The sequence below is a fragment of the Gilliamella sp. B3482 genome, assembly GCF_026536805.1.
GTDB classification, from domain to species: domain Bacteria; phylum Pseudomonadota; class Gammaproteobacteria; order Enterobacterales; family Orbaceae; genus Gilliamella; species Gilliamella apicola_E.
Genome location: NZ_JAFNNL010000002.1, coordinates 115,343 through 173,013, shown reverse-complemented (window position 1 = coordinate 173,013; position 57,671 = coordinate 115,343). Strand labels below are relative to the sequence as shown.

The window sequence follows — 57,671 nt, the reverse complement described above, 5'->3', positions numbered from 1 at the left end:
TCATCAGTTAAACCAAAGAAGTTGTTATTACGGTAAGTAGCAACAGCTTTAGTACGTTCAGTTAATACATGCCATGAGTTGTTTGCTGCATCACCACCAAATTGTGGTAATACGTCAGTATATGCAGTGATTGCTTTTAACACACCATCATTACGACCATAATCGAATGAACCAAAATCACCAAAGTTTAAACCAGCAAATGCATAACGCACTTCATTGTCAGAATTTTTTCCTGCTTTAGCTTCATATTCCCAACGACCATAACCAGTGATGCCGTCAGTGATTTGTGTTTGACCAGACATACCTAAACGAGCTGAAGTATCGTCACCTTCATTTTTTTGTCCACGGTCAGTGATGTTGTTAGCAGCTTTTACTCGTCCGTAAAAGTCTACTTTGTTACCATCTTTATTCCATACTTCGATAGAAGCATTTGCACCTGCTGCTACTAAAAGAGCAGGGATAGCGATTGCTAATAGATTACGTTTCATTTCTTACCCTCATGGTTATTTTTCTTAAAAGACACGTCTTTTGGGTTGTGTCAATTTTGTTACAATGATTATTCATCCAAAAATAATGTTTTTAACTATTATTTTTATCTCAATTTTCACAGTACTGTAAATTATGTATAAAAATTTATTAAAATCAAGTGAACTTTTCCTAAAACTTAGTGTCTAAGCTTAAAATTGCATCCGTTTGATTAGTTTTTATACGATTTTTGTATTTTATTTATATTAATTTTTATATCAACTGACAAAAAGTCAGTTGATAATTTGAGCAAATTTTAGAAATTTGCATTACGAGGTGTTCTTGGGAATGGGATCACATCACGAACATTTTGTACTCCAGTGACATACACTATCAATCGTTCAAAACCAAGTCCAAAACCTGAATGTGGTACAGTTCCATAACGACGTAAATCACGATACCACCAGTAGTCTTCTTTTTTAAGACCTAACTCATCCATACGTTTATCTAACATATCTAAGCGTTCTTCACGTTGCGAACCACCAATGATCTCGCCGATTCCTGGCGCTAATACATCCATTGCTGCAACAGTTTTACCATCATCATTCATACGCATATAGAATGCTTTGATATCCTTAGGATAATTTTTAACAACAACAGGCGCTTTAAAATGTTGTTCAGCCAAATACCGTTCATGTTCTGAGGCTAAATCAATTCCCCAACTGACAGGATTTTCAAATTTTGCATCACAGTTTTGTAAAATAGAAATGGCATCGGTGTAATCAACTTGAGCAAAATCAGCATTAATAAAGTTTTCTAAACGATTGATTGCTTCTTTATCAATATGCTGAGCAAAAAACTGCATATCATCAGCACGTTTCTCTAGTACCGTCTTGAAAACATATTTCAACATATCTTCGGCGAGTTTTGCATTATCGTTAAGATCGGCAAAAGCAACTTCCGGCTCCATCATCCAAAATTCGGCTAAATGGCGAGTAGTATTTGAATTTTCAGCCCTAAATGTTGGACCAAAAGTATAAACTTTAGAAAGTGCACAAGCATAAGTTTCTGCATTGAGTTGACCCGAAACAGTCAAAAAGGCTTCTTTACCAAAAAAATCTTTATCAAAGTCAATTTTACCATTATCTGTTTTAGGTAGATTTAACATATCAAGAGTTGAAACTCGAAACATTTCTCCCGCACCTTCTGTATCTGATGCGGTAATAATTGGTGTTGATAACCAGAAGAATCCACGTTCATCAAAAAATTGGTGAATAGCTTGGGCTAATGTATGTCGTACACGAGTGATTGCTCCCACAATATTGGTTCTAGCACGTAAATGGGCAACCTCACGAAGATATTCAATTGAGTGACGTTTAGCGGCCATAGGATAAGTTTCAGGATCGTCAACAAAACCATAAACTTCAACATTCGTTGCTTGCAACTCATATTTTTGACCTTGACCAGGAGATTCAACTACTTTTCCTGTTACTTTTACTGAACAGCCAGCAGTTAAACGTAAAATATCCTGTTCATAATTTAGTAGATCTTTTTCTATGACAGCTTGAATAGGATCAAAGCATGAGCCATCATAAACAGCCAGAAATGAAATACCGGCTTTCGAATCACGGCGCGTTCGTACCCAGCCTTGAACAGAAATAGTGCTACCAACAGCAATTTTGCCTTGTAACACGTCAACAATAGGAGCAACTGAATTCATTTTAATTATCCATCTCTATTTTATTATCTATATAGTTAATATTATTAAAAGTAATATAAGTTTAAAATGACTAATCATAAAAATTTCCTTTATGATTAATAATACCGGTTAATGATATATTACTTATTTAATTTTTAGCATTAATAATCTACTTTTATTATTAATGATTGACTTTGAACGTTCTTTTCAATTCATCAATATAGGCCAAATCTTTCGAAATCGTTTTTCCAGGACTATCTGATAATTTAGCTACAGGTTGATTATTACATTCAGTGAGTTTTAACACAATATTCAAGGATTTGGTATTAAACTCTGTAGACGGAATGTCACAAGCTAAAAAACCGCCTATACCAAAAGATAATTTTACTCGGTTATTGAAGTATTGATAGATTTTAAGCGCTTTATCAAAGTTTAGGCTATCAGAAAAAACCAGTAATTTTGTTTTAGGATCAATTCCTAATTGCTGATAATGACGAATCGCTTTTTCGCCCCACTCTATCGGATCGCCTGAATCATGGCGTAATCCTTGATAATGAGAGGCTAAATAATAATCAAAATCCCGTAAAAATGCATCCATCGTAATACAATCAGTTAATGCAACACCCAAATCATGTGGATACTCATCTAACCAAACTTGTAGTGCCGTCTTCTGGCAGTCTTGTAAATTGGTACTTAAACGCTGATGAGCTTGAAACCATTCATGTGCTTGAGTACCAACTGGTGTCAATCCTAAACGATATGCCAATAAATAATTACTAGTACTATTAAAATTGGTAAAATGGTTTTGCAAATAACTAACAACGGCTTCTTGTACAGCAAAAGAGTAACGTCTTCGTGTGCCAAAATCCATCAAATTGAAACCAGATATATCGATATCATTAGTATCAAATATTGCTAATTTATCTTTAAGTCTTACCAGTGCTTGATCAACACCAATATTAGGAGAACGATCTTTATGAACAATCTCACTAATTACTGCAAGCAATGGTACTTCCCACAAAATCACATCAACCCATTTACCTTCAATTTGAATAACTAGCTGACCATCTTCATTTTTAATCGTTAACAATTGACTATTAAAATGCCAATTTTTTAGCCAATTTAAATAATCTGGTTTAAAAAAAGAAATATGCGACAAATAGGCGAACTCATCTTCAGTAAGAGCTAGAGACTCCATTAATTTAACTTGATGAGCAATTTCATCAGCATACTGACCTAGTAAATCATCACTACGACACCGGAACTGTGCATTCACAGTCACATCAGGATAATGATGAAAAACAGCTTGCTGCATATGCAATTTATAAGCATCAGTATCTAATATTGATGTAATTATTGCGGGTAACATGTCTATCTATTATCAGTTCTTTCAAGAAAATTCTGGAGATTATAGCAGAATAATAATTAAGATATAGATTAATTATCTAATAAGATTATTTTTAATACGCTATAATAGCCAATAAAGATATTTTGATAAATTAATCCATATCTATTCCAAAATGGTTAATATTGATAATTCATTTACTTTTATCTGATTAATAAATGAAAGTGAAAGTAATTAAGACCTATTTTGATGAATTCAAATACATGATCAGCGCATCACTTTAGAAGGCAAAGAAAAATGAGTACAACTGATATCCAACCAATTGCTAAATTTCGTCATGACTATAAAACACCCAACTTCACGATTACTGATATTGACCTCGATTTTGATTTAGCTGCAGAAACAACTACAGTTATCGCTCGTAGTCATGTTATTAATAAAAATCCTCAAGCTGACGATTTAATTTTAGACGGTGAAGAACTTAAATTAGTTTCAATAAATATTGATGAGCAACCTTGGAGTGATTATCAAATCACAAAAACCGGATTAATCATCAAAAATGTTCCATCTGAATTTACTTTAACCATCGTCAACGAAATCAAACCAATTGATAATACCGCACTTGAAGGACTATATGTTTCAGGTGATGCACTTTGTACACAATGTGAAGCAGAAGGTTTCCGTCATATCACTTACTACCTTGATAGACCAGATGTATTAGCTCGTTTTTCAACTCGAATTACTGCCAATAAAAAACAATATCCTTTTCTATTATCTAATGGAAACCGCATTTCACAAGGCGAACTAGCCGACGGTAGACATTGGGTTCAATGGCAAGATCCATTTCCTAAACCAGCCTATTTATTCGCATTAGTAGCTGGTGACTTTGATATATTAAAAGATCACTTTATTACCCGCTCTAATCGAAAAATTGATTTAGAAATTTATGTAGATAAAGGTAATTTAGAGCGTTCACAATGGGCAATGACCAGTTTAAAAAATGCCATGCGCTGGGATGAAAATCGTTTCGATTTAGAATATGACTTAGATATTTTCATGATTGTGGCTGTTGATTTCTTCAATATGGGCGCAATGGAAAATAAAGGACTAAATATTTTCAATTCTAAATATGTCTTGGCTAAACCTGAAACCGCGACAGATGACGATTATATCGGAATTGAATCCGTAATTGGTCATGAATACTTTCATAATTGGACTGGTAATCGCGTTACTTGTCGAGACTGGTTCCAACTCAGTTTAAAAGAAGGGCTAACTGTATTTAGAGATCAAGAATTTACTTCTGACCAAGGACTTAGATCAGTAAAACGTATTAATGATGTCAAACTACTACGAACCGTACAATTTGCTGAAGATGCCAGCCCTATGTCTCATCCTATTCGCCCTGAACAAGTAATTGAAATGAATAATTTCTATACTGTTACCGTATATGAAAAAGGTGCAGAAGTTATACGTATGATGCACACATTATTAGGTGAAGAAAACTTTCAAGCAGGGATGAAACTCTATTTCAAACGACATGATGGAAGTGCTGCTACCTGTGATGATTTTGTTGCTGCTATGCAAGATGCATCAGGCATTGACTTAACACAATTCAAATTATGGTACAGCCAATCAGGCACGCCCGTTTTAACTGTAACTGACAGTTACGATCCTCAAAATCATCAATATACCCTAACTGTTGAGCAACATACGCCAGTAACCCAAGATCAAAGCCAAAAACAAGCACTACATATTCCATTAGATATTGAACTTTATCAACATGATGGCGAAGTGATTAGATTGCAATATCAAAACAAATCTATACATCATGTATTAAATGTAACACAAGCAAAACAACAATTTGTATTTGATAATATTAGTGAAAAACCAATTATATCTTTATTGTGTGATTTCTCAGCACCGGTAAAACTCAATTACGATTACCAAGATGGTGATCTTATATTCTTAATGCAACATGCTAGTAATGCTTTTAGTCGTTACGATGCTGCGCAAATGCTATTAGCAAAATATGTGCGTTTAAATGTCAGTAATTATCAACATAATCTACCTATGACTTTCTCTGAACTTGTTTTGGATGCTTTTAGAGGAATACTATTATCAGACTCTGTTGAGCCTGCACTTATTGCACAAATATTAACATTACCTTCAGAGAACGAATTAGCAAATCTGTTTGATGTTGTTGATCCGATTGCTATTTATCAAGTACGCCAATTCTTATTAGGTGTATTTGCTAATGAACTTTATGATGAGTTAACAGCGGTCTATCATCATAATCAAACAGATCAATATCATATTGAACATTCAGATATCGGCAAACGTATGCTGAAAAACTGCTGTTTGTCATTATTGGCATATGCTAATGATAAACCACAAGTAGATGCCTTAGTCAAAAAACAATATGAACAAGCGAATAATATGACAGATTCATTAGCTGCACTTACCGCAGCGGTAAAAGCACAGCTTGATTGCCGTCATACTTTACTTGTCGATTTTGATAACAAATGGCATCAAGATGGTTTAGTTATGGATAAATGGTTAGCCTTGAATGCAACAAGCCCTGAGCAAAATGTATTATCAACAGTAAAAAAACTGCTCAATCATCGATCTTTTTCACTAAATAATCCAAATAGAATAAGAAGCCTAATTGGTGCTTTTGTAAATAATAATCCTGTCGCTTTCCATGCAGAAGACGGTAGTGGTTATCATTTCTTAGTAGAAATATTAACAGAGTTAAACCAAAAAAATCCACAAGTGGCATCAAGACTCATTGATCCACTTATCCGTCTAAAACGTTATAATAAAGATCGTCAGAAAAAAATGAGATTCGCTTTAGAAAGTTTATTGAAGTTGAATAATTTATCTAAAGATCTTTACGAAAAAATTAGTAAGGCTTTAGCTGCATAATAAAATCCCATCTTGTTACTCGTTAGCAAGATGGGATTTTTAATAAAAAACACATAAAATTGCGTTCAAAAACCCCGTTCCTCAACTTTTTTTAGATAGAATGAGTTTGAATAATGTCAATAATAAAAGAAATAACACCTTTACAACTAAAACAACAGATCGATAATAACGTACCGCTTTTTTTACTTGATGTACGCGAACCTAATGAAGTAGAAATTTGTGCAATAGCGGGAGCAATACATATTCCTATGAATCTCATACCACTTTATTTAGATAAAATCCCTGATGAAATTGATATTATTATTTATTGCCATCATGGTGTAAGAAGTCTTAACGTTGCAAGTTACTTGGTTGAAAATGGATTTGATTGTGATTTTCTCTACAATCTAACTGGTGGCATTGACGCTTGGGCTAGAACTGTTGATACCAGTATGCCTAAATATTAAAAAGCCCGCATTTAAACGGGCTAAATGATCACTATTCTTGTGGCATAACCCAATAACCATTTTGATTATGTGTTTGCATGTAATCTTTAAATTGTTGTGATTGGTAAATACGCTTTATATCTTTTGCCCATTGACTATTTTCATTCCCTTCATTAACTACAACCATAATTTCTAAATCAGGAATAATTGTTTCAGACAAAAGTGCTTTTTTCGAGTCAATATTAGCGGAATAAACGATACTGCCAGGAATAACGGCGAAATCTAACTCATTTAAAACTCTTGGAATATTGGCTGAATCCATTTCTACAATATCAACACCCGCAATATTTTCGGCAATATCATTTTTGCCGACAATAATTGGATTACTATTTGGTTTTAACTTAATCCAACCAGCTTTTTCCAACAAGTTGTAAGAACGTGCTGCATTTGATGCATCTTGAGGAATTCCAATTTTAGCACCCGGAAAAACATTTTTTATCGACGTATACTTATTCGAAAATATTGCAGCGGGAACCGAAGGTACATGCACCACTGGTTTTAAATGAGCTTTGCGTTGACTATTAAACACATCCATATATGCAGTATGTTGAGCTACCGTTAAATCAATACTGCCTTCACTTAATGCCACATCTGATTCTAATAAATGTGGAAAATTAACTAACTTAACTTTATAGCCTTCTGATTCTAGTATTGGTTTAACCGCATCATTAAACAGATCATTGTACGGTCCTGGTGAAACGCCCATACTGATCTCTTTTTTAGTTTGATTATCGGTTTTCGATGATGAGTTATCACATGCTGTAATAAAAAAAAGAGAACTAAATAAAGCTAACACCACAACATTATTAACTAATTTTTGCTTGATGAACCTCATTTTCATTTGAACTAACCTCAGTGAAGTGTAAATTTTAAAACTACTCTAACACATAAAAAATAATTCATTTATTCCATGTAATTCTATCTTATAACTTTTTGGAATAAGTTATAAAAAACGATTATTAGAGCCAAAATATCAGCTGTGCTACTGTAAAAATATCAATATTTTTATCAATTGGACTTACCATGACAAAAGCTATTGCACCTATTATCGAGCAGCTTTTTCTCGACTTACATCAAAATCCAGAGCTTTCAAATCAGGAGTTTGAAACAACCAAAAAATTAAGGTATTACTTAGAAAAAGCGAATATTCGCATATTAGAGCTAGGCGCAAAAACTGGTGTTATTGCTGAAATTGGTTCAGGCTCACCAGTCTTAGCCTTAAGAGCCGATATTGACGCCCTACCCATTTTTGAACAATCAGATTGCCAATACCGTTCAACCCAAAAAGGAGTAATGCATGCTTGCGGTCATGATCTGCATACTTCTGTTTTAATGGGAGCAGCTTACTTATTGAAAGCCAATGAAGAGCATTTGAAAGGAACGGTTCGATTACTTTTTCAACCGGCTGAAGAAAATTTTAGTGGTGCATTACATTTCATAGAAATTGGTGCGCTTAATGGCGTTGATGTTATTTTAGGAATGCACAATAATCCTAATTTAACCATTAACCAAATGGCTTCACGAGCTGGCCCCTTTTCAGCAAACGTTGACCGAATTGAAATCACAATAAAAGGTGTTGGAGCCCATGCGGCAAGGCCTGAGTCAGGTATTGATCCAATTGTTATTGGTTCACAAATTATTAGTGCTATCCAAACAATATCAAGTCGTACAATAAGTGGGCTTGATGCTGTGGTTGTCAGCATTACAAAATTCTTAGGAGGGAACACATGGAATGTCATTCCTGAAATTGTTGAGATGGAAGGCACTGTAAGAACGCTAACTCCTGATATAAGGTTAAAAGTCAAACAACAATTAAAAAGCATTGTTGAAAATATTGCACTTAGCATGGGAGCCAAAGCAGAGTTGAGATGGTTTGATGGCCCGCCATCAATCATAAATGTTGCTAAGTGGGTCGATTTTTGTCAAAAGATTGCCAAACAACAAGGTTATGACGTTGTTGATTTTCAACCGCAACTTGGTGGTGAAGATTTTGCCCACTATTTGCATCATGTACCTGGCGCATTTATCAATCTTGGTTCACAAAGCCCTTATGCTTTACATCATCCAAAATTTTTAGTTAATACTGACATGATTATGCCAGCAGCCAACTATTTAGCCAATCTCGCTAAGCAAGGATTAATTGAAGTAGCACAACATTGATAGGTATCACATAATGATAAAATTTGAAAATGTATCGAAACAATACGAACGAAATGGAGTTACCACCCAAGCATTACAAAACATCAACTTAACTATCCAAAAAGGCGATATCTACGGCATTATTGGTTATAGTGGTGCAGGAAAAAGTACGCTAGTTCGTCTGATAAACTTTCTTGAAAAACCAACTCAAGGCAATGTTGTTATTCAAAACCAACCATTGAATCAGTTATCAAACTCTCAATTACGCCAAGTTCGCCGTAAAATAGGCATGATTTTTCAACATTTCAATTTACTTGAATCCAAAACCGTATATGAAAATGTTGCGATCCCTCTAGTCCTCATCAAAAAAGATAAACAAACGATTAAAAAGAAAGTTCATGAACTGCTCGAATTTGTTGGATTAAACGATAAAGCTAATAGCTATCCTAAAGAGCTATCAGGTGGACAAAAGCAACGTATTGGAATTGCTCGGGCCTTGGCGAACGATCCCGATATTTTACTTTGTGATGAAGCCACATCGGCACTCGATCCACAAACTACTCAAGCTATTTTGGAATTAATAAAAAAAATTAATGATAAATATAAAATAACTGTCGTTCTAATTACCCATGAAATGCATGTAATACAGCAAATATGTCACAAAGTAGCAGTTATGGAAAAAGGTAAAATTATCGAACATGGCAATGTACTTGATGTCTTTGGTCATCCAACGCATAAAACCACACAAAAATTTGTTAGTTCAGTTATTAATGACCAAATCCCTGAAGGTGTTGTTGAAAATCTGTTAAAAATTGAGGGTGATAAACATAATATTAAGTTGTTTAAGCTTGAATTTTTAGGTCGTTCGGCCTCAGAGCCGGTTATGAATGCATTGATCTTACAGCAAAAAGTAATAGTGAATATTTTATTTGCCCATATGTCTGAAATCGAAAAAACGGTATTAGGCAGTATGTTTGTTCAATTAAAAGGAAGTGATAATAATATCGAACAATCAGTGCAATTTCTTCGCGAAAATGGGGTTAACGTTACAGAAATCAAACATTGGGAGAACAACTAATGGAAATAGTCAACGATTTTATCAATTATATAAATACTAATTTTCTAACCAGAGTGACCGTTGAGCAATATGCACAAGCATCATTAGACACATTATATATGGTTGTTTTTTCATTAATATTAGGCGCATTAATCGGTGTTCCATTAGCGATATGCTTAGTCACCACCCGACCATCTGGTTTACTTGAAAATAAACGGGTTTATCAGATTATTAACCCAATTATTAATTTTGTTCGCTCATTACCTTTTATTATTTTACTCTTTTCACTTCATTCATTTACTTACTTTATAGTTCGCACATCAATCGGTACGACAGCTGCAATTGTGCCCTTAACTTTTTATGTTGCTCCTTATATTGCTCGGCTTGTTGAAAACTCATTATTAGAGGTAAAAAGTGGTATTATTGAAGCAGCTGAATCGATGGGCGCAACGCCAGTACAAATTATTTGGCACTTTATGCTACCAGAAGCATTTAGTTCATTGATTTTAACTTTCACTACCGCCACAATTGGTTTGATTGGGGCTACAGCAATGGCAGGGGCTATTGGCGCAGGTGGTATTGGAGATGTCGCCTATTCGCAAGGTTATCAACGTTTTGATGATACCGTCATTTATATCTGTGTTGTGATCTTAGTTATTGCAATACAAATTGTACAAAGCATTGGTAATTATTTGGCACGCAAGGCAAGACACGAATAATCTCAACTAATTAAACCCTATTGCTAAACTTTATACTGGCGTTTATTTCAAAACGCCACTATTTACCACAAAAAATCAATAAATATAATTCAATATTCTCATATAGTTAAAATATTTAAAAAGTTTTAGCATAAAATGACGAACAAATAAATTCAGCATATTTTATGATTACCGTCACTAAATCAGCTACTTGGTTAATACATTTGTTTATTTGTAATAATCAAGTAAAATAACCGACATTTAATTATGGTAGTGTAGGAACTCATTGTGACCAACACATTACAACAAAATCTGGTCGAAATACACGATATGTCTTTTTATCGTGGGACTCGTCCAATTTATAAAAATATGAACTTGACGGTTCCCAAAGGCAAAGTTACCGCAATTATGGGGCCATCGGGAATAGGTAAAACTACACTATTAAGACTGATTGGCGGGCAACTTAAGCCACAATCAGGTCAAATTCTATTTGATGGTGAAGATATACCTAGTATGACTCGTTCAAGGTTATATGAAGTCCGTAAAAGAATGAGTATGTTATTCCAATCTGGGGCTCTATTTACTGATTTATCAGTATTTGATAATGTTGCTTATCCATTAAGAGAACATTTTAATTTACCAAAACCTATTTTACATAATTTGGTATTAATGAAATTACAATCAGTAGGACTTCGTGGTGCAGCTAACATGATGCCTTCAGAACTATCTGGTGGAATGGCACGGCGGGCAGCATTAGCCAGAGCAATAGCACTCGATCCTGATCTAATCATGTTTGATGAACCTTTTGCTGGGCAAGATCCTATATCCATGGGCGTAATTGTCAAACTTATATCTGAAATTAACCAATCACTTGGATTAACCTGTATTGTTGTTAGCCATGATGTTAGTGAAGTATTAAGTATTGCCGATTATGCCTATATTGTTGCTGAACAACATATTATTGCTGGCGGTACATCTGAAGAATTACGCAATAATGATGATTTACGAGTAAAACAATTCCTTGAAGGATTAGCCGATGGCCCAGTACCATTTCATTATCCTGCGGATGATTACAAATTAGACCTAAGTAGAGGTGCAAACTAATGTTAAACTTAATTGCAAAACTTGGGCGATCAATAATCAATATTATCGCGATGCTAGGTCGCTCAGGCGTAATGCTATTTGGTGCACTTATCGGTAAACCTCAATTTAGCAAACAATTCCCATTACTTGTTAAACAATTTTACTTTGTCGGTGTACAATCGCTATCAATTATTATCGTATCCGGTCTTTTCATAGGAATGGTACTAGCACTACAAGGTTACTTCATTTTAACCACCTTTGGTGCTGAAGCCAGTTTGGGGATGCTAGTCGCACTTGCCCTGTTGAGAGAACTTGGGCCTGTAGTAGCAGGATTACTATTTGCAGGCCGTGCCGGCTCAGCGTTAACCGCTGAAATTGGTCTAATGAAGGCCACCGAACAATTATCAAGCATGGAAATGATGGCGATCGACCCATTAAGACGAATTATCGCGCCAAGATTTTGGGCTGGATTTTTTTGTATGCCGTTTCTAACAGCAATTTTTGTCGCTGTTGGCATTTTAGGTGGTGTATTAGTAGGTGTTGATTGGAAAGGTATTGATGCAGGATTTTTTTGGTCATCCATTCAAAGTAATGTCGATTGGTGGCACGATTTAGGCAATTGTTTTATTAAAAGCTTTGCATTTGCAATCGCTAGTACTTGGATTGCTCTATTTAATGGCTATGATTGTGTGCCAACATCAGAAGGAATCAGTCGGGCAACAACGAACACCGTTGTCTATTCATCATTAGTTATTTTGGGGTTAGATTTTATTTTAACCGCATTAATGTTTAGTAATTGAGGTCATTAAACATGAGTCGTAAAGTTGAAATTACAGTAGGGTTATTTATGGTGCTGGTTATCTGCTCAGTGCTATTTTTATGTTTTAGGGTTACCGATCCAACGTCTTTCGCTCGTCATAACTCCTACCGTGTTTATGCTGTATTTGATAACATTGGTGGATTAAAAGTAAGATCACCAATTAAAATTGGCGGTGTAGTGATTGGTCGTGTAAGTAATATTAGTCTTAAATCAGAAAAAGGTGCAACGTATAAACCTTATGTCACTATGGATTTAGATGCTCAATACAATAGAATTCCAAGTTCTAGCTCACTTTCAATCAAAACTTCTGGCCTATTAGGTGAACAATTTATTGATATCAATTTTGGATTAGATCAAAGCATTGAACATGAACTTGATTCATTAGATTCTGATACCACTACAACAACGAGTAATAGTAATAATAAACCAGCTTATCTTATAGATGGTTATGTCATTAACAATACAAAACCAGCCATGGTGATCGAAGACTTGATTGGACAATTTTTATATAGCACTAGCGGATCATCAGATAAAAAACAAGATACCAATGATAGTAAGGAGTAACTATGTTAACCAAATTTAAACAAGCCCTTTTTTTAGTACTTGCATTAGTAATAAGTTCTTCAGTATTTGCAAACGATCCTTATAACGATATGCAAGTTGCTGCTGACAAAATATTTAGTACGATGAAAGCTCAATCAGCATCAATTAAGTCAAATCCAAATAAACTTAAAGATATTGTAAGAGCGGATTTATTGCCTTATGTCCAAGTTAAATATGCAGGCGCATTAATTTTAGGTGATGCTTATAAATCAGCAACTGACGCACAACGAACAGCTTATTTCAAAGCTTTTGAAAACTATTTAGTTCAAGCTTTTGCTCAAGCACTTTCTATGTACAACGGTCAAACTTACCAAGTTGAAGCACCAAAAGATTTAACTAACAAATCACTTATTTCAATTCGCGTGCTTTTAAATCAGCCAGATAAAAATCAACAACCTATTCGTATCGATTTCCAATGGCGAAAAAATACAGTAACAGGTGAATGGAAAGCTTATGACTTAACAGCTGAAGGAGTAAGCATGGTTACAACTAAACAAAACGAATGGGCAGCTATTCTTCGCCAAAATGGAATAGATGCATTAACCAAACAATTAAATGATCTATCCAATCGCAAAATTGATCCAAACGCTAAACAAAAAGGTTAGTTCATTATGTCGAGAATCCAAGCAGAAAAACAACAAAATGCACTTAATTTAATCGGTGAACTTGATTTTCACTCTTTAAATGATTTATGGATTGCTCAAGATACATTATTAAGCAATATAAACCATATTGATGTATCTAGAGTAACACGGGTTGACTCTTCTGGACTCGCGACACTTGTCTATTTTTGTAATCAATATAATGTAAAATTGACTGGGGTCAGCCCACAATTACAAACACTCATTGAGCTTTATGATTTGCAAACAGTGATTAATCATTAAAAATGATGCAATTTGAGAGCTCAAAAACCCCGTTCCTCAACTTTTTTTTATAAAATAGTTAATACTGAGTTTAAATAATGGATAAACAAGAAATTATAGCTAAATTAAAAAATTCACTTAAACTTGACGATGTTCATGTAATGACAAATGATGGCAGCCATTTTCAAGTTATTGCCGTTGGTGAAATGTTTGCTGAATTAAGCCGTGTAAAAAAACAACAAGCTATTTATGCACCATTAGCGGAATTTATTAATGATAATCGAATCCATGCATTATCAATCAAAACCTATACACCGACTGAATGGCAACGTGAGCGAAAATTAATGGGGTTATAATTACCCTCCATGAACATAGAAACTTGAATAAAGTTTTTTTAGCCACATGTTTCATAAATAAACATAATCATTGCATAAGGTATTCCAGAATGACTAACCCACTATTAAGTAATTCATCATTACCCCTATTTTCACAAATCAAACCTGAGCATGTTTTACCAGCGATTAAAGAGACATTAAACAATTGTCGTAAAACGATTGAATCTGTGCTTGAACAAAATAGTGAATACACTTGGGATAATCTTGTTCAACCCATTGATGAAATGGATGAAAAATTTAGCCGAGCATGGTCACCGGTTAGTCATCTTAATTCAGTGAAAAACAGCCCAGAACTACGTGAAGCATATGAAGCTTGCTTACCTTTGCTATCTCAATACAGTACTTGGGTAGGACAACATAAACCACTATATAATGCCTATAAACAACTTAAAGATAGCAAACACTTCGAAAATTTAAGCAAAGCACAAAAAAAAGTAATCAACAATGCATTGCGGGATTTTGAATTATCGGGTATTGGATTGGCGGATGATGAGCAAAAACGTTATGGTGAAATTGTTGCCAAACTTTCAGAATTATCATCTCAATATAGTAATAATGTATTAGATGCCACTATGGGCTGGTCAAAATTAATCACGAATATTGAAGATTTATCCGGAATGCCTGAAAGTGCCTTAGCCGCAGCTAAAGAGCAAGCTAAGGCAAAAGAGCAAGATGGTTGGTTATTAACGCTCGATATCCCAAGTTATTTACCGGTAATGACTTATTGCGATAATCGAGATTTACGATTTGAACTCTATCAAGCATACAATACTCGAGCGTCTGACCAAGGACCTAATGCCGGTAAGTGGGATAATACAGAAATCATTAAACAAATTATATCGCTTCGAGCTGAACTTGCTCAGTTACTTGGTTTTGACACATATGCCGATAAGTCATTAGCAACTAAAATGGCTGAAACTGTAACGCAAGTTACCGCATTTTTAACCGATTTAGCAACCAAAGCTAAACCACAAGGTGAAAAAGAATTAACCGAACTTAAAAGATATGCTTATGAATATTTTGGTGCAAGTGATATCAAACCATGGGATATCGCTTATTACAGCGAAAAACAAAAGCAACATCTTTATACCATCAATGATGAAGAGCTTCGTCCATATTTTCCAGAGGATCGAGTTATTAGTGGATTATTTGAAGTCGTTCGTCGTATTTTTGGCATTACTGCAAAACAGCGTCATGATGTTGAAGTTTGGGCACCTGAGGTAAAATTTTACGATTTATATAATGCCAATGGTGAATTAAAAGGTAGCTTTTATCTTGATTTATATGCTCGTGAACATAAACGAGGTGGTGCTTGGATGGATGATTGTATTGGTAAAATGCGTTTTGCTGATGGCCATATCCAAAAACCTGTTGCCTATTTAACTTGTAATTTCAATCGACCAATCGGTGATAAACCAGCATTATTTACTCATAATGAGGTAACCACATTATTCCATGAATTTGGTCATGGACTACATCATATGTTAACTGAAATTGATGTGTCATCAGTGGCTGGTATTAATGGTGTTCCATGGGATGCCGTTGAATTACCGAGTCAATTCTTAGAAAATTGGTGCTGGCAGCCTGAAGCTTTAGAATTTATTTCAGGTCATTATCAAACTGGCGAACCATTACCTCAAGAAATGCTAGAAAAAATGCTTGATAGCAAAAACTTCCAAGCTGCATTATTTATTCTGCGTCAGTTAGAGTTCGGTTTATTTGATTTTAAATTACATAGCGAAAAAACACCTGATATTTTAGAAACTTTAAAACAAGTCAGAGAACAAGTTGCAGTAGTACCAACCGTAGATTGGGGACGATTCCCTCACGCATTTAGTCATATTTTTGCAGGAGGTTATGCCGCAGGTTATTACAGTTACCTATGGGCTGAAGTTTTATCTGCTGATGCGTTTTCTCGCTTTGAAGAAGAAGGTATCTTCAATGCAAATACAGGTAATGCTTTCCTGGATAATATATTATCTCAAGGTGGCAGTGATGAACCAATGACATTATTCAAAAATTTCCGTGGTCGTGAACCGCAACTTGAGGCATTACTTCGTCACTATGGTATCCACTAAAGTTAACACTGCTCAGCTCAAAAAGTTAGCTGAGCAGTGGCTATTCGAGCATCCTGATCTTCCATTTACTCTCGTTAATCAAAACAATCAACTTGAGTTACAAAAAACTGATGAACCTAAATTAGGCGCAATCGCGGTTAATTTTGTGTCTGGTGCGATGGCTCATCGTCGTCAATTTGGTGGTGGTCGTGGTGAAGCGATAGCTAAAGCTGTTGGCGTTAAAGGTAATTATTTACCCACTATTATTGATGCAACAGCTGGATTAGGACGAGATGCATTCGTATTAGCTTCTATTGGTTGCCATGTTACTATGTTTGAGCGACATCCTGTTGTTGCTGCCTTGTTAGAAGATGGGCTTAATCGTGCTTATCAAGATCCAATCATTGGTCAGCAATTACAAAAACTGTTACATTTAATTTATAATTCAAGTTTACTTGGGCTCAATTCACATCAAGAAAAACCTGACGTTATTTATCTTGATCCGATGTTTCCGCATCGACAAAAAAGTGCATTAGTGAAAAAAGAGATGCGCATTTTTCAACAATTAGTTGGTAACGATCTCGATGCAGAAAGCCTACTTGAACCCGCAAGACGATTAGCTAAAAAACGCGTTGTGGTTAAACGACCTGATTATGCACCATTTTTAGCCAATCAAAAACCAACGGCGGAAATTAAAACTAAAAATCATCGTTTTGATATTTACACACCATGTTTATAGGAATAGTATTTGAATATGCGACTGGATAAATTTCTAGCTCACCATCTAGGGGTAAGCCGAACAATAGTCAATAAAGAACTGAAAGCCCAAAAGGTAACTGTTAATGGAGCTGTTGTAAAATCAGGTGCTTACCATATCTCAGATGATCAAATTGTAGAATATGATGGTTTCGAAATTATACCTATTACCGAAAATCGTTACTTCATGCTCAATAAACCACAAGGTTATGTTTGTTCTACTGATGATCCTGATCACCCAACTATCCTCTATTTTATTGATGAACCTATGTCTGAAAAGCTACATTCAGCAGGTCGACTGGATTTAGACACCACTGGGCTAGTTTTATTAACCGATGATGGTAAGTGGTCACATCGCATTACTTCTCCTAAACATCATTGTGAAAAAGTTTATCAAGTAACCGTTGAGCAACCTCTTAATAATGATCTTATTGAGATATTTAAACAAGGTATTCAGCTAAAAAGTGAAAAATCACTTACTCAACCAGCTAAATTAGTTATCCTTGATGATTACCATGCAGAACTTACAATAAGTGAAGGCCGATATCACCAAGTAAAACGAATGTTTGCAGCTGTAAATAACCATGTCACCCAGTTGCATCGTAAACAGATTGGCAATATTATTCTTGATATACCTGAGGGCGAATACCGCCCTCTTACTCAAGATGAGATCAATTCGTTTAATTAGCCGTTTGATTCTTAACTAATGTTTTCTTTTACTAGGTTTTATAGTTAAAACTTAGTAACTTTGTATCCAAAGGAATGACAACGTGCAAACACAAGAACCACAAGTAGAAATTAAAGTTTCTAAACAAGCACTTATCTTTATTCTTGGTTTCATTTCAATGTTAATGCCATTATCTATTGATATGTATTTACCAAGTATGCCAACTATTGCGAACAAATTTAATGTCGCCGATTCAACTGTGCAGTTGACAATCAGTTTCTATTTATTAGGATTTTCATTAGGTCAGCTTTTGTTTGGTCCACTCACCGATAGTTACGGACGAAGAAAAGTTTTAACTGCTGGACTAATTATTTTCATAATTGCAGCATTATGTTGTGGTCTTGCTGCTAATATAAATCAGTTAATCACAGCCCGATTTTTTCATGGAATAGCAGCATCAGCAACCACTATTGTTATTAATGCATTAATGAAAGATATCTATCGCGATCGTGATGATTTTTCTAAAATGATGTCTTTTGTAACATTGATATCGAATGTTGCCCCATTACTCGCACCGATTATTGGTGGTTTTATTCTTTATTGGTTCAATTGGCAAGCCAACTTCTATGCACTTTGCTTAATGGCGATTATTTGTTTTGCATTAGTAACAATCAATATCCCTGAGACATTAGCCAAATCCAAACGTGATAAATTCAGTATAATTCGAATTTTAAGCAACTTCATTGTCCTATTTAGACATAGACAAGTGTTTACTTACATGATGATTGGTGCATTTTCCGGAGCCGGATTATTTTCATTTCTAAGTTTAGGACCATTTGTCTATATGAACTTACATGGTGTTGCATCAACCAATTTCGGCTATTACTTTGCTATTAATGTTATGGTCATGGTTTCAATGAATACACTCAATAGCCGTATTGTAAAACGGGTTGGTTCTATTAAGATGATTCAGTTAGGCTTACTCCTCCAATTTATTACAGCCATAGGTATGGCTACAGTGAGTATATTTGACTTAGGTTTTGTCTTTTTAGTGGCATGTATTGCTGGTTATATCGGTTGTATTTCAACCATAGGTGGTAATTGCATGGCTATAATACTCGATTATTATTCTCATATAGCAGGCACAGCCTCCTCGCTTGCAGGCACCATCCGCTTTGCCGTCGCTGGCGCTATCGGAGTCTTACTTTCAACACTCGTTTCAACTCATAATACAGCAACTGTTACGAATAATTTAACAGAATGGCTAATGGTTGGCTCAATGGTTATCTGTAACTTTTTTGCGGCTGGATTGTTTTTGAGTGTCAAAAATATAAAAAGGAATTAACCATGATTTATCAATTAGAAAATCTAAAACCACAAATTAATTCTAAGTGTTTTATTGCTAAATCAGCAGACATCATTGGTGATGTTATTTTAGAAGAAGGCGTATCTATATGGTTTAACGCAGTTTTGCGAGGTGATATCGCAACTATTCATATTGGTAAAAATAGTAATGTTCAAGATAACAGTACTATTCATACAGAAACTGACATTCCCTGTATTGTTGGTGAGAATGTCACCGTTGGCCATAATGTTATTTTGCATAGTTGTAATATTGAGGATAATAGTTTAATTGGTATGGGAAGTACTATTTTAAACAATGCTAGAATTGCCAAAAACTGCCTAGTAGGTGCAAACTCACTAGTTACACATAGTCTACCTTATGAGGAAGGTTGTATGATTATGGGATCTCCAGCTAAAATTATTCGTAAACTCACAGATGAAGAAATTCAAGCAAATATTAAAAATGCTCAACATTACGTGTTGAATGCAAAAAGATTTAATCAAACCTTAACGCTATCGAATTAATAGTTGCTAATAAATTAGTTTTTATACACCTTTCACGCTATGAGTAGGTTCAATTTATGATAAAATACTCAAAATTTTTAATTAAGATAGTTTTTAGGAACGTGTTTGAAAAAATCTAAAATTACAAGAAGACAGATTGTTGCACAATTAATTCTATTATCATTAATAGGCCTGTCTGTTTACTTATTTTTATCACTGTTTACTTACAACCCATCAGATCCTGGCTGGTCACGTACAGCTTGGCACTATCCTATTAGCAACTTAGGCGGTTATATTGGTGCATATATTTCTGATATCTTATTTCAGTTTTTTGGATTAATCGCCTATAGTTTACCGGTTATTATTATCTTTTTTTGTTTACAATTAATGGGTTACTTTTACCGCCATGCCAGTGATCCTATTAACTATTTTAGTGTTTCTTTCCGAATTATCGGCATTTTAGCTTTTGTACTTAGTTGTTGTGGTTTTTTTGCTCTTAATATTCGCGATCCAGAACAATTCCAAGCAGGTGGTTATTTAGGTTCGATAGTAATTGAAAGCCTTCTACCTGTTATGAGTAGCTTAGCTACCTCTCTAGCTTTGCTTGCAACAACACTAGCATGTATTACGCTTTTAACTGGTTTCTCTTGGCTTTATCTGTTTGAAAAAATTGGTGCTTTAGTTATGTTCATCCTGTCACCAATAAAATGGTTATTTACTCCGGATAAAGTTTCACAACCAGCTGATTCGAAGCAAGAAGACAAATTAACAACAGAAAAACAGCCTCAATTTGATCTACCTATTGATGTTGATAGTAGTGATAATATTGACTCAACCAAATTGGCGACAGAATCAGATATTAGTACAACTAAACCTATTTCATTAAAAGATGATGAAGTATTTATAAAAACTGCTGCTCAATTATTGCAATCTATTGAGGCAAATACATCTCCTAACGAAACTAACCAACCGACTAAAGATATATCTAAAAAAGAAATGGATCCTGACGCGATTTTAGCGCGAATGGAAACTATTTTGAAAAATATGAATGAAAGCACCACGAGTGATATGAGTTCAACAGAATCTGATGGAGAAATTAATAGTCGTGAGGCCTTAGAACCTTTTGAAGAAGATAAATACGCTATTGCCGATGCACCAAGTAAACCTTTATTCACTATGGAGCATAATGAGCCAAAAATTAATCTAAATCATATTGCATCTCAAGATTCAGTTGATCCAATTGTAATCGAACCTTTAGCGGAAACATCACCAAGTATTACACCTGAATATCATAATACTAATGATATTCCAGCCGAATTTGAGATACCCGAAGATGTTGATATATCACTTCTTAAAGAAGAAAACCCTCTCATTGATGACATATATCAAAATGAGGTAGTAAACGAATCAAATGAACAACAAACTAAAAATGAAATAAAAGAAGTTACGGACGAGGACGAGGATGAGGATGAGGATGAGGAAGAAAGCCTTATTCATCCTTTGCTAAAACGCAATGATAAGCCTTTACCTAAACCAACAACACCGTTACCTTCGTTAAATTTATTAACGCCACCACCAACAACTCGAATTGAAGTTGATCACGCGGCATTAAATGCAATGTCAGAGCAAATCGAAAAAAGCCTCTCTGATTATCGAGTAAAAGCTAGAGTTGTCGATTATTTACCTGGCCCCGTTATTACTCGCTTCGAAATTGAACTTGCACCAGGCATTAAGGCAGCAAGAATTTCGACACTTGACCGAGATTTAGCTCGCTCATTATCAATGCCTTCAGTACGGGTGGTCGAGGTTATTCCAGGTAAACCGTATGTCGGAATTGAATTACCAAATAAAAATCGACAAACTGTTTATTTCAGAGAAGTATTAGATAGTCCACAATTTAAAAATGCACAATCTCCTTTAACAATTGTATTAGGAAAAGATATCGCAGGACAATCAGTGGTTGCAGATTTAGCTAAAATGCCACATTTATTGGTTGCAGGAACGACCGGTTCAGGTAAATCAGTAGGTGTTAATGCCATGATATTAAGCATTTTATACAAATCACAACCTGAAGATGTTAGGTTTATAATGATTGATCCTAAAATGTTAGAACTATCTATCTATGAAGGGATTCCTCATCTATTGACTCAAGTAGTAACTGATATGAAAGATGCGGCTAATGCTCTTAACTGGTGTGTTAATGAAATGGAGCGTCGCTATCGATTGATGTCAGCATTGGGCGTTCGTAACATTGCTGGTTTTAACGAAAAAATCAAACTTGCCGAAGAAATGGGACGACCAATTCCAGATCCTCTTTGGAAACCCACTGATAGTATGGATCTTGAAATGCCAACGCTTGAAAAACTTCCATATATTGTGGTTATGGTGGATGAATTCGCCGACTTAATTATGGCCGTTGGAAAAAAAGTCGAAGAGCTCATTGCACGACTTGCACAAAAAGCTCGAGCGGCTGGCATCCACTTAGTGCTTGCAACCCAACGCCCATCAGTTGATGTAATTACTGGTTTAATTAAAGCCAACATACCAACTCGAATAGCATTTACTGTTTCAAGCAAGATTGATTCACGTACAATCCTAGATCAAATGGGGGCAGAATCACTTCTAGGTATGGGTGACATGCTCTATTTAGCACCAAATAGCTCAATTCCTATTCGTGTTCATGGCGCATTTGTACGTGATGAAGAAGTTCATGCAGTTGTACAAGATTGGAAAGCGCGTGGCACACCTAAATATATCGAGAATGTAACAGTTTCAACTGATGATAATGAAGGTAATAGCTTCGATATGACCGATGAAGAACTCGATCCACTTTTCGATCAAGTAGTAGCATTTGTGGTTGAAACCCGTCGAGCATCAATATCAAGCGTCCAACGCAAATTTAGAATTGGTTACAATCGCGCTGCACGAATAGTAGAACAAATGGAAGTGGAAGGCATTATAAGTGCGCCAAGTCATAATGGTAATCGCGAAGTACTTGCACAAGCATCACCTAATGATTATTAGGCTAAATTTCAATAGTAAAACCATTTAACTAATAAGATAGTGTGTCACTATATAAAATTTTAAGTGATCTACTTTCTAAATTTTAACCAGTAAATCATTGATAAAATTGCGCCTATTATTGCTATACCGGCTAAGGCAAAATAGGCGATTATCATCGACCATTTCAAACTAATTATTCCAACAATAATTGGAAATAGCGTCATACCTAGTGCATAAATAGCTTGAAATAATCCCATGGCAGCAGAACGGGCATACGATGGCACATCTATCATCGCTTCAAAATTTAAAAACGAAAATAGTATACCCGTCCCTATACCAGGGATAATTTGCAATAGAAGAATAATATAAACAGAAGAGACCTGAGGTACTAAAATACAATAAAGTGCTAGTAATAGAAAAGATAAAATTACCCAGCTTGAAATTCTCATCAGATTAATCCACTTAGTCGCCCCCAATTTAGCAAATAGAACTGAAGATAACATATAGACAATTGAAGAAATGCCAATTAAAAAGGCATTCCCCCCTAAATCACTCAATATCTGATTAGTAAAAGACATTGTGGTAGACATTTGAATGCCTTGCTGAATTAAAGCAAGAAATGAGAAAAACAATAATTTTCGATTACATAATGCGCTAAACAAAAGATGATAGTTAAAATCATGATGGATCTTTTCCGGATATTTTAGCTTTATTGCTAAAATAAAAGCCAATAACCCGCTAAAGCAACTAAGCACACAAATTCCTACCATATGAATATAATCATACAATAATGTACTTGTTAAAAAGGCTAAAAACACACCTAGATTATTAACCATTATAATTAAACTAGTTGCATACCCTTTTTTAGATTTGGGATAAAAACCTAAAAAAAGCACCATAAAAGAGATCCACATTGCACTGGCGAAACCTGAAATTATATTACCAACGAGAAAACCAGTTCCATTCGGTTCAATAATACGAATCACCGATGCAATTCCAGCAAAAAAGGTGCCTAATACAATAAAAATTTTATGTTTCTCTTTTACATTGGCTAATAAACCAACCGGCAATCTTAAGAATAATTGCGAAAATCCATAAGCACTAACCACCATTCCGATCATAGTAGTCGATATATTTATCGCCGCAAGATAAGGGGTTTGATAAGGAATATAGATATATTGTGCATACCAGAAAAAAAACACAATACACAACAATAAATAAGACTTCTTCTTGGCTGACTTCATTTATCCACAATTTTAATACTGATAATTTTTGCTCTAAAAATATATCTAAATAAATTATTTAGCAATAATTATGACAAACTTGTCTAATTTTTTAAACTATGCTAGCTTGAAGTGAATTAAAAAGTGATAAAAATTGATCTTACTAAATTCATAATACAAACATCTTAATTTTATGATTTATATAATAATGATAATTTTTAGTGTATTAAGCTTTTTTATCAATGAATAACCATTCTTTAAGTAATGGAGAAAATAATGGACTATCAAAAAATTGCACAGCAAATACTCGAATTAGTCGGCGGTAAAGAGAATATTATCAACTTAACACACTGCTTTACTCGCTTACGGTTTCAATTAAATGACAGTAAAAAAGCTAATCGCGAAAAATTATTACAGACAGAAGGTGTGATTTCCGTTGTTGAAAGTAGTGGACAATACCAAGTAGTATTAGGCAATAAAGTCACCAAAATTTATGAGCAACTCCTCCCTCTAATTGGCGAGTTAGAACAAAGTAATCAAACGGAACCTAAAGTTTCATTAGGGGTAAAAATACTTAATGCTTTTGCAGCTATTTTTACACCAATCATCCCAGCTATTGCAGCATCAGGTATGTTAAAGGGAATTTTAGCTATAGCGGTTATGATAGGTAATTATTACTATCAAACTGATATCAAAACTTATAACACCTACACGATTTTACATGCTGCATCAGATGCAGTTTTCTACTTCATGCCAATAATACTTGGCTATACCGCTGCTAAAGTATTTAAAGCTCATGAATTTATATCGATGATAATTGGTGCAACATTATGTTATCCATCAATTGTCAATTTAATGGCTAGTAAAACTGAAGTCACTCTGTTTACCATTGAATTAACCAAAGCAAGTTACACGTCTAGCGTTATCCCAATTATATTAGCGGTATTTATTTTAAGTTATGTACAAAGATTTTTGGAATATATTATCCCTGAAGTATTAAAAATTATCATGGTGCCAACTTTTTCATTACTTATCATGATACCAGCTACTTTACTTATTTTCGGTCCTATTGGCATCTATATTGGCGAATTTATAAACTGGATCTATTACTACATTATGGGCGTTAGCCCTATATTATTAGGAGCATTTATTGGTGGTGTATGGTGTATTTTAGTCATCTTTGGCGCACATCGTGCTATTGTACCAATCGGCATTAATGACGTAGCTCAAACTGGACGCCAGAACTTACTTGCTTTCGCTGGAGCGGCGAACTTTTCACAAGCTGGAGCCGCATTAGGTGTATTTTTCAAAACCAAAAATAAAAATTTAAAAACCGTTGCCGCATCGGCAACAATCACAGCCTTGTTCGGCATTACCGAACCAGCGATTTATGGCGCTAACTTAAGATTGAAAAAACCAATGATTTGTGCGGTTGTGTGTGGTGCACTTGCTGGAGGATTAATGGGTTGGGGAGGATCTTATGGTACAGCCTTTGCCAACCAAGGGGTATTAACAATACCTGTTTATGCGGAAGCAGGTACAAAAGCGTTCTTATGCTATTTAATTGGTATAGGCTTTGCATTTTTTGGTTCATGCATTATGACAATGATTGTTGGATTTAATGACATACCAAACGAAAAAGAATCAAAAACAATTCAAACTCCATTAACCACTGATACAACTATTCTATCGCCTGTTGAGGGTGAGGTCATTGCCTTAAATCAAGTCAAAGATGAAGTATTTGCTTCAGGAGCGATGGGCAAAGGGATAGCAGTTTATCCTAAAATTGGTGAAATAATTGCTCCAGCAGATTGTACAGTATCAGTACTCTACCCTACTTTACACGCAATTGGTCTAAAGTTAGACAATGGCATTGAACTGTTGATCCACATTGGAATTGACACCGTTAAATTACAAGGTAAATATTTTAAATCCTATGTACAAGCAGGACAACACATTAAAAAAGGAACCAAAATAGTTTCATTTGATATTGATAAAATAAAAGAATTCGATTTAACGACTTCGATTATTGTTGCTAATTCAGATCAATATAAAAATATAGAATATTGTCAAAAAGGTCACGTCAGTAAAAAAGACAATTTATTATTTATTCAAGTTTAGAGGTTAATATATGAAAGCTTTTGCTAAGGATTTTTGGTGGGGAGCATCATCTTCTGCCTTTCAAATTGAAGGTGGATGGGATGCTGATGGAAAAGGGATGACCGTTGCTGATTATAACTCATTTCAACGCTCTGCAGTGCAAGCCGATAGCAAAGTTGCCAGTGATTTCTATCATCATGTAGAGAGTGATATTGCTTTGTTTAAAGAATTGGGATTAAAAAATTATCGTTTTTCAATATCATGGGCACGTATTATTCCTAATGGGGACGGTGAAATAAATCAAGCTGGGATTGATTTTTATAATCGAGTAATTAACGAATTAATCAAAAATGATATCATTCCATTTATTACCCTTTATCACTTTGATTTACCATTTGCCTTAGTTGATAAATATAATGGTTGGCAAGACCGCCGTTGTGTCGATGCATTTAGACGCTATGCTCAGGTCTGCTATAAAGCATTTGGTGATCGGGTAAAAAACTGGCAAATCAATAATGAACAAAATTTGATGATTCGTGTTAATGAACGAATGAACATGTACAAAGTCGCACCAGCCGACACAGAAAAAGTGAGAGCTCAAATGGATTATCACATGTTTGTTGCTCATGCGATGGCAACAAATGATTGTCATGAACTAATTACTGGAAGCAAAGTAGGACCAGCGGTATCATCCACCATGACCTATCCTGCAAGTAATAAACCAATGGATGTTTGGGCAGCTAAAATGAATGATAATTTTAAAACTAATTATGCCCTAGATATGTACTGTTTTGGTGATTATCCGGGATACTATAAACATTATTTGCAACGTTGTGGTATCTACCCTATTACACAACCAGAAGATGCCGAAATATTAAAAAAAGCTAAACCTGATTTTATTGCCGTAAATTACTATCGAACATTAGTCGCAAGCTATTTACCGGAAGATGATGCTCATCCATTTGGCACTAAAGAAAAAGATATTGATTTCGATTTATATGGTTATTTCAAAATTGAGAAAAACCCAAATTTAACCGCATCTACTTATGGCGCACAAATTGACCCGATGGGGTTGAGACTAGTATTAAATGAATATTATCGCCAATATCGTTTACCATTAATTATTACTGAAAATGGATTAGGTACTCCAGATACATTAACTGTTGACAATAAAGTACATGATGATTATCGAATTGATTATATCAAATCGCACATATTAGCTTGTCATGATGCAATTGAAGATGGGGTTGAACTATTTGGATATTGTCCATGGTCAGTAATTGATTTACTAAGTTCTCATCAAGGTTTCAAAAAGCGTTATGGCTTTGTTTATGTTGATCGAGATGATCATGACTTAAAAACACTTAATCGAATTAAAAAAGATAGTTTTTATTGGTATCAGCAAGTCATCAAAGATAATGGTATTAAAGATTAAAAACAGGGATGGGCTTTAAAAAAGCCCATGATGATAGTTGTTGAAACAAACAGCTATACTGGAAATGATTGTTTGCCTAATCTTGTCATAACTTCAAATATGAACCACATCATTGTATTAGCCTGATAATAATTCAGTTTTATTCTAAATTAGATGATTTATAGATATGGAGTGATATTGAATTTTTGAGTTGAGGAACGGGGTTTTTGAGGCAAATATAAACACTAATTTAACCACTTTAGTTAGTCAAAAAGTAAAATAGTGCATTATTATGAAAGTAAAGGAAAATAGGATTGATAAAATCAATTATTTCTCAATCCTATTGATCAGCAGATAAAATTTAGATTTGAGCTAGTGCTTGTTCTAAATCATTAAGAAGATCACTGATATCTTCAAGACCAACCGAAATACGTAATAATTGATCGGATATACCTGCGGTTTTACGTGCTTCAGCACTAATTCCTGAATGAGTCATAGTTGCAGGATGACAGATTAAACTTTCCACACCACCAAGTGATTGGGCTAATGTAAATATATTGAGTGCATTTAAAAATTTCGGCATAACATTAGCATCACCGGCTAATTCAAAACTTAGCAGTGAACCAAAACCTTTTTGTTGTCTTTTCGCAATATCATGTCCAAGATTTGAAGGTAATGATGGGTGAAAAACTTTTGCAATTTTAGGGTGATTTGCTAAAAATTCTACCACTTTTTGCGCATTTTCTTGCTGTAATTTAACTCTTGCTGCTAGCGTTCTTAAACCACGCAATAACAAATAACTATCAAATGACGAAGTAGATGTTCCGATATTATTGGCCCACCATAGTACATCCGTTGCTAATTGTTGATCTTTAAACACCAATATTCCAGCGAGTAAATCTGAATGGCCATTTAAAAACTTAGTACAAGAATGGCTAACAATATCAGCACCAAGCTCCAATGGTTTTTGTAAAATTGGTGTCATAAAAGTGTTATCGACTAAAACCAAAGCACCAACCTCATGAGCTTGTCGAGTGATCGCTTCTATATCGACAACTCGTAACAAAGGGTTACTTGGTGATTCAATTAAGACTAATTTAGGTTTTAAGCTAAGTGCTTCTTTCAAAGCAACAGAATCTGATTGGTCAACAAATTTTGTTTTAAAATAGCCTTTTTGACTCAAACTATTAAATAATCGATAACTACCGCCATAACAGTCATGAGGCGCAACAACAACATCATTTGGACTAAGTAAGGCAACGCTAATTAGATGTATTGCTGACATACCGCAATTAGTTAAAATAGCATCCGCCCCATCTTCTAATTTAGCAACGGTTTCTTCGACTAATCGTCTACTTGGATTGGATTTGCGACCATAATCAAACTTCCTCGGTGTTGCAAACTCTTCATAACGATAACATGTTGAAGGCGTAATAACAGGAACTACGCTACCAAATTGATCATCTGTATTAATTCCACCACGAACAGCTATCGTGCCTTGGCTAAAATTAGCACCTTGTCTTAGATTTTTAGAATCACTAGCCATAACAACCTTCCTACCAATCATTTTATATATCTAATAATTGTATAAGAATAGCACAATAAAAAAAGACGTCAACATGTCTAGACGTCTAACTATCTTGGTGTATAGATTGCAGCTAAATAAAAAAAACGCTAAAATTACCCACATTATTTGTGATGTGATTTGGTGAAAAATATGATGGAATGGAACGGCGATTATATCAGCCCTTATGCTGAACATGGTAAAAAAAGTGAACAAGTAAAAAAAATTACAGTCTCAATTCCGTTGAAAGTACTTAAAATATTAACTGATGAGCGAACAAGGCGACAAGTCAATAACTTACGTCATGCAACGAATAGTGAATTATTATGTGAAGCCTTTTTACACGCTTATACTGGTCAACCACTCCCTTGTGATGAAGATCTTCAGAAAGATCGTGATGATGGAATTCCACAACAAGCACAAAAAATGATGAGAGATTTAGGCATCGATCCGGATTTAATCGACTAATGATTGAATTAAAATAGAATAGTAGATACAAAAAAGGCGCTTAAAGCGCCTTTTTGACAACGTTAGTTTAGTAAAACTATTTTTTACCACCAACCATTGCAAAACGTTGTTTGAATTTATCAACACGTCCGCCAGTTGCAACATCACGTTGTTTACCAGTATAAAACGGGTGACATTCACCACATACGTCAAGATGAATATCATGACCAATAGTTGAATGAGTTTTAATTGTGTTACCACAAGAACAAGTTGCTGTAATTGCAGTATATTCTGGATGGATACCTTCTTTCATAATAAACCTCTAAAGTTTGTTCGTATCGCTATATAAACGGCTTAATCGCAAAATCTATACACCATACGAGTGTTAAATAACATGATAAGGGTGCGAATTATACGTCCTATATGAAAGATAATCAAGTAATAATCGACCAATCTAAACCGGTAATTGCCCGATAGTTACTTGAAGTTCAATCTTTTCTCCATTTCGCAAAACTAATATGGGGACGATTGTTCCTGGTTTCAACTCTGCAATTTGATCCATAGTTTCTACTATGGATTTTACTGGTTTATTATCAACCATAATTAATATATCATTTGCTTCAACGCCGGCCTGTAATGAAGGTCCTTCAGCATTGGTAACTAATATACCTAATACCTTCGGTAAATCACTAGGATTTTGCGTTGGGGCGAATTCTAACCCATCAATGCCAATATAACCTCGAATTACTTTCCCATCTTGAATTAATTTATCCATTATTTTAACGGCTAATGCTGTTGGGATGGCAAAACCAATTCCTTCAGGAACATCATTACCTAGATTTTTAGCAAATGTTAATGTATTAATGCCTACCAACTCACCTTTAGTATTTACTAAAGCTCCACCTGAATTACCATGATTAATCGATGCATCAGTTTGAATAAAGTTTTGTCGACGATATGGGCTTAATCCGTCACGCCCTGTCGCACTAATAATACCTTGGGTAATCGTTTGACCGATGTTGTATGGATTACCAATAGCTAAAACAACATCACCAATTTTGGGGTCTCGTTTAGAATTAATAGGTATGACCGGGATATTAGTTGCCTCTATTTTAAGCACAGCAATATCAACCAACTTATCGGAACCTACAGGTAATGCTTCAAAAATTCGACCATCTTGCAAGGCAACAATAATTTGTTCAGCTCCATCAACAACATGATAATTGGTAATAATATAGCCATACTCACTCATAATTACACCAGAACCTAGCGGTGTAATTGGGCCATCTTGTGATTGTTTTGGAACAGAATTAATCGATCGACTGTAGATATTTACTACTGCTGGAGCAGCAATCTTAACCGCGTCAGAATAACTCATAGGTTCTTCATTAAAAATAGATCTAGAAAAATCTGATTGTGTTCCATTTCTTAAAGAAGGGAAAATAATGAGTAATACTATCGCTAACACACCACCAATTAATATTGGCCAAAGAAACTTTTTAAGCATAATTATTATAAAGATGAGAATAGTTGATAGGATTCTATCATATCTAACTGATGGTTAAAATGAAGTTTTCGTCGATGCAAAGCATCGACGATTTTTAGCTATATAATTACTTAGCGTAAGATAAGATATAAACGGCTATCTCCTCGGACAATATTTAAAGCGATTGCAGAAGGATTGCTATCAATCACTTTACGTAGTTCAGAAATACTATTAACTCTAGACTTATTGACCCCAGTGATAAGATCACCTTCTTGTAAACTTAAACGTGAAGCAGGAGAGTTTTTAACAATACTCTCAATTAATACACCTTTTTGTCCTTTTATATCACCATTAACAAGTGTTGCACCTTCAAGTGCTGGATGTAAAGATTTTGCTTCGGTACTGGATGCATCACCGTTTTTCAATTTAACCTCAACAGAAATCTCTTTGCCATCTCGAATCAAACCTAATTTAACTGTACGACCAGCTCCAGTTGTCGCGATTTTTGCGCGTAACTCTGCAAAACTATCAACCGGTTTACCGTCCATAGAAATGATGACATCACCAGATTTAATTCCTGCTTCTTTTGCAGCAGAATCATCTATAACTTCACTAACAAAAGCACCTTTTTGTACTTCAAGGTCAAAAGCTTTAGCAATATCTGATGTTAATTCATTACCTTTTATACCTAAAACACCTCGTTTAACTTCACCATACTCAATAAGTTGAGAAGTCAAACTTCTAACCATATTACTAGGTATAGCGAAACCAATTCCTACATTACCCCCACTTGGCGCAATAATAGCAGTGTTTATCCCAACTAGTTCACCATTTAAGTTAACTAAAGCACCACCGGAATTACCTTGGTTAATTGACGCGTCAGTTTGAATGAAATTTTCAAAGCCATCCATACTTAACCCACTACGAGCTAACGCAGAAATGATACCAGAAGTAACAGTTTGACCGATACCGAATGGATTACCAATCGCAACAACGTAATCACCAACTCGTGTTTTATCTGAATCAGCAAGTTTGATTGAGGTTAATTTTTTTGCATTATCCACTTTCAATAAAGCAATATCACTTTGTGGATCTTTACCAATTAGTTTTGCTTGATATTCATGACCGTCATTTATTACTACCGTAATTTTATCGGCGCTATCAATTACATGATTATTGGTAACAATATAACCTTTTTCAGCATCAATAATGACACCAGAACCTAATCCCGAAAAAGGCCTAGATTGACTATCCGGATAGCCGAAAAATCGTCTAAATTCTTCCGGCATATTATTTTGCATTTGAGCAGTGCCTTCAACTTTAATACTTACTACCGAAGGTAAAACGGTTTCCAACATTGGTGCCAACGATGGTTGTTGTTGGTTATTATCCGTTGGTAAAAATGGGAATGCCGCATTGGCATTAGATAATGTAGCTAAACTTAAACCTAAACTTAATGCAATTATACTTAATAATTTTTTTGGTTTTCGTAAAGAATGACTCATCATAAAACTCTCTTATTTAAGAAATTTGATATTTAAAACATAAATAGCCTAATAAAACTAAGAAATGTTGAAAATTAATTAAGATTTCACTTCATCATTTTTGAATAATCCTGAAGGATTATCTGAATAGTCTTTAGGCTGCTTTTCAAGTGTTAATTCATTTTTGACACTGATATCATTATTGACGGCTTCTAAATCAATCATAGGCATATCATCAGAAGTTACAAATTGCCCAGAAGTTTCAGCAATATGTTGATATAAGCGACGAAAATCTTTGGCCATATTATCCAATATTTCAGCACTATGAGAAAAATGTTTAACCATCATCTGTTTTTGAGATGCTAATTCTTCTTGGGCTTGTTCCAATTCGCGTTTAACTTTGGCATATTTACGTCCTTTTTGAGAAACAAAATTGATGAAAATCATACCCACAATAAAACCAATTATTAGGCCGATGATAATATAGGTCATCATACTTTTATCCATATTTCACTCCTGTATCTTTTCATTTATTATTTCTAAATATTGTTTAGCTTATTTTGCATGGTTAGCAAGTTTTATCAATTGTTTTTTTAGTTTTTCAGGTGCTTGCTCAGCCAAAGCATTTAAATATATTGCTGTTTGAATCGTAATCACATTATTAATTTTAGCATTCTTATTTGAAAAATTAACTAATTGAGAGTTATTTGTCGCAATAGTGGGATTAATCTTATATTGAATAGAAGATAACGAAGGTAAGATTTTTTCACGTATACCTGAAATCAAATTACTTTGTTCGTATTTTATTCTTGTTAACCAGTTAGCTGAACTAACTTCAACAATAAGAATACCTTGACGATAATTTGCGACTCTATATTGCTGATTCAACGGTGCTGGAAGCAATTCATCAATAACCTTTGTTAATTGACTCAGTGCTAATGTCCTTTCTTTTATTTGGGATAATAAAGCCCCTTGTGACAAAAGGCTGGTCAACATTTTTGGCTCATTATCACGCATGAATTAGGCTCATCCTTAGTTCTTGCTAAAATTAAAACAAATCTATTTTTAATATAAATAACTCAATACTCAATAATTTACCTGATCTATTCAAAAAAGTCGTGTAAAAAAATAATATTTACACATTATTTGAACTATTAAAAATGAAATAAATAATAAGGCTAATTAAAATAATTAATCAATTTCAAAAAAATAGGTAGAATCAAAAATTTTGATCCTACCTATGTTAGTTATTATTAATTATTTGTTAGTTATCTAGTTATGATTAATTAGTGGTACTTTGATTAACTTGGTTCTCGCGAATAAATGTCCAAAGCACAATTGCACCGATTACATCAAAGAAAGCTAATGCAATAAAGAAAGGACCAAAACCAATTATGCCTACAAATGCACCAATGAAAAGGTTAAATATTAATTGACCTGTCCAAGCACAAGCACCGGCCATCCCAACTGCTGTAGCAACCTGATTTTTCTTAAATAAATCGCCACCTAAAGTTGATGCAACAGTAGATAACAATTGATGTGAAAAACCACCAAGGCTGATTAAAAATACCGCTAAGTATGGGTTTTCAACAATACTAACAAAACCAATGGTCATCATTAACACAGCGCCGATGGTAAAGGTGATCAATCTTGAATTGATTAATGATATTCCACGGTCATTAAAAAACTTCGCAACAAAACCACTTGCTAAACAGCCTAGATCAGCCATCAAAAACGGTAGCCAAACAAACATAGCAATTTCTTTTAAACTAAAGTGTAATGTTTCAACGAAGAAAATTGGCACCCAAAAATTGATTGTCCCCCAAGCTGGATCTGCAAGAAAACGTGCAATACCAATCCCCCAGAAATTACGCTGAGTAAGGATCGTTTTTAAAGATACTTTTTCTTTATCATTGTCTAAATATTTTTCTTGACCTGCTTCAATATATTCTCTTTCTTCAGGAGACAATATTTTTGAATCTTTAGGGTCACGATAAAAAATAAACCAAGCAAGAGCAGCAATTAATGCTAACGAACCAGAAACAACGAAAGCAAATTCCCAACCTTGGAATAAAATACACCAAGCGATTAGAGGGGGAGCTAACATAGCACCAAAAGATGTCCCCATATTAAACACACCTGATGCGATCCCTCTTTCTTTTGCAGGGAACCATATAGAGGCAGTTTTTATTCCTGCTGGGATAGCTGATGCTTCACTAAAGCCCATTACACCGCGCATGAAAGCTAAACCTTGCCATGTACCTGTCAATGCATGACCCATGGTTGCTAATCCCCAAATTACCGCACAGATAGCAAACCCAAGTCTTAGACCTATAGTATCAATAAAAAAGCCCATGATAGGTTGACCTATCGTATACGCTAACTGGAATGCGCTAACAATCCAAGAATATTGCTCTTTAGTAATACCTGTGGTTTCTAAAATTGTCGGCGCGGCAACTCCTAATGCCGTTCGATCAAGATAATTGATTATTGTAATAGCACAGACAAGTAAAATCATGTACCACCGAAATTTTGGAATTGTTCTCATTTTATTTCCTTCATCTTATTTATTGTTAATTCGTATTATTTAGAAAAATAATGATTTGCATTGTTAAAACAAATATTTCTAATCATGTTGCCAACTAATTCAAAATCTTCAGGAATTTCTCCATTTTCCATCCAATTCCCCACCATATTACAAAGAATTCGTCTAAAATATTCATGTCTTGTAAATGATAAAAAACTACGGGAATCAGTTAACATACCGACAAATTGACTTAATAATCCCATTTGAGAAAGTTGCATTATCTGACGTTCCATTCCATCTTTTTGGTCATTGAACCACCAGCCCGAACCAAATTGAATTTTTCCTGCAATATTTGAACCTTGAAAGTTACCAGCCATAGTCGCTAAGACCTCATTATCACGAGGGTTTAGACAATACAAAATAGTTTTAGGCAGTTCATCAGTTAAGTCCAAAATACCTAATAATGAAGAAAGTGGTTCGGCGATGGGTCTATCACCAATCGAGTCAAACCCAGCATCAGGACCAAGTATTTTAAACATTCGTTGATTATTATTACGCAAAGCTCCTAAATGTAATTGCATAACCCAATTACGTTTATGATATTGCTTACCTAACCAAACAAGTACTGCTGTACTAAATTGTGCAATTTCCAGTTCAGAAAGGGACTGATTAGCAAGACGTTTTGCTATTATTTGATCAAGCTGTTTTTCCGAAGGAATATCAGCATAACGGAGAATTTCGATGCCATGATCTGCAGCTTCACAACCATGTTGTTCAAAATGATCTAATCGTTTGGTTAACGCACAAAGTAATTTTTCAAAACTATTAATTTCAATATCAGTTACTTTTCCTAATTCAACAATATAATCAACAAAGCCTGTTAGTTCTATTTTAAAAACTCTGTCTGGTCGCCAACTTGGTCTTACTTTAGTTTTAAATGAAGCATCTAAAGCGATTTGTTTGTGATATTCAAGTGAATCAATAGGGTCATCAGTTGTTCCTACTGCTTTGACATTCATTTGTGTCAAAATACCTCTGGTTGAGAATTCAGCAGTCGCTAATTTATCATTAGCCTCAGACCAAATTTTATCAGCTGTTTTTTCGTTAAGAAGAATATTTTTTATACCAAATGGTCTTTTTAACTCCAGATGAGTCCAATGGTAAATCGGGTTTCCAAGCGTTAAAGGAACAACTTTTGCCCAAGTAAGATATTTTTCATAGTCAGATGCATCACCTGTGATATATTTTTCATCAATTCCAGCTGTCCGTAACACTCGCCATTTGTAATGATCACCTGCTAACCAAATTTCAGCTAAATTACGGAAATTTTTATTTTCAGCAATATCTTTTGGTGGTAAATGGCAATGATAATCGTATATGGGTTGATCTTCAGCGTAATCAAAATAAAGCTTTTGTGCCGCATCAGTTTGTAACAAAAAGTTATCATCTAAGAATTTTTTCATTGTTTTTCTTTCCAATTTATAAAGCTAAATCCTTAATAGTCTGTTTAGCACCTTTTTTCATTAAAGAAAGATAATGTTCTGTTATTTTTTCTCTGAATAATGAATTGGCTGGTAAATCTGATCTAAAAACAGCTTCTAAACTTAATAACGAGTTAACTCTTTCTACCCCTTCATCACTCTCAGCAACAAGTTTTTTTAACTCATCAACCATTGGATCACGAATATCGATTACTTGTTTATGGTCATCAATACCACCAACATATCGCATCCAACCAGCTACTCCTAAAGCTAGTAATGAAAAATCAGAATTATGTTTAATATGCCAACGGATAGAATCAAGTATGCGTTGCGGTAGTTTTTGTGTACCATCCATAGCGATTTGCCATGTTCTATGTTTTAGTGATGGGTTACTAAATCTTTCAATAAGTTTTTCAGCATATTGTTGTAAATTAACATGTGGTGGAACATTCAAGGTTGGTGCTTGCTGTTGCATCATTAACGATAAAGTCGCTTTTTTATAATTTTCGTCATTCATACAATCATTGATATGCTCATAACCAGCTAAATAACCTAAATAGGCTAGAAATGAATGGCTACCATTTAGCATTCGAAGTTTCATTTCTTCATATGGCACAACATTATCAACAAATTCAGCACCAGCTTCGTTCCAATTAGGTCGTGAAGTCACAAAATTATCTTCAATTACCCATTGAATAAATGGCTCACAAGCAATACCACACGGATCATACATTCCACCTAATACATCTTGAATTTCTTCTAAGGTTTCAGATGTTGCAGCAGGAACAATACGGTCAACCATTGTACAAGGGAAAGTTGTATTACTTTCAATCCATTTAGCAAGCTCTGGATCGCGAGCATTTGCTAAATCTAAAATAGCTTTCCTCAAAACTAAACCATTTTCTGGCATGTTGTCACATGATAAAGCCGTAAACGATTTCAATCCTCTTTGCATTCTTCTATATAAAGCTTCAACAATAACACCTGGCGCTGACATAGGTTTACTTGGAGAAGCTAAATCTGCTTTGATTAATTCATTATTCAAATCCAAACCAGTCCCACCAGGCAACATGCAGTAACCTTTTTCAGTTACCGTTAATGAAACAATTTCGACAATAGGATCAGCCATTTTTTCTAAAATTGTTTCAATACCGTCTGTTGGTGCTAGTAATGATTCTTTTACACTTCCAATAATATAGGCTTGTTTAGATGTCGCGCCTTTTTCAAGCACTGTATATAGATGATCTTGTTTTCTAATATGATTGATTAACTCTTCACCACCAACAATATTTACCTCGCAGATAGCCCAATCACTATTACCTTTATTCAATAAACGATCAGTAAATAGTGCCTGATGTGCTCTGTGAAATGCACCAAAACCTATATGTACAATACGAGCGGTCATTTTCTCCCTATTGTATAAAGGTTTATTTTTGATTGATTGTGGTATTTCTAATAAATTCAACATTTTATACACCGTAATTAACTAACTGCAATATTTATTGGTTAGACATATTTTCATTTGTTGACAAAATTTTCATCTTTATTTTTCAATTTTTGTGATTCGCGTCACATTTTTTGGTTTATTTTATAGGGATGTTTGCTAAAATCTTTATAATGGCCGACAATATTGGTAAACCAATTTAAAGATGTAATGGATTTCTTTTATTATTAACTTAGAGGAGTTTAATAATTAGCGTATAATTATCTTCAATAAACTTAATAGTATTCTGAGGATTATAGATTATGCCAAGAGGCAAACGACTCTATCAAGAAATTGGTAATGAGTTAAAATTGTTATTAAAAAGTGGAACTTTTAAAATTGGTGACCGTCTACCACCAGAAAGAGATATTGCTGAGACCTTTGATGTTAGCAGAACGGTAGTTCGAGAAGCATTAATTATGTTAGAGCTTGAAAAATTAGTTGAAGTAAAAAAAGGCTCTGGTGTTTATGTAATTGGTTTACCAAGCGAGTTCTTGTCTGAAAAAGACAGGGAAATAGAAGAAGAGGATTTTGGTCCTTTTGAATTATTACAAGCGAGACAATTAATTGAAAGTAATATTGCCGCTTTTGCTGCCTCACAAATTGTAAAAGCTGATATTGTAGAGTTAAGAGCTATATTAGAACAAGAACGTCAAATTTTAGAACAAGATGTACTTGATGACTATAGTGCTGATGAAATGTTTCATATTGCAATAGCTCGAGCCACAAAGAACTCAATACTTGAGCGGTTATTAGAAGATCTATGGACAAAACGTTCATCAAGTAAAATGTGGGACCAACTACAAAGTAGAATAACCGATCATAGTTATCGAAAAAAATGGTTATATGATCATGAAAAAATTCTACAGGCATTACAGTTAAAAGATGCAATGGCTGCACGCCATGCTATGTGGCAGCACTTAGAAAATGTTAAACAAACATTAATGACTGTTTCTGACAGTGAAGATCCAAATTTTGATGGTTATTTATTTGACTCTATACCGGTCACTATCGTTAACCAATAGAAACAAATATGCATTGTTTATGGATCTTCATTTTAGAATAATTTTGTAAATGAAGTATCTTTGAGGAGAATTTAAATGGAACAAACAATGCGTTGGTTTGGACCTAACGACCCTGTATCATTGGACGATATTAGACAATCAGGGGCAACAGGAATTGTTACAGCTTTACATCATATTCCCAATGGTGAAATCTGGACAATCGACGAAATAAAAAAACGAAAAAAAATGATTGAAGACAAAGGTCTAACTTGGTCAGTTGTTGAAAGTATTCCTGTTCACGAAGAAATTAAAACCCATTCTGGCAACGTTGAACAACATATTGCCAATTATCAACAATCAATTCGTAATTTAGCCGCTTGTGGTATTGATACTGTTTGTTACAATTTTATGCCAGTATTAGACTGGACTCGCACCGATCTAGGTTATGAATTATCTGACGGTTCAAGAGCTCTACGTTTCGATCAAATTGCTTTTGCTGCATTTGATATTCATATTTTAAAGCGACCTAATGCCGAAAAAGATTATTCACAAGAAGATCAGATTTCAGCAAAAAAATATTTTGAAAATATGACGCAAGCCGATAAAGATAAACTTGTTGGAAATATTATCGCTGGGTTACCAGGTGCCGAAGAAGGTTACTCACTAGATCAATTTCGAGCGCATCTTGCAACATATGACGGTATTGATAAAGCTAAATTACGTGAAAATTATGCTTATTTCTTGAAAGCTATCGTTCCAGTCGCCGAAGAAGTTGGCGTTGTTCTGACTGTTCATCCTGATGATCCTCCTAGACCTATTTTAGGTTTACCACGCATTGTTTCAACTATTGAAGATATGCAGTGGATAAAAGAAACAGTTGATAGCATTCATAACGGATTCTGCTTCTGTACTGGTTCTTATGGCGTTCGTAGCGATAATGATTTAGTTACAATGGCTGAAAAATTTGCTGATAGAGTTCACTTTATTCATTTGCGCGCAACAGTTCGTGAAGATAATCCATTATCTTTCCACGAAGGTGATCACTTAGCAGGTGATGTTGATATGTATGGCGTAATTAAAGTGCTTATTGCTGAAGAAGAACGACGTAAAAAAGCGGGAATCAAACGTTTAATACCAGTTCGTCCTGATCATGGTCACCAAATGCTTGACGATCTTAAAAAGAAAACCAATCCAGGTTATTCTGCAATAGGACGCTTAAGAGGTTTGGCAGAAATTCGCGGCGTTGAATATGCGATTAGACGTGCATTTTTTGAATAAAGACTAATCGCCTTTGACTAGAAAAGCCCATAATATTGGGCTTTTTTTTATTTGAACATAAAAATAGCGTGATATACACGCTATTGTTCTTATATAGTTAGAATGTCTTTATTTAAAATCATGATTTTAAATATTTATTATCGATATTTTTTATTTAAAGCAACACCAAAAAGATAGCCGAATAAGCACTGCTTAAAAAACATCATATTAAAGAAAGAAATTTTACTGTCTATCCAATTATTTATTCAAATAAAATATAACCAATAATTGGTGAACCAAATACTACTATTATTTTTAGTCGCTGTATTGAGTTATTTATTGAATTTGTGATGTATATCACAATACTTTCTCAAATTGGTATAATAAGTTTTTTGATTGTCGATAGCTTTAATTAATTTGAAAATATGAGCTATTGAATAAAAATATATTTCTAAAACCCTAATAGTATTATTACAAAAAATGCTATTGGTTCATTGTTGCTTTGACACAATTTATATTTAACAGCTATACTTTAGGGGATATTTTCTACATCTATATCGTTAAGCAGTTTTTTAATAAGCAGTTTAAACATAAGGGGTGTAAAATGGGTATCTTAAATAATATTTTTTCTAAAATATTTCCAAGCGCACAAGCCGCTGTAGGTCATGCAAAAGATGCAGTGAAAGAGCAAGTTGATAAAATCACTGACACCGTTAAAGACAAAACATCAAGTAACAACACAGATAGTAATACAGACCAAAATCAACAAAATACATCAGAAAATAAAAATCCGATTTCTGAAATCGATGTGATGTCAATTTTAGATAATTTAGCTAAAAAATTTCCTGAAAAACTTAACTGGAAGACATCAATTGTTGATTTATTGAAATTATTAGGTATTGATAACAGTTTAGATGCACGTAAAAAATTAGCAACTGAACTTAATTATACCGGTAGTACAGACGATACAGCAGCAATGAATACATGGTTGATTAAAGAAGTTATGAAGAAAATTGCTGAAAAAGGTGGTAACGTTACTCACTTATTTTCTTAGTCTGGAATGAATACGTGATTTGTCATCCACCTGTTAATCAGGTGGATTTTTTTTAATTTAGTTGAATACAGAAAATATTAATCTTAGCAAATTTAAGCTTTGAATGAATGCAAACGATTCATTGCACTTTCTAGTCCATCTTTCAGTAAGATATCTGTGCAATATACTGATTCATCGATTGCTTTATCAATTAAATCTTGTTCTGGTTTAGATGGTTTATTTAATACATAACCAACTACTTTATTCTTATCACCAGGGTGTCCAATACCAATTCTTAACCGATAAAAATTCAAATTATTGCCAAGTTTATTTGCAATATCTTTCAATCCATTATGACCGCCATGACTACCACCAAATTTCAATTTAGCAATACCTGGATTAAGATCTAACTCATCATGAGCAACTAATATCTCATCGGGCTGAATTTGATAAAAAGAAGCCATTGCTTGAACAGCTTTACCACTTAAATTCATAAAGGTAGTTGGTACTAACAAACGGACATCATGACCATGAATATTAATCCGTGAGCTATATCCAAAAAATTTAGGATCAATTTTTAGCGGTTGGTTATAACGTTCAGCAAGAAGATCTACATACCAAGCACCTGCATTATGGCGAGTTGCAGCATATTCGTTACCTGGATTAGCTAAACCTACAATAAGTTTAATTGTTGTCATAATAGTCTGTCGTCAATTATTATTAGCAAAAAAGCCCCTAGAAGGGGCATTTATCTAATTCAGAAAAAAAGATTATTGATGGAACATTGCTGAAATTGATTCTTCGTTACTAATACGTCGAATTGCTTCAGCAAGCATACCTGATAATGTAAGTTGGCGTACATTTTTCAATGCTTTCACTTCTGCTGTTAATGGAATTGTGTCACAAACTACAATTTCATCAATGGCAGAATCTTTAATGTTACTTACCGCTTTTCCTGAGAAAATAGGGTGAGTTGCATAAGCGAAAACACGTTTTGCACCACGAGCTTTCAATGCATCAGCCGCTTTACAAAGTGTTCCGGCAGTATCAATCATATCATCAACTAAAATACAATCTCTGTCGGCTACATCACCAATAATATTCATCACTTCTGCTTCATTTGCACGTTGACGACGTTTATCAATAATGGCCATGTCAGTATCATTTAAAAGTTTTGCAATTGCACGTGCACGAACAACACCACCAATATCTGGTGATACCACGATTGGGCGTTCAAAATCACGTTGTAGCATATCTTCTAAAATTACAGGGCTACCAAATACGTTATCAACAGGTACATCAAAAAAGCCTTGAATTTGTTCAGCATGAAGATCAACCGTTAAAACCCTATCTACACCAACAGTTGATAAAAAGTCTGCAACAACTTTAGCTGTAATAGGCACACGGGCTGAACGCACTCGACGATCTTGTCTTGCATAACCAAAATAAGGAATAACAGCAGTAATACGACCGGCAGATGCTCGACGCATCGCATCAATCATTACTAGTAATTCCATTAAATTGTCATTTGTAGGCGCACAAGTTGATTGGATAATAAAAACATCTTCACCACGGACATTTTCATTAATTTGGACATTGACTTCACCATCACTAAAACGGCTAACAATAATATCACCAAGAGAAGTATAAAGACGATTAGCTATACGTTTTGCTAGTTCGGGTGTGGCGTTACCAGCAAAAAGCTTCATATCAGGCACGAGAAATCCTCAAGCATGTAATCATGATTACATAAAACGTAATCGGTTAAATCGGAGTGATAATTATATAATCATTTACAGATCATCCTCAACTACATTATAAAAAATTATTACAAATATTTTATATCTATCACAATAATATATAGAAATATAAGTTAAAATGATGTTTTTTGAAGTAGATTAAAAATCGGTTAAAATACTGTACCACAAAGGTGAATAATTACCTTGATAAATCATTTAATACTAACAGCAGACACACAATGAGTGAACAATTAAAAACGAATAATCAAGAGACAGAATCTAAACGAACAATACGTAGTTTTGTATTGAGACAAGGCCGCTTAACTAAAGGGCAGCAACAAGCTTTAACTCATTTATGGCCTATATATGGCATTGAATATAATGCACACTCACAAATCACTTTCGAAAATGACAAACCGCTGGTTCTAGAAATCGGTTTCGGTATGGGTGCATCATTGATTGAGATGGCAAAATCCTCACCAGACAAAAATTTTATAGGGATTGAAGTCCATCGACCAGGCGTAGGCGCTTGCTTAATGGCAATCGAAGAAAATAAATTAACCAATTTAAAAGTAATGTGTCATGATGCAGTTGAAGTATTAGAAAATATGATAACTAATGAATCATTAGATAAAGTTCAAATTTTCTTCCCTGACCCTTGGCATAAAGCAAGGCACAATAAACGCAGAATTATTCAACCTGAATTTGTTAAATTAATTCATGAAAAATTAAAAGTTAATGGTGTATTACATTTAGCTACTGACTGGCAACATTATGCTGAGCATATGCTTGAAGTATTAAGTCAAGCTGATGGGTTTAAAAATTTATCTACAACAAATGACTATATCCCGAGACCTGATGACAGACCTATTACCAAATTTGAAAAACGTGGGCAAAATCTAGGGCATGGTGTTTGGGATTTGCAATTTATAAAAAAATAATGGTGCCTAGGAGCCAATATGCAAAATGAAACAATCGATTTAATTTGTCAGCGCCACTCAATTCGGTCTTATAAATCAACACCACTGACTAATGAACAGTTGGAATCAATTTTTCAAGCGGCACAATCGGCTCCGAGCTCTAATTTTCTACAATGCACCACAATTATCCGAATTACAGACAGCGATAATCGTTCAAAGCTAGCACATTATTCAGGAGAGCAAAGTTATATTAATCAAGCTTCTGAATTTTGGGTATTCTGTGCCGATTTTAATCGCCACTTTCAAATTGATTCAACTATTCCACTTGAAAAAGCTGAGCAGCTTTTAGTTGGCTGTATCGATACGGCACTTATGGCGCAAAACGCCGTTATTGCAGCACAGTCATTAGGTTTAGGAACTGTTTTCATTGGTGGATTACGCAATAATATTTCGAAAGTTACCGAATTACTAGCATTACCTAAATATGTCCTTCCTTTATTTGGGCTTTGTATCGGTCATCCTGATCAAAATCCAGAAATAAAACCAAGATTACCGAAAGAATTAGTGTTTTTTGAAAATTACTATCAACCAATAGATGATCAACTATTAGCAAAATACGATACTCAAATGAGTGAATACTATAGTCATCGACAGACAAATCAAAAAGCAAGTGGTTGGAGTGATAAAATTGCTGAAACAATTATCAAAGGGCAAAGAGATTTCATTTTAACTTATTTGCATGAACAAGGATGGATAACTAAATGAACAACACTCAATATCAGTTAGACAAAGTCGTTATACTAAGTCGCCATGGCATACGTACTCCATTAGAAAACACGATAGCGTTCTTAGAAAAATCAAGCCCTTTTAAATGGCCAATTTGGGATCATGCTTATGGTTATCTAACAACACGAGGCGCCGTTTTAGAAACGTTTTTTGGACATTATCTATCACAATGGCTAGAGCAACGAAATATTAAGCTCTCACCAGAGAATCCTGATATATATGTTTATGCAAATAGCCTTCAAAGAACAGTAGCTACGGCTCAATTCTTAGTTGGCGGTGCTTATGCTGGTTATGACATACCTGTTCATCACAAATATACCATCGAAAAAATGGATCCTATTTTTGATCCAAGTGTACAAGATGACTCCCCAGAAATTAAACAAAAAGTCTTAAAAGATATTAATGATGCAGACAAAGCAGCATCAATTTTCAAAAATTTAGCGCCGGCTTATCAAATCGTGTCGGATATATTAGATTATAAAAATTCGCAATTATATTCTGAACTTAAATGTGATTTTGCTGATATTCCTTATGAGCTTCATTTTGTGAAAAATGAAGAACCCGAATTACATGGACCATTAGCAATTGGAATCTGTGCCGTTGATGCTTTTTTATTACAGTATTACTCTGCATTTCCTAAAGAACAAATTGCTTGGGGAAGAATAACCAGCCAAGAACAATGGCAACAAATAATACAAATTCGTAACCACTATATTAACTTAGTTTTTCACTCTAAAACGATTGCACGAAGTATTAGTAAATTATTAATCAATAAGATAGATGATTTAATACACAGTCAATCTCATAAAGTCAATTTATTGGTTGGTCATGATAGTACTATTGCTGCACTGCTCGGTGCTTTGGATTTTGCTGAATATCAACTGCCTAATCAATTTGAAAATACACCAATTGGCGGAATGGTTATATTTCAACGTTACCGCCATCTACCATCAGGTGAATACTTCTTCAAAGCTGAATATGTCTACCAAAGTTTTGATCAACTATTTACTGGTGAAGCTATTGATATTAATAATCCACCACAACATTATCAACTTAAGTTGCTTAATGCAGAACAAAACAGTGATGGATTCTACCCATGGCAACATTTTGAAAATAGGCTAAAAGAGTTTCAATAAAATTCAGATTAGATTGCCGATATGACTTTAAGTTTCAAATCATTAGGCAATCTATAAATATCAGACACATTTAAAATTGTTATTTTAATTTCGCCTCAAAATGTAATCGATACCACAAAATAGATAATAATTTTCATAAGTATCTATTAATTGTATAAAATTCATTACCTAAAACTTATTTAAAATACTATGAATTACTATTTCAATTAGGCACATATTGAATTTTGATATAACTTATTTGGATGTTATTTAACTTACCCAAAATAATTTAATAAAAATGTAATCGATTTCACAAAATGTTAACTAGATCACTTTTTTTGCATTTTTTTAATGTTATTATCCTGAGCAATTTATAGCTTTTAGTTTATTTCTTACATAAACGATTTCTGAATGATTAGGTAATCATTTAAAGCTTAGCAAAGGAAATTCACTATGAATCAGAAAATTAAATCTGCAATGCATAACAAAAATTATTGGGTATTTAGCCTCTACTTTTTTCTCTATTTTTTCATTATGGGAGCTTACTTTCCATTTTTCCCAGTTTGGTTAAAAATGATAGGTTTAGATCAAGCGGATACTGGATATGTTTTCTCATTTATCTCATTATTTGCACTATTCTTTCAGCCGTTATTTGGGTTGATATCCGATAAGTTAGGTTTAAGAAAACACCTTCTTTGGATTATCACCTTCCTTTTAGTTTTATTTGGACCATTCTTTATATTTATATTAGGTCCTTTACTTAAACTAAATGTTACTCTAGGGGCTACTGCAGGCGGCTTATATCTTGGTATGGTCTTTAGTGGTGGTGCTCCTGCAATTGAAGCATTAGTTGAAAAAATCAGTAGACGTAGTGGATTTGAATTTGGTCGTTGCCGTATGTTTGGTTGCTTCGGCTGGGCGATTTGTGCTTCATTTGTTGGAATCATGATTTCTAAGGATATTAATGCTGTTTTTTGGTTATGTTCTGGCTTTGCCTTAGTGTTACTTATTTTAGTCAAAATAGCCGATCCAGCTAAAACAGCAACCACAGATGTTGTAGACCAAATGGGACTAAATAAACCTGAACCATTTAATTTAAAACTTGCGGTTAATTTACTTAAAATGCCTAAAACTTGGTATTTTATGCTCTACATTATTGGTGTGGCTTGTACTTATGATGTATTTGATCAGCAATTTGCTAACTTCTTCACCTCATTTTTCTCAAGTGAACAAGTTGGTCGTGAAGCATTTGGCTACGTCACAACACTGGGTGAATTTTTAAATGCGACTGTAATGTTTTTTGCTCCAATTATTGTCATGAAAATCGGAAGTAAAAATACGTTACTCGTTGCTGGTGCAATTATGTCAATTCGTATTACAGGTTCAGCATTTGCTAGTAGCGCAGTTGAAGTTATTATTTTAAAAACCTTACATATGTTCGAAGCACCTTTATTGTTAGTTGGTGCATTTAAATATATTACAAAACATTTCCCAATTCGATTATCAGCAACTGTTTACTTAATTGCTTTTTGTTTTGCAAAACAATTATCTATAATGTTTATGTCCACCTTTGCTGGTTTAATGTATGTTAAAATTGGATTTGAAGGGGCATATTTAGTGCTTGGCTTAATTGCATTAAGTTTTACACTTATTTCTGCTTTCACCTTATCAGGGCGTGGACCTTTGGATCTTTTCAAAAAGAAAAGCAACGTTGAAATTGAAGAATAGTTAAATAATAACAATTCAAAAAATTAAGGTATCAAAATGAAAATATTAGTAACAGGTGGTTGTGGGTATATAGGCAGTCACACTTGTGTTCAATTAATTCTTGCTGGCTATACTCCTATTATTATTGATAATTTATTTAATAGTAAAGCCTCAGTATTAGAAAGAATAAAAACCATCACAGGAAAATCAGTCGATTTCTATCATGGTGATGTTTGTGATGGAAATTTGCTTGCAAGAATTTTTAAAGAACACGATATTAAAGCTGTTATTCATTTTGCAGGATTGAAAGCCGTTGGTGAATCAGTATATAAACCACTTGAATACTATGAAAATAATGTTTATGGCAGTATTGTTTTAATGAAAGCAATGCGTGATGCTGGCGTTAAACAATTAGTCTTTAGTTCTTCAGCTACCGTATATGGTGAGCTAGCGCCAGTTCCTTACGTCGAAACATTACCACAAGGTTTACCAACTAGCCCGTATGGAAAAAGTAAGCTTATGGTTGAACAATGTATGATGGATTTAGCTATTGCTGAACCTGATTGGTCCTTAACTTTACTGCGATATTTCAATCCTGTAGGTGCTCATCCTAGCGGTTTAATGGGAGAAGATCCGCTTGGCGTGCCCAATAATCTGATGCCTTTCATTACCCAAGTTGCAATAGGCAAACGAGAATCGCTATCAGTATTTGGTAATGATTACCCAACAGTTGATGGCACATGTGTGCGTGACTTTATTCACGTTGTGGATTTAGCAGATGGTCATATTGCAGCACTTAAAACTGATAGAAATAAAGCTGGAGTTCATATCTATAATTTAGGTTCTGGTGTAGGCTTCAGTGTACTGCAAGTGATAAAAGCCTTTGAAAAGGCATCAGGAAAATCACTTAATTGGCATTTCGCACCAAGGCGAGCCGGTGATCTACCTGCATTTTGGGCTGACGCGAAAAAAGCTGAACAACAATTAGGTTGGAAAACAAAGTTAACCCTTGATGATATGGTAAAAGATTCATGGAATTGGCAATCAAAGAATCCGCAAGGTTATCCTGATTAAAGTAATGTTTACACCAAAATCGCAGTAAAACTATAATTAAAGAGGCAAATATGGATATTTTTAACCCAGTTGATCATCCTCATCGCCGATATAACCCATTGACCGCACAATGGGTGTTAGTTTCGCCCCACAGAGCAAAACGCCCTTGGCAAGGTCAACAAGAAACCTTAAATGAAGAACAGAAACCCCATTATGATCCTAATTGTTATTTATGTCCGGGCAATAAACGTGTCACTGGCGATATAAATCCTAACTACACTGGAACGTACGTTTTCACGAATGATTTTGCTGCATTAATGGAAGATACGCCTAATTCACCCGATAGTAACGATCCTCTATTTCAAATCCAAAGTGCCAGAGGAACAAGCCGAGTTATCTGTTTTTCACCAGATCACAGTAAAACTCTACCTGAACTTGATTTACCTGCAATTGAAACGGTGATAAAAACTTGGATCACCCAGCAACAAGAGCTAGGAAAAAAGTACCCTTGGGTACAAGTTTTTGAAAACAAAGGGACAGCAATGGGCTGTTCAAACCCTCATCCGCACGGACAAGTTTGGGCTAATAGTTTTATCCCTAATGAAATAGCGCGAGAAGATCTCAATATGCGCAACTATTTTCAAAAAAATGGACGAAATTTATTAGTAGACTATGTAGAAAAAGAGTTGATCAATAAAGAACGCATTGTGGTAGAAACAGAACATTGGTTAGCCGTCGTTCCTTTTTGGGCTATTTGGCCATTTGAAACCCTACTATTGCCAAAGAAACATATTGCTAGATTAACAATGCTTAACCAATCTGAGCAAAAAGATTTAGCCTTAGCATTAAAAAAACTGACCTGTCATTATGATAATTTATTCAATTGCTCTTTCCCCTACTCTATGGGATGGCATGGTGCACCATTTGTGGAAGGAAATACTGATTATTGGCAAGTACACGCCCATTTTTATCCTCCGCTATTACGTTCAGCTACCGTAAAAAAATTCATGGTAGGTTATGAAATGTTAGCTGAAGTACAAAGAGATTTAACGCCAGAGCAAGCAGCCGAAAGACTGCGCAACGTTAGTGATGTGCATTATAAAGATAAGAAGGATAAATAAATGAAAGCATTAATCAATAAAACCGCGCAAGCATTTGAGGATCAATTTGGTTATAAACCCGATACCATTGTACAAGCACCGGGCAGAGTAAACTTGATAGGCGAGCACACAGATTACAATGATGGTTTTGTATTACCTTGTGCCATCAATTATGAAACTGTAATTAGCTGTCACAAACGTTCTGACAACTTAATTAGGGTAATAGCGGTTGATTATAATAATGAACAGGATCAATTTTTACTTAATTCTTCAATTGAAAAACATCCAAATTACCAATGGGCGAATTATGTCCGGGGTGTAATTCAATATATCGTAAAATATTCAGAAGATATTAGAGGTGTTGATTTAGCTATCAGTGGTAACGTGCCACAAGGTGCAGGATTAAGTTCATCCGCTTCACTTGAAGTTGCAATTGGTAAAATGTTTCAGGTGCTTTACGATCTACCTTTTGATGGCAAAAAAATAGCCTTAATCGGTCAAGAGGCAGAAAACAAATATGTTGGTTGCAACTGTGGCATAATGGATCAATTAATATCCGCGCTTGGCCAAGCACAACATGCTTTATTAATTGATTGCCGATCATTAGAAGCATTACCTATTTCTATCCCCAAAGATCTAGCCGTTGTAATCATTAATTCCAATATTAAACGCGGATTAGTTGATAGCGAATATAATACTCGTCGTAAGCAATGCGAAGCCGCAGCCAAAGCGCTAGGTGTAAATGCCCTTCGTGATGCATCATTGGTTGATTTACTACAGATCAAATCCTCACTCGATCCGCTAGTATTTAAACGTGCTCATCATGTCATTACCGAAAATGAACGTACACTTAAAGCCGCTTATGCGCTTGCTAATGAAGAGTATCCATTACTCTCAAAATTAATGGCTGAAAGCCACAATTCGATGCGCGATGATTTTGAAATCACAGTACCTGCAATAGACTACCTGGTTAAAATTATACAAGACGTTATTGGAAATGAAGGTGGGGTACGGATGACGGGTGGTGGTTTTGGTGGTTGTGTTGTTGCCTTAGTTCCTAAGAACAAAGTTGATGAGGTAAAAGATGTGGTTAGCCAAAACTATCATAAGAAATTTAATATTAAGGAAGATTTTTATATCTGTCAGCCAAGTGAAGGGGCTCATAAATTATGTCTGTAAAACAAATTATTACCCTTAAAAATAGCCAAGGCATGAAAATTAAATTGTCCAATTGGGGCGCAACTTGGCTTTCTTGTACCATGCAAGTTGAAGGAAAAAACCGAGAACTAATACTTGGTTGCCAATCATTCGAACAATACGAACAACAAGATGCATATTTAGGTGCTACTGTTGGACGATATGCCAATCGCATTGCAAATGCTGAAATAGATATAGCAGGAAAACATTATCAGCTTATTGCCAATCAAGGCGTTAATCAGTTACATGGCGGCAAATCAGGCTTTGATAAAAAAATATGGAAAATTGAATCACAATCGGAACAACAAGTTACATTTGGATTAATTTCTCCAGATGGTGACCAAGGCTTTCCTGGCGAACTTAAAGTTACCGCTAGTTATACATTAACTGACGATAATCAAGTCATCGTCGAATATAATGCGAGCACAACCAAATGTACGCCAGTTAACTTAACTAACCATGCCTATTTTAATTTAGATGGTGAAACTAATGATATACTTGCACACAGTTTAAAAGTAAATGCTAACTATTATTTACCTGTCGATGCCAATGGTATTCCATGCAATGATTTGCTTGATGTTACTCAAGACGATATGGATTTAAGACAATCACGAGTTCTATCCGATAATTTGCTAACTAGCCCAGCACGAAAAATCACAGGCGGTTATGACCACGCTTACTTATTAGATAAATCAAAACCAGTTGCAGCTCAACTTGTATCGTCAGACAAAAAAGTAACAATGGACGTAACAACGTCTTATCCTGCCCTACAAGTCTATACTGGTAACTTTTTAGCCAACACACCAAATCGTCACAATGGTAAATATGCTAATTTTGCAGGAGTAGCATTAGAAGCACAGTTTTTACCCGATAGCCCTCATCATTTGACATGGCCACAACCAAGCTGCTTCTTAGAACCGGGACAAACTTACCATCACCAAATTACCTATCAGTTTTTTATAAGCTGATAAATTTCTCTTTTTATTATTGATGAAAAATAAATAATTTCATCAATAATAAAAATTCTACAAGTTTAACCATACCTCAAATAGATTTATGATAATAAAAAAAGTTGAGGAACGGGGTTTTTGAACATAAAAAACGAAGATTTTGTACGGTTAAACTAACAATCCAAGTCAAAATTAGGTATGATATTCTCCTATTCGCTAATGGATAAAATAAATGAAAAGTAAAAATCTCACGGCTATTTTTCCGGGAACATTCGATCCAATTACTAATGGTCACATTGATCTGATTACCCGTGCATCCCAACTTTTTCCTCGTTTGATTGTCGCAATAGCGGAAAGCCCTAATAAAAAAACGCTATTTACTTTAGAAGAAAGAGTTAACTTAGCCTCAACACCAGTGGAACATTTACTGAATGTTGAAGTGATTGGCTTTGATAATCTTATGGCTGACTTTGCCCAGAAACACGGAGCAACAGTTATTGTTAGAGGTGTGAGAACAACTCTCGATTTTGAATATGAAAGACAACTCGCAGAAATGAATCGAGCATTAAAACCAGATTTAGACACCATCTTTTTAATGCCTTCAATTGCAATGGGATTTATTTCATCTACCATCGTTAAAGACGTTGCTTACCATGGTGGTGATATATCCAATTTAGTACCCTTACATGTTAAAACAGAGTTATTGAAACGGTTAACATAATATCGATTTATTAATATGGTCAATTTTTATACTCCTCCAAAAAAAAAACTAGCCTCTCAAAAACTGACAGTTACAGTTACAAAATTAGATGCCTTTGGACAAGGGGTAGCAAATCATAAAGGTAAAACAATCTTTATTAAATCAGCCTTGCCGGACGAGACCGTCGATATTCAATTAATCGAAGATAAAAAAAATTACGCTAAAGCCAAAGTAATAAAGTACCATAATTACAGTCAATATCGGGTTAAACCACAATGTAAGTATTTTACCCAATGTGGTGGCTGTGAATTACAACATATTTCTCCAGATCTACAACAACAAGCAAAATATGATGCACTAATTAAGCTAATACAAAAAGAAACTGGGGCTTTGTTGGAAGATAACGCACCTAATATCATTGCTGATCAACCCTATCATTATCGTAGACGTGCTCGGTTATCAATTAATTTCTTCAAAGGTGAATTACTTATTGGTTTCAGACAATCCGAATCGAACAAAATTATAAATATTGACCACTGCCCAGTATTAGTTGAACAGCTAGATGATTTACTCATTCCATTACAATCTTGCTTAAGACAAATCAAACAGAAAAAAGCACTTGGCCATATTGAATTAATTGCAGTTGATAGTGGAATAATTATAGTGTTAAGGCATACTGAGCTATTGACTGAGCAAGATAGTCATTTATTAAAACAGTTTGCTGAAATTCATAACATATCACTCTATTTACATGGTGATAATCTGGTTCATGTTTTTGGCAATAAAGAACATTACTACCTTATCGATCAATTAAAACTAACCTTTAGCCCACTCGATTTTATTCAGGTAAATAACCAGATTAATCAAAAGATGGTAAATAAAGCACTTGAATGGTTAGATATATCATCAAATGACAAAATACTTGACCTATTTTGCGGCATGGGCAACTTTTCATTACCTATAGCAAAATATTGCCAATCTATTACCGGTGTTGAAGGCGTAGAGGAATTAGTCGAAAAAGCTAAACTTAATGCCAACTTAAATCAAGATAAAATTCAGGCTAAAACCCAATTTTTTACCTGTAATTTAGAAGATAAACAACAATTTTCGATATGGAATCAAACAGTATTTGACAAAGTATTATTAGATCCTGCAAGAGCAGGCGCTTATAATGCTACAGCAGAAATTGTTAAATTATCACCATCAAAAATAGTTTATATTTCATGTAATCCTGCTACATTAGCTAGGGACTGCAAACTCTTTATTGAGGAAGGATACAATATTGCAAAGATTGCTATTTTGGATATGTTTCCACAAACTAAGCATATTGAATCAATGTTGATGTTAACCAGATCAGGGTAATAATTATGGTATCAATTAGAGGCGCCCATCAACAAAATGACGAGCATTATACTCTAACACAGTTTGATGTTGAACAATGGGCTAAACATGAACTTTTATTAACCAATTTTGAATCCTATCAAAAGTTTAAGGATATCTGGGATTTTTGTTTTGAACACAGTGCTGGTGCGCCTGAACAAACCTACTGCTTCCAAAATGCAATTGAGATGGTTGAGATTTTATCAACCTTGAACATGGACATTAACAGTTTATGTACAGCCCTTTTACTGCCATTCCTTGATACTAAAATTATCCGCCGTGAAGATCTGCCTGAAAATTTCGATCGCGACATTATTCACATCCTTTCCAGTGTTATCAAAATGAAGGATATCAGGCAACTACGAGCCATCCGTAATGGACATGCAACTACTGAGCAAATTGACAGTATTCGTCGTATGTTATTGGCTATGGTAAATGATTTCCGTAGTGTGGTAATAAAATTAGCAGAGCGTATTACTTATTTACGTAATCTAATGAATGCCCCAAAAGAAGATCAAGTCCTCGCAGCTAAAGAGTGCTTTAATATCTATGCTCCTCTAGCCAATCGATTAGGAATCGGGCAATTAAAATGGGAACTTGAAGATTTTTGTTTCCGTTATTTACATCCAGATCAATATCGTTTCATTGCTCATAAGTTACATGAAAAACGATTGGATCGTGAATCATACATTAATCAATTTGTTAAGAATTTACAGGATATGATGAATAAAGATCATATTCGTGCTGAAGTTTACGGTCGTCCAAAACATATCTATAGTATATGGCGAAAAATGGAACGCAAACATCTACAATTTGAAGAATTATATGATATTCGAGCTGTGCGTATAATTTGTGACCGAATTGAAGATTGCTACAATGCATTAGGGATTGTGCATAGCCATTATAAACATATAGCTAAAGAATTTGATGACTATGTGGCTAACCCCAAACCCAATGGTTATCAATCGATCCATACGGTTGTTTATGGTCCACAAGATAAAACTATTGAAATTCAAATCCGTACTGAACAAATGCACAATGATGCTGAATTAGGTGTAGCCGCACACTGGAAATATAAAGAAGGCAGTACGGATAAGATGACAGCTTACGATCAACGAATTTCTTGGTTGCGTAAGTTATTAACATGGCAACAAGAAATGTCCGAAAGTGGCGAAATTCAAGAAACCGTCCGTAGCCAAATTTTTGATGACAGGGTTTATGTATTTACGCCTAAAGGTGATGTAGTCGATTTACCAACTGGTTCAACCCCTTTAGATTTTGCATATCATATTCATAGTGATGTTGGACATCGTTGTATTGGTGCCAAAGTGGGTGGTCGTATAGTTCCGTTCACTTATATTTTGAAAACTGGCGATCAAGTTGAAATTATTACTCAGAAACAACCAAATCCAAGTCGTGACTGGTTAAATCCTAATACGGGGTTTGTTAATAGCAGTCGCGCTCGAGCAAAAATACAAGCTTGGTTCAAAAAGCAAGATAGAGATAAAAATATTGCTGCCGGACAACAAATTTTAGAAAACGAGCTAGAGCCATTAAATATTAGCTTAAAAAGTGTCGAAAAAATTCTTATTAGTAAATACAATGCCCACTCTTTTGATGAGGTACTTGCTGGGATAGGTAGTGGTGATGTTAGGATTAATCAACTAGTTAACTTCATTAATGCCCAATTTAATAAACCGACAGCAGAAGAAGAAGATGAAGCTGTTCTAAAACAAATTACCCAAAAATCAACATCTCAAGCTAAAAATACAGGAAAATCGACCGCTATAAAAGGTGGTGAAATTATTATTGAAGGTGTCGACAATTTACTTTACACCATTGCTAATTGCTGTCGACCTATTCCTGGCGATCCGATTGTTGGCTTTGTAACACAAGGACGAGGTATTTCTATTCATCGAGCTGACTGTGAACAATTACAAGAGTTAAAAAATCATGCTCCAGAGCGTATTACTAGCGCTATATGGAGTGGCAATCACAATTCAAGTTATACAATGGTTGTTAGAATCATAGCTAACGACAGGAGTGGTTTATTGCGAGATATCACCACTATATTGGCTAACGAGAAAGTAAATGTTTTAGGTGTCTCAAGCCGAATTGAAATGAAACAACAAATTGCGACTATTGATATGGATATGCAAATTTTTGATCAAGATTCACTAGAAAGAGTATTAAACAAAATTAAACAGCTTCCAGATGTAATTGAGGCAAAACGGTTTCAAGGGTAGCTATTGATTAAGTTGCCACTAATTCTAGGTGGCAACTCATTTATTTTGATTGATTCGTTTTTTCTAGAATCTCAAATTGATAATCATATTGATTTTTTTCATCAGCTTTATGTTGTTCTGAGTGAATTTGTCGCCATGCTATTTGAGAATAATCCGGAAAATAAGTATCACCTTGTAATTGAGCATCAATATGAGTTAAGTAAAGACGATTAACTAAAGGTAATACCTGACTATATATATTACCCCCACCTATAAAAAATGCCTCTTCAACCGACTGTTCATTGAGCAACGATATTGCTTCATCAACCGATTGAACCCAGCTAACATCAGAGTTTATTGAAGCTTTGTTATCAGCTTGACGACTAATTACAATGTTATGGCGATTAGGCAATGGTCTACCAATAGACTCAAACGTTTTTCGCCCCATAATAACTGGCTTATTTAATGTGTTTTTTTTAAACCATGCTAAATCTGCTGGCATATGCCACGGCATTTGATTATTTAACCCAATAACTTGATTATCCGCCATGGCAACAATAATACTTAATATCATATTAGTTCCTTTACACATACCCTAAGGATTTTATACGCTCATTCACATTGTCAGGGAATATAGTCTGCTGCCAAAGTCTTTGACTTAAAGATAGTAATGATTCTTTTTGACCTGAAACAATCCAATTAGCTAACTCGGTCGCCACATCTGGATAAACAACTGGTTTGGGAGAAGGCAAGCTAACCCAATATTTAAGCTTCATGCTATTTAGATTTTCCATCACAGTTGCCATATCCAAAGATTGCAGACATTGAGCATTATAAACTTGTTCAAATTGACCTGCTACTGGCTTAGTTAGAATCTTCTTCCCTAAAGATAACGCTTCAGATATTAATGCAAATCCAGTATTTGAAATAATCCCAGAACAACTAAGCAAAGCTTGCGTAAAATTATCTCGGCTTAACGGTTGTAATAATAAATTCTTACGCTCTGTAACTTGTTTTACATCGGGATGGAAACAACAAAATTGATATTGTGGAAATTGAGTAACTAATTCTGCAATTTCATTTAAATCTTCAAAAGGTAAATACACAACAATTTTACCATCTTCAGTTGGTACAGTTTCAAATGAATCAATCATTGGTGGAATTAGTTTATGGCCAAAGTGAAACCAATGTAAGCCAATTGGTTTTGTAACAGGTGCATAATATTTCATAATAACATTGGCTATCATGCCGTATTCTTTTGGCTTAAGGTAATGGCAGACAGATTGGTTACTAATCCCTAAACATTCTCGATTTTGATAATGTGCAGCCCATGCACTTACTGGCTCAAAATCACTAATAATGCAATCATATTTTGATAAATCGAGATC

General features: G+C 34.6%; 52 protein-coding genes (2 of these 52 running past the window's edge). 34 read left to right on the top strand and 18 right to left on the bottom strand.

The window, feature by feature from the left end; all coding sequences use genetic code 11:
* The 3 genes from J3U18_RS03990 to pncB all read right to left on the bottom strand — a co-directional run.
* Positions 1 to 488: the 5' portion of a porin gene (locus J3U18_RS03990; RefSeq protein WP_267352991.1), read on the bottom strand. Its footprint begins 691 nt before the window's first position; the window shows 488 of its 1,179 coding nt (coding positions 1-488); its start codon is at positions 486 to 488; its stop codon lies off the left edge, out of view.
* A gap of 293 nt (positions 489 to 781) precedes the next feature.
* On the bottom strand, positions 782 to 2,185 hold the full coding sequence (asnS, locus tag J3U18_RS03985) for an asparagine--tRNA ligase (RefSeq protein ID WP_267352990.1): 1,404 nt from the start codon (positions 2,183 to 2,185) through the stop codon (positions 782 to 784).
* 160 nt (positions 2,186 to 2,345) lie between these two features.
* Positions 2,346 to 3,533 carry a nicotinate phosphoribosyltransferase gene (pncB, locus tag J3U18_RS03980; protein WP_267352989.1) on the bottom strand — a complete coding sequence of 396 codons (1,188 nt, stop codon included), beginning with the start codon at positions 3,531 to 3,533 and terminating at the stop codon, positions 2,346 to 2,348.
* A gap of 273 nt (positions 3,534 to 3,806) precedes the next feature.
* Here pncB and pepN point away from each other — a divergent pair, with 273 nt between their 5' ends.
* Together pepN and J3U18_RS03970 are read left to right on the top strand one after the other, a co-directional pair.
* Positions 3,807 to 6,434: an aminopeptidase N gene (pepN, locus tag J3U18_RS03975; RefSeq protein ID WP_267352988.1), complete on the top strand. Its 2,628-nt coding sequence runs from the start codon at positions 3,807 to 3,809 to the stop codon at positions 6,432 to 6,434.
* Between the two features lie 113 nt (positions 6,435 to 6,547).
* On the top strand, positions 6,548 to 6,880 hold the full coding sequence (locus tag J3U18_RS03970; protein WP_065563609.1) for a rhodanese-like domain-containing protein: 333 nt from the start codon (positions 6,548 to 6,550) through the stop codon (positions 6,878 to 6,880).
* Positions 6,881 to 6,911: 31 nt separating this feature from the next.
* Here J3U18_RS03970 and J3U18_RS03965 read toward each other — a convergent pair whose 3' ends face one another.
* Positions 6,912 to 7,760 (bottom strand): MetQ/NlpA family ABC transporter substrate-binding protein, encoded by an 849-nt coding sequence (locus tag J3U18_RS03965; protein WP_220225705.1) that lies wholly within the window; start codon positions 7,758 to 7,760, stop codon positions 6,912 to 6,914.
* 182 nt (positions 7,761 to 7,942) lie between these two features.
* Here J3U18_RS03965 and J3U18_RS03960 point away from each other — a divergent pair, with 182 nt between their 5' ends.
* The 15 genes from J3U18_RS03960 (at position 7,943) to J3U18_RS11890 (ending at position 22,929) form a co-directional block, all read left to right on the top strand.
* Positions 7,943 to 9,079: an amidohydrolase gene (locus J3U18_RS03960; protein WP_267337058.1), complete on the top strand. Its 1,137-nt coding sequence runs from the start codon at positions 7,943 to 7,945 to the stop codon at positions 9,077 to 9,079.
* Between the two features lie 13 nt (positions 9,080 to 9,092).
* Entirely contained in the window at positions 9,093 to 10,136 is a 1,044-nt protein-coding gene (locus J3U18_RS03955; RefSeq protein ID WP_267352987.1) for a methionine ABC transporter ATP-binding protein, read from the top strand.
* A gap of 98 nt (positions 10,137 to 10,234) precedes the next feature.
* Complete coding sequence (locus J3U18_RS03950; protein WP_065563747.1) at positions 10,235 to 10,834, top strand: methionine ABC transporter permease; 600 nt, start codon at positions 10,235 to 10,237, stop codon at positions 10,832 to 10,834.
* A 264-nt stretch (positions 10,835 to 11,098) separates the two neighbouring features.
* The gene (gene mlaF, locus J3U18_RS03945; RefSeq protein WP_081299570.1) at positions 11,099 to 11,917 is read left to right on the top strand and encodes a phospholipid ABC transporter ATP-binding protein MlaF; all 819 of its coding nucleotides are present in this window, start codon (positions 11,099 to 11,101) and stop codon (positions 11,915 to 11,917) included.
* Entirely contained in the window at positions 11,917 to 12,696 is a 780-nt protein-coding gene (mlaE, locus tag J3U18_RS03940) for a lipid asymmetry maintenance ABC transporter permease subunit MlaE (RefSeq protein WP_065563612.1), read from the top strand. Before mlaF ends, mlaE begins: the two co-directional genes overlap by 1 nt.
* Positions 12,697 to 12,707: 11 nt before the next feature.
* Positions 12,708 to 13,280 (top strand): outer membrane lipid asymmetry maintenance protein MlaD, encoded by a 573-nt coding sequence (gene mlaD, locus J3U18_RS03935; RefSeq protein WP_267352986.1) that lies wholly within the window; start codon positions 12,708 to 12,710, stop codon positions 13,278 to 13,280.
* 2 nt (positions 13,281 to 13,282) lie between these two features.
* Positions 13,283 to 13,924, top strand: a complete 642-nt coding sequence (gene mlaC / locus J3U18_RS03930) for a phospholipid-binding protein MlaC (protein ID WP_267352985.1) — start codon at positions 13,283 to 13,285, stop codon at positions 13,922 to 13,924.
* A 6-nt stretch (positions 13,925 to 13,930) separates the two neighbouring features.
* Complete coding sequence (locus tag J3U18_RS03925) at positions 13,931 to 14,203, top strand: STAS domain-containing protein (RefSeq protein WP_267352984.1); 273 nt, start codon at positions 13,931 to 13,933, stop codon at positions 14,201 to 14,203.
* A 77-nt stretch (positions 14,204 to 14,280) separates the two neighbouring features.
* Positions 14,281 to 14,538 carry a BolA family protein gene (locus tag J3U18_RS03920; RefSeq protein WP_267330453.1) on the top strand — a complete coding sequence of 86 codons (258 nt, stop codon included), beginning with the start codon at positions 14,281 to 14,283 and terminating at the stop codon, positions 14,536 to 14,538.
* A gap of 89 nt (positions 14,539 to 14,627) precedes the next feature.
* Entirely contained in the window at positions 14,628 to 16,655 is a 2,028-nt protein-coding gene (prlC, locus tag J3U18_RS03915) for an oligopeptidase A (RefSeq protein ID WP_220225698.1), read from the top strand.
* Complete coding sequence (locus J3U18_RS03910) at positions 16,642 to 17,373, top strand: class I SAM-dependent methyltransferase (RefSeq protein ID WP_267352983.1); 732 nt, start codon at positions 16,642 to 16,644, stop codon at positions 17,371 to 17,373. The genes prlC and J3U18_RS03910 overlap by 14 nt, the downstream gene beginning before the upstream one ends.
* Positions 17,374 to 17,388: 15 nt before the next feature.
* On the top strand, positions 17,389 to 18,078 hold the full coding sequence (gene rsuA, locus J3U18_RS03905; protein WP_267352982.1) for a 16S rRNA pseudouridine(516) synthase RsuA: 690 nt from the start codon (positions 17,389 to 17,391) through the stop codon (positions 18,076 to 18,078).
* Between the two features lie 82 nt (positions 18,079 to 18,160).
* On the top strand, positions 18,161 to 19,402 hold the full coding sequence (locus tag J3U18_RS03900; protein WP_267352981.1) for a Bcr/CflA family multidrug efflux MFS transporter: 1,242 nt from the start codon (positions 18,161 to 18,163) through the stop codon (positions 19,400 to 19,402).
* A 2-nt stretch (positions 19,403 to 19,404) separates the two neighbouring features.
* The gene (locus J3U18_RS03895; protein WP_065563620.1) at positions 19,405 to 19,926 is read left to right on the top strand and encodes a gamma carbonic anhydrase family protein; all 522 of its coding nucleotides are present in this window, start codon (positions 19,405 to 19,407) and stop codon (positions 19,924 to 19,926) included.
* A 105-nt stretch (positions 19,927 to 20,031) separates the two neighbouring features.
* Positions 20,032 to 22,929: a DNA translocase FtsK 4TM domain-containing protein gene (locus J3U18_RS11890; protein WP_416380377.1), complete on the top strand. Its 2,898-nt coding sequence runs from the start codon at positions 20,032 to 20,034 to the stop codon at positions 22,927 to 22,929.
* Between the two features lie 68 nt (positions 22,930 to 22,997).
* Here the strand turns inward: J3U18_RS11890 and J3U18_RS03880 are convergent, their stop codons facing one another.
* Positions 22,998 to 24,152: an MFS transporter gene (locus J3U18_RS03880; protein WP_065734687.1), complete on the bottom strand. Its 1,155-nt coding sequence runs from the start codon at positions 24,150 to 24,152 to the stop codon at positions 22,998 to 23,000.
* 255 nt (positions 24,153 to 24,407) lie between these two features.
* Here J3U18_RS03880 and J3U18_RS03875 point away from each other — a divergent pair, with 255 nt between their 5' ends.
* The gene (locus J3U18_RS03875; protein ID WP_267352980.1) at positions 24,408 to 26,252 is read left to right on the top strand and encodes a beta-glucoside-specific PTS transporter subunit IIABC; all 1,845 of its coding nucleotides are present in this window, start codon (positions 24,408 to 24,410) and stop codon (positions 26,250 to 26,252) included.
* A 10-nt stretch (positions 26,253 to 26,262) separates the two neighbouring features.
* On the top strand, positions 26,263 to 27,666 hold the full coding sequence (locus tag J3U18_RS03870; RefSeq protein ID WP_267352979.1) for a glycoside hydrolase family 1 protein: 1,404 nt from the start codon (positions 26,263 to 26,265) through the stop codon (positions 27,664 to 27,666).
* Positions 27,667 to 28,006: 340 nt separating this feature from the next.
* On the opposite strand, the gene metB is transcribed toward J3U18_RS03870, so the two are convergent.
* The gene (gene metB, locus J3U18_RS03865; RefSeq protein WP_267352978.1) at positions 28,007 to 29,191 is read right to left on the bottom strand and encodes a cystathionine gamma-synthase; all 1,185 of its coding nucleotides are present in this window, start codon (positions 29,189 to 29,191) and stop codon (positions 28,007 to 28,009) included.
* A 171-nt stretch (positions 29,192 to 29,362) separates the two neighbouring features.
* On the opposite strand from metB, the gene metJ reads away from it, so the two are divergent.
* On the top strand, positions 29,363 to 29,677 hold the full coding sequence (gene metJ, locus J3U18_RS03860; protein ID WP_267352977.1) for a met regulon transcriptional regulator MetJ: 315 nt from the start codon (positions 29,363 to 29,365) through the stop codon (positions 29,675 to 29,677).
* Between the two features lie 76 nt (positions 29,678 to 29,753).
* On the opposite strand, the gene rpmE is transcribed toward metJ, so the two are convergent.
* The 8 genes from rpmE to J3U18_RS03820 all read right to left on the bottom strand — a co-directional run bounded on the left by rpmE (position 29,754) and on the right by J3U18_RS03820 (position 38,102).
* The gene (gene rpmE / locus J3U18_RS03855) at positions 29,754 to 29,969 is read right to left on the bottom strand and encodes a 50S ribosomal protein L31 (RefSeq protein ID WP_065563627.1); all 216 of its coding nucleotides are present in this window, start codon (positions 29,967 to 29,969) and stop codon (positions 29,754 to 29,756) included.
* Positions 29,970 to 30,110: 141 nt separating this feature from the next.
* On the bottom strand, positions 30,111 to 31,163 hold the full coding sequence (gene degS, locus J3U18_RS03850; protein ID WP_065563628.1) for an outer membrane-stress sensor serine endopeptidase DegS: 1,053 nt from the start codon (positions 31,161 to 31,163) through the stop codon (positions 30,111 to 30,113).
* A gap of 110 nt (positions 31,164 to 31,273) precedes the next feature.
* Positions 31,274 to 32,647: a Do family serine endopeptidase gene (locus J3U18_RS03845; protein ID WP_065563750.1), complete on the bottom strand. Its 1,374-nt coding sequence runs from the start codon at positions 32,645 to 32,647 to the stop codon at positions 31,274 to 31,276.
* A gap of 78 nt (positions 32,648 to 32,725) precedes the next feature.
* A complete protein-coding gene (locus J3U18_RS03840) occupies positions 32,726 to 33,133 on the bottom strand; it encodes a YhcB family protein (RefSeq protein WP_267352976.1) in 408 nt (135 codons plus the stop codon).
* 48 nt (positions 33,134 to 33,181) lie between these two features.
* The gene (locus J3U18_RS03835) at positions 33,182 to 33,643 is read right to left on the bottom strand and encodes a DUF721 domain-containing protein (protein ID WP_267352975.1); all 462 of its coding nucleotides are present in this window, start codon (positions 33,641 to 33,643) and stop codon (positions 33,182 to 33,184) included.
* A 265-nt stretch (positions 33,644 to 33,908) separates the two neighbouring features.
* Positions 33,909 to 35,174 carry an MFS transporter gene (locus J3U18_RS03830; RefSeq protein WP_065563631.1) on the bottom strand — a complete coding sequence of 422 codons (1,266 nt, stop codon included), beginning with the start codon at positions 35,172 to 35,174 and terminating at the stop codon, positions 33,909 to 33,911.
* Between the two features lie 35 nt (positions 35,175 to 35,209).
* Positions 35,210 to 36,616 carry a glucuronate isomerase gene (gene uxaC / locus J3U18_RS03825; RefSeq protein WP_267352974.1) on the bottom strand — a complete coding sequence of 469 codons (1,407 nt, stop codon included), beginning with the start codon at positions 36,614 to 36,616 and terminating at the stop codon, positions 35,210 to 35,212.
* A gap of 16 nt (positions 36,617 to 36,632) precedes the next feature.
* Entirely contained in the window at positions 36,633 to 38,102 is a 1,470-nt protein-coding gene (locus tag J3U18_RS03820) for a mannitol dehydrogenase family protein (protein WP_267352973.1), read from the bottom strand.
* A gap of 278 nt (positions 38,103 to 38,380) precedes the next feature.
* Between J3U18_RS03820 and J3U18_RS03815 the strand changes: the two genes are divergently transcribed.
* The 3 genes from J3U18_RS03815 (at position 38,381) to J3U18_RS03805 (ending at position 41,432) form a co-directional block, all read left to right on the top strand.
* The gene (locus J3U18_RS03815; protein WP_065734694.1) at positions 38,381 to 39,142 is read left to right on the top strand and encodes a GntR family transcriptional regulator; all 762 of its coding nucleotides are present in this window, start codon (positions 38,381 to 38,383) and stop codon (positions 39,140 to 39,142) included.
* A gap of 75 nt (positions 39,143 to 39,217) precedes the next feature.
* On the top strand, positions 39,218 to 40,399 hold the full coding sequence (gene uxuA, locus J3U18_RS03810) for a mannonate dehydratase (protein WP_065734695.1): 1,182 nt from the start codon (positions 39,218 to 39,220) through the stop codon (positions 40,397 to 40,399).
* Positions 40,400 to 40,982: 583 nt separating this feature from the next.
* Complete coding sequence (locus tag J3U18_RS03805; RefSeq protein WP_267352972.1) at positions 40,983 to 41,432, top strand: DUF3597 domain-containing protein; 450 nt, start codon at positions 40,983 to 40,985, stop codon at positions 41,430 to 41,432.
* 92 nt (positions 41,433 to 41,524) lie between these two features.
* Here the strand turns inward: J3U18_RS03805 and pth are convergent, their stop codons facing one another.
* Positions 41,525 to 42,109 (bottom strand): aminoacyl-tRNA hydrolase, encoded by a 585-nt coding sequence (gene pth / locus J3U18_RS03800; RefSeq protein WP_324169786.1) that lies wholly within the window; start codon positions 42,107 to 42,109, stop codon positions 41,525 to 41,527.
* Positions 42,110 to 42,181: 72 nt separating this feature from the next.
* A complete protein-coding gene (locus tag J3U18_RS03795; RefSeq protein WP_086319756.1) occupies positions 42,182 to 43,129 on the bottom strand; it encodes a ribose-phosphate pyrophosphokinase in 948 nt (315 codons plus the stop codon).
* Positions 43,130 to 43,389: 260 nt separating this feature from the next.
* Here J3U18_RS03795 and trmB point away from each other — a divergent pair, with 260 nt between their 5' ends.
* From trmB to relA, 11 genes are all read left to right on the top strand, one after another.
* Positions 43,390 to 44,091 (top strand): tRNA (guanosine(46)-N7)-methyltransferase TrmB, encoded by a 702-nt coding sequence (trmB, locus tag J3U18_RS03790; protein WP_267352971.1) that lies wholly within the window; start codon positions 43,390 to 43,392, stop codon positions 44,089 to 44,091.
* Positions 44,092 to 44,109: 18 nt separating this feature from the next.
* Positions 44,110 to 44,835, top strand: coding sequence for an oxygen-insensitive NADPH nitroreductase (gene nfsA, locus J3U18_RS03785; RefSeq protein ID WP_267352970.1), 726 nt, complete (start codon positions 44,110 to 44,112; stop codon positions 44,833 to 44,835).
* Positions 44,832 to 45,992, top strand: a complete 1,161-nt coding sequence (locus J3U18_RS03780) for a histidine-type phosphatase (RefSeq protein WP_267331820.1) — start codon at positions 44,832 to 44,834, stop codon at positions 45,990 to 45,992. Before nfsA ends, J3U18_RS03780 begins: the two co-directional genes overlap by 4 nt.
* 432 nt (positions 45,993 to 46,424) lie before the next feature.
* The gene (locus tag J3U18_RS03775) at positions 46,425 to 47,699 is read left to right on the top strand and encodes an MFS transporter (protein WP_256122109.1); all 1,275 of its coding nucleotides are present in this window, start codon (positions 46,425 to 46,427) and stop codon (positions 47,697 to 47,699) included.
* A gap of 36 nt (positions 47,700 to 47,735) precedes the next feature.
* The gene (gene galE, locus J3U18_RS03770) at positions 47,736 to 48,752 is read left to right on the top strand and encodes a UDP-glucose 4-epimerase GalE (RefSeq protein WP_065563641.1); all 1,017 of its coding nucleotides are present in this window, start codon (positions 47,736 to 47,738) and stop codon (positions 48,750 to 48,752) included.
* A gap of 50 nt (positions 48,753 to 48,802) precedes the next feature.
* The gene (galT, locus tag J3U18_RS03765; protein ID WP_267352969.1) at positions 48,803 to 49,852 is read left to right on the top strand and encodes a galactose-1-phosphate uridylyltransferase; all 1,050 of its coding nucleotides are present in this window, start codon (positions 48,803 to 48,805) and stop codon (positions 49,850 to 49,852) included.
* Positions 49,853 to 51,010: a galactokinase gene (galK, locus tag J3U18_RS03760; protein ID WP_267352968.1), complete on the top strand. Its 1,158-nt coding sequence runs from the start codon at positions 49,853 to 49,855 to the stop codon at positions 51,008 to 51,010.
* Positions 51,001 to 51,996, top strand: a complete 996-nt coding sequence (galM, locus tag J3U18_RS03755) for a galactose-1-epimerase (RefSeq protein ID WP_267352967.1) — start codon at positions 51,001 to 51,003, stop codon at positions 51,994 to 51,996. Before galK ends, galM begins: the two co-directional genes overlap by 10 nt.
* A 214-nt stretch (positions 51,997 to 52,210) precedes the next feature.
* Positions 52,211 to 52,699 (top strand): pantetheine-phosphate adenylyltransferase, encoded by a 489-nt coding sequence (gene coaD / locus J3U18_RS03750; protein ID WP_065563645.1) that lies wholly within the window; start codon positions 52,211 to 52,213, stop codon positions 52,697 to 52,699.
* A gap of 15 nt (positions 52,700 to 52,714) precedes the next feature.
* Positions 52,715 to 54,040 (top strand): 23S rRNA (uracil(1939)-C(5))-methyltransferase RlmD, encoded by a 1,326-nt coding sequence (gene rlmD, locus J3U18_RS03745; RefSeq protein ID WP_267352966.1) that lies wholly within the window; start codon positions 52,715 to 52,717, stop codon positions 54,038 to 54,040.
* 5 nt (positions 54,041 to 54,045) lie between these two features.
* Positions 54,046 to 56,304, top strand: a complete 2,259-nt coding sequence (gene relA, locus J3U18_RS03740) for a GTP diphosphokinase (protein WP_065563647.1) — start codon at positions 54,046 to 54,048, stop codon at positions 56,302 to 56,304.
* A gap of 40 nt (positions 56,305 to 56,344) precedes the next feature.
* Here relA and folA read toward each other — a convergent pair whose 3' ends face one another.
* Together folA and J3U18_RS03730 are read right to left on the bottom strand one after the other, a co-directional pair.
* A complete protein-coding gene (gene folA / locus J3U18_RS03735; RefSeq protein WP_220225677.1) occupies positions 56,345 to 56,857 on the bottom strand; it encodes a type 3 dihydrofolate reductase in 513 nt (170 codons plus the stop codon).
* Positions 56,858 to 56,867: 10 nt separating this feature from the next.
* Positions 56,868 to 57,671, bottom strand: the 3' portion of a protein-coding gene (locus J3U18_RS03730; RefSeq protein WP_220225676.1) for an MJ1255/VC2487 family glycosyltransferase. The gene runs 261 nt beyond the window's last position; only the last 804 of its 1,065 coding nucleotides appear in the window; the start codon falls outside the window, past its right edge; its stop codon occupies positions 56,868 to 56,870.

Coding starts and splice junctions, on each gene's coding strand:
- J3U18_RS03830 (WP_065563631.1), bottom strand. CDS start 35,174: ATGAGAACAATTCCAAAATTTCGGTGGTACATGATTTTACTTGTCTGT.
- uxuA (WP_065734695.1), top strand. CDS start 39,218: ATGGAACAAACAATGCGTTGGTTTGGACCTAACGACCCTGTATCATTG.
- pth (WP_324169786.1), bottom strand. CDS start 42,109: ATGACAACAATTAAACTTATTGTAGGTTTAGCTAATCCAGGTAACGAA.
- coaD (WP_065563645.1), top strand. CDS start 52,211: ATGAAAAGTAAAAATCTCACGGCTATTTTTCCGGGAACATTCGATCCA.
- trmB (WP_267352971.1), top strand. CDS start 43,390: ATGAGTGAACAATTAAAAACGAATAATCAAGAGACAGAATCTAAACGA.
- J3U18_RS03875 (WP_267352980.1), top strand. CDS start 24,408: ATGGACTATCAAAAAATTGCACAGCAAATACTCGAATTAGTCGGCGGT.
- prlC (WP_220225698.1), top strand. CDS start 14,628: ATGACTAACCCACTATTAAGTAATTCATCATTACCCCTATTTTCACAA.
- J3U18_RS03840 (WP_267352976.1), bottom strand. CDS start 33,133: ATGGATAAAAGTATGATGACCTATATTATCATCGGCCTAATAATTGGT.
- galE (WP_065563641.1), top strand. CDS start 47,736: ATGAAAATATTAGTAACAGGTGGTTGTGGGTATATAGGCAGTCACACT.
- J3U18_RS03775 (WP_256122109.1), top strand. CDS start 46,425: ATGAATCAGAAAATTAAATCTGCAATGCATAACAAAAATTATTGGGTA.
- J3U18_RS03920 (WP_267330453.1), top strand. CDS start 14,281: ATGGATAAACAAGAAATTATAGCTAAATTAAAAAATTCACTTAAACTT.
- J3U18_RS03880 (WP_065734687.1), bottom strand. CDS start 24,152: ATGAAGTCAGCCAAGAAGAAGTCTTATTTATTGTTGTGTATTGTGTTT.
- mlaE (WP_065563612.1), top strand. CDS start 11,917: ATGTTAAACTTAATTGCAAAACTTGGGCGATCAATAATCAATATTATC.
- asnS (WP_267352990.1), bottom strand. CDS start 2,185: ATGAATTCAGTTGCTCCTATTGTTGACGTGTTACAAGGCAAAATTGCT.
- J3U18_RS03820 (WP_267352973.1), bottom strand. CDS start 38,102: ATGTTGAATTTATTAGAAATACCACAATCAATCAAAAATAAACCTTTA.
- pncB (WP_267352989.1), bottom strand. CDS start 3,533: ATGTTACCCGCAATAATTACATCAATATTAGATACTGATGCTTATAAA.
- J3U18_RS03950 (WP_065563747.1), top strand. CDS start 10,235: ATGGTTGTTTTTTCATTAATATTAGGCGCATTAATCGGTGTTCCATTA.
- degS (WP_065563628.1), bottom strand. CDS start 31,163: ATGCTTAAAAAGTTTCTTTGGCCAATATTAATTGGTGGTGTGTTAGCG.
- J3U18_RS03910 (WP_267352983.1), top strand. CDS start 16,642: ATGGTATCCACTAAAGTTAACACTGCTCAGCTCAAAAAGTTAGCTGAG.
- J3U18_RS03835 (WP_267352975.1), bottom strand. CDS start 33,643: ATGCGTGATAATGAGCCAAAAATGTTGACCAGCCTTTTGTCACAAGGG.
- rlmD (WP_267352966.1), top strand. CDS start 52,715: ATGGTCAATTTTTATACTCCTCCAAAAAAAAAACTAGCCTCTCAAAAA.
- J3U18_RS03815 (WP_065734694.1), top strand. CDS start 38,381: ATGCCAAGAGGCAAACGACTCTATCAAGAAATTGGTAATGAGTTAAAA.
- uxaC (WP_267352974.1), bottom strand. CDS start 36,616: ATGAAAAAATTCTTAGATGATAACTTTTTGTTACAAACTGATGCGGCA.
- folA (WP_220225677.1), bottom strand. CDS start 56,857: ATGATATTAAGTATTATTGTTGCCATGGCGGATAATCAAGTTATTGGG.
- J3U18_RS03965 (WP_220225705.1), bottom strand. CDS start 7,760: ATGAAAATGAGGTTCATCAAGCAAAAATTAGTTAATAATGTTGTGGTG.
- J3U18_RS03805 (WP_267352972.1), top strand. CDS start 40,983: ATGGGTATCTTAAATAATATTTTTTCTAAAATATTTCCAAGCGCACAA.
- metJ (WP_267352977.1), top strand. CDS start 29,363: ATGATGGAATGGAACGGCGATTATATCAGCCCTTATGCTGAACATGGT.
- galK (WP_267352968.1), top strand. CDS start 49,853: ATGAAAGCATTAATCAATAAAACCGCGCAAGCATTTGAGGATCAATTT.
- galM (WP_267352967.1), top strand. CDS start 51,001: ATGTCTGTAAAACAAATTATTACCCTTAAAAATAGCCAAGGCATGAAA.
- galT (WP_267352969.1), top strand. CDS start 48,803: ATGGATATTTTTAACCCAGTTGATCATCCTCATCGCCGATATAACCCA.
- J3U18_RS03925 (WP_267352984.1), top strand. CDS start 13,931: ATGTCGAGAATCCAAGCAGAAAAACAACAAAATGCACTTAATTTAATC.
- mlaD (WP_267352986.1), top strand. CDS start 12,708: ATGAGTCGTAAAGTTGAAATTACAGTAGGGTTATTTATGGTGCTGGTT.
- mlaC (WP_267352985.1), top strand. CDS start 13,283: ATGTTAACCAAATTTAAACAAGCCCTTTTTTTAGTACTTGCATTAGTA.
- nfsA (WP_267352970.1), top strand. CDS start 44,110: ATGCAAAATGAAACAATCGATTTAATTTGTCAGCGCCACTCAATTCGG.
- pepN (WP_267352988.1), top strand. CDS start 3,807: ATGAGTACAACTGATATCCAACCAATTGCTAAATTTCGTCATGACTAT.
- metB (WP_267352978.1), bottom strand. CDS start 29,191: ATGGCTAGTGATTCTAAAAATCTAAGACAAGGTGCTAATTTTAGCCAA.
- J3U18_RS03895 (WP_065563620.1), top strand. CDS start 19,405: ATGATTTATCAATTAGAAAATCTAAAACCACAAATTAATTCTAAGTGT.
- J3U18_RS03960 (WP_267337058.1), top strand. CDS start 7,943: ATGACAAAAGCTATTGCACCTATTATCGAGCAGCTTTTTCTCGACTTA.
- J3U18_RS03970 (WP_065563609.1), top strand. CDS start 6,548: ATGTCAATAATAAAAGAAATAACACCTTTACAACTAAAACAACAGATC.
- rsuA (WP_267352982.1), top strand. CDS start 17,389: ATGCGACTGGATAAATTTCTAGCTCACCATCTAGGGGTAAGCCGAACA.
- J3U18_RS03845 (WP_065563750.1), bottom strand. CDS start 32,647: ATGAGTCATTCTTTACGAAAACCAAAAAAATTATTAAGTATAATTGCA.
- J3U18_RS03955 (WP_267352987.1), top strand. CDS start 9,093: ATGATAAAATTTGAAAATGTATCGAAACAATACGAACGAAATGGAGTT.
- relA (WP_065563647.1), top strand. CDS start 54,046: ATGGTATCAATTAGAGGCGCCCATCAACAAAATGACGAGCATTATACT.
- rpmE (WP_065563627.1), bottom strand. CDS start 29,969: ATGAAAGAAGGTATCCATCCAGAATATACTGCAATTACAGCAACTTGT.
- J3U18_RS03870 (WP_267352979.1), top strand. CDS start 26,263: ATGAAAGCTTTTGCTAAGGATTTTTGGTGGGGAGCATCATCTTCTGCC.
- J3U18_RS03780 (WP_267331820.1), top strand. CDS start 44,832: ATGAACAACACTCAATATCAGTTAGACAAAGTCGTTATACTAAGTCGC.